Annotated in this window: 35 protein-coding genes (1 of these 35 only partly in view); 11 read left to right on the plus strand and 24 right to left on the minus strand. The window is 49.5% G+C overall.

Features of this window, described 5'->3' with window-relative positions:
- From ACX93W_RS16775 to ACX93W_RS16785, 3 genes are all read right to left on the minus strand, one after another.
- Positions 1–1,136, minus strand: the 5' portion of a protein-coding gene (locus ACX93W_RS16775; RefSeq protein ID WP_459393516.1) for an ABC transporter ATP-binding protein. 151 nt of this gene lie to the left of the window's left edge; the window shows 1,136 of its 1,287 coding nt (coding positions 1–1,136); its start codon is at positions 1,134–1,136; the stop codon falls past the left edge of the window.
- Positions 1,133–1,876, minus strand: coding sequence for an ABC transporter permease (locus ACX93W_RS16780; RefSeq protein ID WP_459393517.1), 744 nt, complete (start codon positions 1,874–1,876; stop codon positions 1,133–1,135). The genes ACX93W_RS16775 and ACX93W_RS16780 overlap by 4 nt, the downstream gene beginning before the upstream one ends.
- A gap of 117 nt (positions 1,877–1,993) precedes the next feature.
- Positions 1,994–2,974, minus strand: coding sequence for a glycosyltransferase family 2 protein (locus ACX93W_RS16785; protein ID WP_459393518.1), 981 nt, complete (start codon positions 2,972–2,974; stop codon positions 1,994–1,996).
- A 266-nt stretch (positions 2,975–3,240) separates the two neighbouring features.
- Here ACX93W_RS16785 and ACX93W_RS16790 point away from each other — a divergent pair, with 266 nt between their 5' ends.
- The 3 genes from ACX93W_RS16790 (at position 3,241) to ACX93W_RS16800 (ending at position 7,344) form a co-directional block, all read left to right on the plus strand.
- On the plus strand, positions 3,241–5,487 hold the full coding sequence (locus tag ACX93W_RS16790; RefSeq protein ID WP_459393519.1) for an O-antigen ligase family protein: 2,247 nt from the start codon (positions 3,241–3,243) through the stop codon (positions 5,485–5,487).
- Between the two features lie 100 nt (positions 5,488–5,587).
- The gene (locus ACX93W_RS16795; RefSeq protein ID WP_459393520.1) at positions 5,588–6,772 is read left to right on the plus strand and encodes a peptidoglycan DD-metalloendopeptidase family protein; all 1,185 of its coding nucleotides are present in this window, start codon (positions 5,588–5,590) and stop codon (positions 6,770–6,772) included.
- A gap of 95 nt (positions 6,773–6,867) precedes the next feature.
- Positions 6,868–7,344, plus strand: a complete 477-nt coding sequence (locus ACX93W_RS16800; protein ID WP_459393521.1) for a bactofilin family protein — start codon at positions 6,868–6,870, stop codon at positions 7,342–7,344.
- 192 nt (positions 7,345–7,536) lie between these two features.
- On the opposite strand, the gene ACX93W_RS16805 is transcribed toward ACX93W_RS16800, so the two are convergent.
- The 3 genes from ACX93W_RS16805 to gltB form a co-directional block, all read right to left on the minus strand.
- Positions 7,537–8,337 (minus strand): ABC transporter permease, encoded by an 801-nt coding sequence (locus tag ACX93W_RS16805; protein WP_459393522.1) that lies wholly within the window; start codon positions 8,335–8,337, stop codon positions 7,537–7,539.
- Positions 8,330–9,250: an ABC transporter ATP-binding protein gene (locus ACX93W_RS16810; protein WP_459393523.1), complete on the minus strand. Its 921-nt coding sequence runs from the start codon at positions 9,248–9,250 to the stop codon at positions 8,330–8,332. The genes ACX93W_RS16805 and ACX93W_RS16810 overlap by 8 nt, the downstream gene beginning before the upstream one ends.
- Positions 9,251–9,520: 270 nt before the next feature.
- Positions 9,521–14,125 carry a glutamate synthase large subunit gene (gene gltB / locus ACX93W_RS16815; RefSeq protein ID WP_459393524.1) on the minus strand — a complete coding sequence of 1,535 codons (4,605 nt, stop codon included), beginning with the start codon at positions 14,123–14,125 and terminating at the stop codon, positions 9,521–9,523.
- A gap of 312 nt (positions 14,126–14,437) precedes the next feature.
- Between gltB and ACX93W_RS16820 the strand changes: the two genes are divergently transcribed.
- Positions 14,438–15,787 (plus strand): stalk domain-containing protein, encoded by a 1,350-nt coding sequence (locus ACX93W_RS16820; protein ID WP_459393525.1) that lies wholly within the window; start codon positions 14,438–14,440, stop codon positions 15,785–15,787.
- 35 nt (positions 15,788–15,822) lie between these two features.
- Here ACX93W_RS16820 and kapB read toward each other — a convergent pair whose 3' ends face one another.
- On the minus strand, positions 15,823–16,230 hold the full coding sequence (gene kapB / locus ACX93W_RS16825; RefSeq protein ID WP_459393526.1) for a sporulation phosphorelay system protein KapB: 408 nt from the start codon (positions 16,228–16,230) through the stop codon (positions 15,823–15,825).
- A 183-nt stretch (positions 16,231–16,413) separates the two neighbouring features.
- Here kapB and ACX93W_RS16830 point away from each other — a divergent pair, with 183 nt between their 5' ends.
- Together ACX93W_RS16830 and ACX93W_RS16835 are read left to right on the plus strand one after the other, a co-directional pair.
- Positions 16,414–17,529: an MGDG synthase family glycosyltransferase gene (locus tag ACX93W_RS16830; RefSeq protein ID WP_459393527.1), complete on the plus strand. Its 1,116-nt coding sequence runs from the start codon at positions 16,414–16,416 to the stop codon at positions 17,527–17,529.
- 135 nt (positions 17,530–17,664) lie between these two features.
- On the plus strand, positions 17,665–19,077 hold the full coding sequence (locus tag ACX93W_RS16835) for a malic enzyme-like NAD(P)-binding protein (protein ID WP_459393528.1): 1,413 nt from the start codon (positions 17,665–17,667) through the stop codon (positions 19,075–19,077).
- A 97-nt stretch (positions 19,078–19,174) separates the two neighbouring features.
- On the opposite strand, the gene ACX93W_RS16840 is transcribed toward ACX93W_RS16835, so the two are convergent.
- Positions 19,175–20,374 carry an MFS transporter gene (locus ACX93W_RS16840; protein WP_459393529.1) on the minus strand — a complete coding sequence of 400 codons (1,200 nt, stop codon included), beginning with the start codon at positions 20,372–20,374 and terminating at the stop codon, positions 19,175–19,177.
- 400 nt (positions 20,375–20,774) lie between these two features.
- Between ACX93W_RS16840 and ACX93W_RS16845 the strand changes: the two genes are divergently transcribed.
- Positions 20,775–21,512: a YqaA family protein gene (locus ACX93W_RS16845; protein ID WP_459393530.1), complete on the plus strand. Its 738-nt coding sequence runs from the start codon at positions 20,775–20,777 to the stop codon at positions 21,510–21,512.
- 257 nt (positions 21,513–21,769) lie between these two features.
- Here ACX93W_RS16845 and ACX93W_RS16850 read toward each other — a convergent pair whose 3' ends face one another.
- The 6 genes from ACX93W_RS16850 to ACX93W_RS16875 all read right to left on the minus strand — a co-directional run bounded on the left by ACX93W_RS16850 (position 21,770) and on the right by ACX93W_RS16875 (position 29,743).
- Complete coding sequence (locus ACX93W_RS16850; protein WP_459393531.1) at positions 21,770–22,927, minus strand: C40 family peptidase; 1,158 nt, start codon at positions 22,925–22,927, stop codon at positions 21,770–21,772.
- Positions 22,928–23,318: 391 nt separating this feature from the next.
- A complete protein-coding gene (locus ACX93W_RS16855; RefSeq protein WP_459393532.1) occupies positions 23,319–24,287 on the minus strand; it encodes a cation diffusion facilitator family transporter in 969 nt (322 codons plus the stop codon).
- A gap of 271 nt (positions 24,288–24,558) precedes the next feature.
- The gene (locus ACX93W_RS16860) at positions 24,559–26,178 is read right to left on the minus strand and encodes an ABC-F family ATP-binding cassette domain-containing protein (protein ID WP_459393533.1); all 1,620 of its coding nucleotides are present in this window, start codon (positions 26,176–26,178) and stop codon (positions 24,559–24,561) included.
- A 110-nt stretch (positions 26,179–26,288) separates the two neighbouring features.
- Positions 26,289–27,422: an MBL fold metallo-hydrolase gene (locus tag ACX93W_RS16865; protein ID WP_459393534.1), complete on the minus strand. Its 1,134-nt coding sequence runs from the start codon at positions 27,420–27,422 to the stop codon at positions 26,289–26,291.
- Between the two features lie 129 nt (positions 27,423–27,551).
- Positions 27,552–29,075: a HAMP domain-containing sensor histidine kinase gene (locus tag ACX93W_RS16870; RefSeq protein ID WP_459393535.1), complete on the minus strand. Its 1,524-nt coding sequence runs from the start codon at positions 29,073–29,075 to the stop codon at positions 27,552–27,554.
- Entirely contained in the window at positions 29,060–29,743 is a 684-nt protein-coding gene (locus ACX93W_RS16875) for a response regulator transcription factor (protein WP_459393536.1), read from the minus strand. Before ACX93W_RS16875 ends, ACX93W_RS16870 begins: the two co-directional genes overlap by 16 nt.
- A 247-nt stretch (positions 29,744–29,990) precedes the next feature.
- Between ACX93W_RS16875 and ACX93W_RS16880 the strand changes: the two genes are divergently transcribed.
- Both ACX93W_RS16880 and ACX93W_RS16885 read left to right on the plus strand, forming a co-directional pair.
- A complete protein-coding gene (locus ACX93W_RS16880) occupies positions 29,991–30,752 on the plus strand; it encodes a YceI family protein (protein ID WP_459393537.1) in 762 nt (253 codons plus the stop codon).
- A 201-nt stretch (positions 30,753–30,953) separates the two neighbouring features.
- Positions 30,954–32,099, plus strand: coding sequence for a conserved virulence factor C family protein (locus ACX93W_RS16885; protein WP_459393538.1), 1,146 nt, complete (start codon positions 30,954–30,956; stop codon positions 32,097–32,099).
- Positions 32,100–32,212: 113 nt separating this feature from the next.
- Here ACX93W_RS16885 and ACX93W_RS16890 read toward each other — a convergent pair whose 3' ends face one another.
- From ACX93W_RS16890 to mutY, 3 genes are all read right to left on the minus strand, one after another.
- The gene (locus ACX93W_RS16890; RefSeq protein ID WP_459393539.1) at positions 32,213–33,517 is read right to left on the minus strand and encodes a transglutaminase domain-containing protein; all 1,305 of its coding nucleotides are present in this window, start codon (positions 33,515–33,517) and stop codon (positions 32,213–32,215) included.
- 125 nt (positions 33,518–33,642) lie between these two features.
- Complete coding sequence (locus ACX93W_RS16895) at positions 33,643–34,275, minus strand: bifunctional 4-hydroxy-2-oxoglutarate aldolase/2-dehydro-3-deoxy-phosphogluconate aldolase (protein WP_459393540.1); 633 nt, start codon at positions 34,273–34,275, stop codon at positions 33,643–33,645.
- Positions 34,272–35,585: an A/G-specific adenine glycosylase gene (mutY, locus tag ACX93W_RS16900; RefSeq protein WP_459393541.1), complete on the minus strand. Its 1,314-nt coding sequence runs from the start codon at positions 35,583–35,585 to the stop codon at positions 34,272–34,274. The genes ACX93W_RS16895 and mutY overlap by 4 nt, the downstream gene beginning before the upstream one ends.
- Positions 35,586–35,855: 270 nt before the next feature.
- On the opposite strand from mutY, the gene ACX93W_RS16905 reads away from it, so the two are divergent.
- Entirely contained in the window at positions 35,856–36,215 is a 360-nt protein-coding gene (locus ACX93W_RS16905; RefSeq protein ID WP_459393542.1) for a c-type cytochrome, read from the plus strand.
- A gap of 74 nt (positions 36,216–36,289) precedes the next feature.
- Here ACX93W_RS16905 and ACX93W_RS16910 read toward each other — a convergent pair whose 3' ends face one another.
- From ACX93W_RS16910 to ACX93W_RS16940, 7 genes are all read right to left on the minus strand, one after another.
- The gene (locus tag ACX93W_RS16910) at positions 36,290–36,520 is read right to left on the minus strand and encodes a hypothetical protein (protein WP_459393543.1); all 231 of its coding nucleotides are present in this window, start codon (positions 36,518–36,520) and stop codon (positions 36,290–36,292) included.
- A 264-nt stretch (positions 36,521–36,784) separates the two neighbouring features.
- Positions 36,785–37,183 carry a holo-ACP synthase gene (acpS, locus tag ACX93W_RS16915; RefSeq protein WP_459393544.1) on the minus strand — a complete coding sequence of 133 codons (399 nt, stop codon included), beginning with the start codon at positions 37,181–37,183 and terminating at the stop codon, positions 36,785–36,787.
- A gap of 12 nt (positions 37,184–37,195) precedes the next feature.
- Positions 37,196–38,005: an ammonia-dependent NAD(+) synthetase gene (nadE, locus tag ACX93W_RS16920; protein ID WP_459393545.1), complete on the minus strand. Its 810-nt coding sequence runs from the start codon at positions 38,003–38,005 to the stop codon at positions 37,196–37,198.
- A gap of 13 nt (positions 38,006–38,018) precedes the next feature.
- Positions 38,019–38,453 carry a BrxA/BrxB family bacilliredoxin gene (locus tag ACX93W_RS16925; protein ID WP_459393546.1) on the minus strand — a complete coding sequence of 145 codons (435 nt, stop codon included), beginning with the start codon at positions 38,451–38,453 and terminating at the stop codon, positions 38,019–38,021.
- A gap of 119 nt (positions 38,454–38,572) precedes the next feature.
- A complete protein-coding gene (locus ACX93W_RS16930; RefSeq protein WP_459393547.1) occupies positions 38,573–38,794 on the minus strand; it encodes a hypothetical protein in 222 nt (73 codons plus the stop codon).
- Positions 38,791–40,470, minus strand: coding sequence for a two-component system sensor histidine kinase NtrB (locus tag ACX93W_RS16935; protein WP_459393548.1), 1,680 nt, complete (start codon positions 40,468–40,470; stop codon positions 38,791–38,793). The genes ACX93W_RS16930 and ACX93W_RS16935 overlap by 4 nt, the downstream gene beginning before the upstream one ends.
- Positions 40,471–40,510: 40 nt before the next feature.
- Complete coding sequence (locus ACX93W_RS16940) at positions 40,511–41,359, minus strand: alpha/beta hydrolase (protein ID WP_459393549.1); 849 nt, start codon at positions 41,357–41,359, stop codon at positions 40,511–40,513.
- Positions 41,360–41,468: 109 nt separating this feature from the next.
- Here ACX93W_RS16940 and ACX93W_RS16945 point away from each other — a divergent pair, with 109 nt between their 5' ends.
- Positions 41,469–42,743 (plus strand): BaiN/RdsA family NAD(P)/FAD-dependent oxidoreductase, encoded by a 1,275-nt coding sequence (locus ACX93W_RS16945; protein WP_459393550.1) that lies wholly within the window; start codon positions 41,469–41,471, stop codon positions 42,741–42,743.
- Positions 42,744–42,991: the final 248 nt, after the last annotated feature.

Raw genomic sequence — 42,991 nt, forward strand, 5'->3', positions numbered from 1 at the left:
CCAAGCGATATAACATAATCACCAGCATTTAAAGCAACGTTCTGGACAAACAATACTTCAACTAATTCTCCTTCTTTATAATTTGTTAATTTTAATTGTTCAAAGTCCGTATTCGTTCCAGTAACTTCGACACCGGATATTGTTTTTACCGTGTAGGCAGCCAAAGAACTGGATACGAAAGTGTTATATTTTAATTTTATTAAGATGTGTATTTTCTCTCCGTGTTTAAATATGTTTGAATAGTTATCATTTTCACCGTATACACGAAAATCTATAATTTCTCCGTCCTTGTTACCATACCGAAACTCATCTGACTCATATTTAACCTTTTCATTTAATTCATTTTCTTGGACTATTATTGTCTTCTCCTGCAATTCATCACTTGGTTCACTGTTGCCATTCTCGATTTCAGAAACTAGTTTCGTATAAACATTTATCACATGATTTGGATGGCCTTGTTCAATAAGTTTTCCTTTGTAAATCAACACTGCTTTGTCACAAAACAATTTTACTAGTCCCAAACTATGCGTAACTAATAAAATAGTTACACCTTTTTCTTTCAATTCTTCAAATTTCCGAAAGCATTTGCGTTGAAAACTCTCATCGCCTACAGCCAAAGCCTCATCAACAATTAAAATTTCCGGTTCGACATTAATAGCAACAGCAAACGCAAGTCTTACATACATTCCACTGCTATAGGTCTTAACCGGCCTATCTATAAAATCCCCGATTTGAGCAAAGTTGATAATTTCATCAAGTTTTTCTTCAATTTCTTTTTTTTCAACGCCAAGGATCGAGGCGTAGAGAAAAATATTTTCTCGCCCTGTATACTCCATATTGAAACCAGCGCCTAATTCAAGAAGAGCAGAAATTCTCCCTGATACACGTACATTCCCTTCTGTTGGCTGGAGTATTCCGGTTACGATTTGAAGTAATGTGCTCTTACCGGACCCATTAGGCCCAACAATTCCGTAAGTTTGTCCTTTTTCAACTTTAAACGAAATTCCTCTTAAAGCTTCTACCTCTTGATATGAGCTCCCTAAATTAAATAATTCCATTAATCTATGGTATGGTTTTTTATAAACTTTATATTTTTTGCTTACACTGTTTATTTCAAGAGCAAACTGTTTACTCATAATACATCAACAAATCCTTTTTTAGTTTTATGAAAAATGTACTGCCCACTCAGAAAAATAATTAGTGATATTACATATAAATAAATTAATTTTTCATTCTGAATTAATTCCGCCTTAAACAAACTAGATCGAATGCCTTCCACCACATGAACCAATGGATTCCAGAAAAAATAGCCTCTAACCTTTTCAGGAATTACGCTTAACGGATATATTATCGCACTTGCATAAAATACAATATTCAATAACACACCCACTAACTGACTTAAATCCCTAAAGAATACATTCATACTTGAACAAAGCCAACTAAATCCTAATGTCATCATTATTAATGGAAAAAAGTACGTTATGGATAATACTATAGAAATAAACGAAATACTTCCACCTGTAAGCATAATTCCAAAAAGCAAGATAATATATCCAATCGAAAAATTAATTAAATTTGACAATAACAGCGATACAGGCAATATCTCTGATGGGAATATCGTCTTTTTAATTAGATTTGTGTTATCAATTACTAATGTGGTTGATCTGCTTAACGTCTCCGAAAAGAGAATCCACGGTAACAGTCCCGCAAACATCCATACCGTAAAATTATCGGTTCCAAATTCCAGCCCCACCCTGACATTCAGCATCCAAGAAAATACTAGCGAGTAAATAGCCAATGTAGTAAGAGGATGTATAATCGACCAAACAAAACCCATCATTGAACCTGCATATCTGTTTTTCAAATCTCGTATCATAAAGTTTTTAACCAAATACTGGTTTGATACTATACTTTTTATAGTGGTTATTAAGTACATTTCTATTATTCATCTCTCTTTTGCTTAAAATATAAACACTGGCGGTATCATTACCACTTATTTGCGACTTACTTTTTTTATAAACGACATTACATAGTTAAATGATGAAATGAACATCATTTTTACTATCTTGCAATAGTAAATCAACTCTCTTTTTTTCATGGGTCGGTTGTCCGCTTCCGGAAGCAATCGAATGCCCGCAAAAAAACCGTTCAAATAACTTTTTAAGTATCCCTTCCTTAAAAAAAACATCATTTTTATGATTATTCCTAATAGGAAGATAGGTAAAAGCACTAAAAGAAATAAAAGAGGTAGGTTTTTATATAGAAGCAAGACATTGTTTCTGGCGGATATATTCACTTTAAAATGGTTATACTTTTCTCCACCACTTGTTGCGCTACCTATGTGAAGAACTTCAGCGGTCGGACAAAAGACATTTTTAAAGCCCTTTATGTTTGCTCTAAAGCCTATATCCACATCTTCTAAATAAGCAAAAAATGTTTCATCAAAATATCCTATTACGTCAAAAGTACTTACTCTATACAAAGCTGCACCTGCGCATGAACTAAAAACAACACGTTGATGCATATAATTATACTTAGTATCACCATCCCCTGTTTTAAAAGCCCATCCTAACAAGGTAAGCTGGTCCCCAGCGTTATCTACGATATCACGATTTTCATGATTCAACATTAGCGAGGAAACTGAAAAAATGAGTGGGTCAGATTCTATACATTTTTCCATATTCAAAATGAAATCTGGCAAAATAAAAGCATCATTATTAAGAAGTAAAACATATTTAGTTTTAGAGAGTTTAATTCCTTGATTTACTGCGTATGAAAACCCCATATTTTTATCGTTAACAACTACAATAATATCTTGATACTTTTTCTTTATAATTTTAACGCTGTTGTCATTTGAATTGTTATCTATGACAATGATTTTTGATTCATCTTCTATTTGTAATAGTGCTTTATCAATACAAATCTCAATATACTTTTCACCATTATAATTAGGAATGACAACTGTTGTATCCATATGATTCTCCCACTGTAAATCTTTTGGTTAATGATGGAAATTAAGTCGCGAGACGTTTCATCGTCTTTGCCTATACTATAAATAAGTTTCTTTAATAAAACCGACATTTACCGTCAATTTACGTTTATCTCCATAATACCACTTTAAGAACAAAAGAACATCCTTCACGCCCTTCTCCAATAGCTTTCCTCCCCCCCTTTTGATAAAATACATAAAGGTACAGCACTTGAAATCACTAGAAACCATACAGATAGGAGTACATAAAAATGGCAGTAAATAAACATTCGGCAAATGGCAGGAGCAACGGTTATTCTGACATTCCGCTGATATGGTGGCTAGGAGCATTTGCTATTGCTCTCTTTTTCGTTGTTTTCCCCTATAACCGGGCTATGTTTAACGGATACCAGATTAGCTTCGAGAAAACGATAAACAACGGTTTGTTTTACATTTTTGCGCTGTTGTTGATTTCTGTCTTTTATCTGCTGCGCAAATGGAAACTGGATAGCCATGTCGGCATATTGTCGATTCTTGTCCCCTTGTTTCCAGTAATTTATTGGATTTCTTCCTTGCAGGCGGTATCCGACTATTACGCGGTCTATATGACTCTCGTATACGCAGCCTTTTGCGGGCTGTTGCTTGTTGGGCTTTATGCCGCACAATGGCAAAGCACACGCAGCCTCATTGAAGCCGGCATGATGCTTTCGGGCGGCATTATAGTTTTGTTCGGCTTGTTAAATCTATTTGGCCAATACTATTATCAGGATGCTCTCTGGCTAGCGCATGACGGCTATCGTTTAACCTCTGTTTTCCAATATTCCAATACATATGCGGGTTATTTGATTGCTCTTTTTCTTGCTGCTGTCTATTACGCGGTACACGGGACGAAAACCTCCATACGCTTGGCATCTGCCGCATGGCTTGTTCCCATTTGGCTTTCTTTTATGCTGACTTATTCTCGAGGCGCCATTGTTGTTATTCCTGTAATTGTTTTGCTGGTTTTGCCTTTTTTACGTTTGTCCAAACAAATTGCCTATGTCTTATATATGGTTGTTTCTGTAGGCGTCACTATGCTTGTATTGGGTAAAATATCTTCGAATACGGCAGCTATTGCCGTTTTGGTTCAACCAACATCCGAAAAGGCCCCTAGTCCTGTCTCCCTATTCTCGGCGCTGCCATTGCAAAGCTGGGGATTGCTGTTGTTGGCCTCAGCCATTACAACCGCGGCAATCTGGCTTTATCATGCGAAGCTCGAAAAATGGGTAGAACGCAAACTGGAAAAGCTTTCTTCACGCAAGCTTTCAACAATTTTTATGCCGGCTTTGATTGTAGTTGCTGGTGTAGCTGGGGCCGCTTTGCTTATTGGAAGCCCGGCTGTAAGAAGCTTGCTGCCCGAGCAGCTTGCAGATCGAGTAGCCAATATCAATTTCCAGCAGCACAGTGTGCTGGAGCGGATAACATTCTATAAAGACGGGCTGAGCGCTGCCAGCGACTATCCTATGCTAGGCGCAGGCGGCGGTGCATGGCAGGCCATGTACGAACAATACCAGAATAACCCTTATGAAAGCCGCCAAGCCCACAGCTTTTACATTCAAGTGCTAGTTGAGGTGGGTTGGATTGGCTTGATTGCGCTTTTGGCTCTTTTAGGATATATCTACTTCCTATATATCCGATCCCATATCCGCCATCCGGAGCTGCGAGGCAGCCATTTCGTGTTTTTTATCATGTCCGTTTCGTTGTTGCTTCACAGCGCCATTGATTTTGATATGAGCTACGTTTATATCGGAGCGCTGGTGTTTGTTTCTCTTGGTTGCATGCTTGCCCCATATGCCTCTAAACTGGCCATTACTCGTTTCAATGCGCTGACGCAAAAACCATGGCAGCAGATGATTTATCCCGGCGCAATAGCTGTAATGACGGTTGTATTACTGTTTGTTACGATTCAAAACAATCGCGCTTTAGCCAATTATGATAAAACTCTTCAGAAAGCAGCGCAGCAGCAAGCCAATTTTTCTGAATTAATTACAAGCCTGGACAAGTCGATATCTTTGGCGCCGAGCCAATCCGCCTACTCCGTCATGAAAGCAAATTGGCTGCTGCAAGGATATGATCAGAATACAGACTCAGGCTTGCTTGTGCTTGCAGCCGATGCAATTGATCAGGCGTTAACCTCCGATCCCTATAGCCGCGGATTGTTTGTGCACAAAATACAGCTTCTTCAGAAAAGCAAAGCAACTGAGCAGCTGCTGTCGGTTGTCGATGAAACGTTGATTAAGTTTCCGTGGGACATCACCTTTTATGAAACGGCAATGATTAGTTATGACCAAGCTCATACCGAGGCTTTAACAGATCAGAATACGGATAAGGCCAATGCCTATAAAACCCGAATTCTTGAAATAAGCGCCGAAATTCAGCGTCGATTGGATTTGCTAGCAACGCTGCCGCCCGAGCAGCAGCAAGGCCGGAACTTCGCAATTACTGAACCTATGAGTGCCATTCTGGGATCGCTTGAATAGGAAGTGACTTAAACTTTTTTGGCATGTTTTATAGCTTCCAAGAATAAATAGTCATAGGACGTTCTGCAATAGTATTAAGCCGGCCGGAAGGAGCTAACCCGTGAAAGATGCGCGAAGACCTGCATGGTCATTTGTGGTCATGCGCGGCGCTGACAAATCCGCCAAGCAGTTTACCGTTTCGAAGCGATCTGTTGTAGCAATGCCCCTTGCGGCCATACTGGCCGTAACGGGCACGATTGCCGGACTTCAGATAAAAGCCGCGCTGGAACTGAAAACGCTGGAGCAGGAGCTGGCCGATCAGTCTGCCTATTTCACAACAAAAATGACCGGATTAAATGGAGTAGTCGATACAAAAGATGATGAAATCGTCATGCTTCAGCAGGAAATATTGGATTTGTCGCGCCAGTCGCAGGAAATGAGGAAAAAAGTTGAAGAGCTGCAGGAGCTGGAGCAAAAGCTTAAGCTTTTTATTGAAACCTATGGCAGCTCTACTCCAAGTATTGACGGCGAAGAAAACACCGCTTCCAAATCATCAAGTAGTTCAAAGCTTGGCTACGAGGCTCGCGCAAAAACAATCGTGCCTTTAAGCATGAGCTCCAGACGCCCACAAGTCGCAGTTGCACCGGAAGCTATTTTCTCTCCTGCAGAAGATTCATCTTCTACTGTTGGAAATGCATCTTCGGCTAGCAGACATTCCAATGGATCGCGGCTACAGACAACCCGGACTGAATCGACGTCTTCCTTTTATGACCCCAGTCTAAATCAAATGGCATCGCTTGCCCGACAAACGGGGCTGGATTTTGCAACCCTCGGAGAAATGGTGGACTCCATGGAAATATCCATGGCACAAACCCTCTTGCAGGCACAGCAGAAAAGAACAACCGTCGATGCGTATCCTTCCTATTGGCCTGCCAACTCCAGGCAGCTGACATCAGGCTTTGGCTACCGGAAAGACCCCTTTACCGGCCGAGCTACCTTTCATGCAGGCATCGACATCAATGGCAAAAGCGGAGACGCAGTCTTCAGCGCAGCGGACGGCACCGTTTCATCTACCGGTTATGATACGCAGTTCGGCAATTACGTCGCAATCGACCATCTGGGCGGCCTGCAAACGTTATACATGCACCTGCAAAGTATCGTGGCCGTTAAAGGGGATACCGTCGTTCGCGGCGAAAAAATCGGAACCATTGGCTCAAGCGGCCGCAGCACAGGGGCTCATCTTCACTTTCAAATCATGCAAAGCAGCGAACCTGTAAATCCGCTAGGCTACCTACAAAGAAAATAACAGCTGTTGACTGTCAAAACGGGAGTTCAAATGCAGCTAGACATGCTTCTTGGAAGGTGGACTTTTTGAACAACCTCTAAAAGGAGGAAAGGTTTATGTTCAAGGATAACAAACGCTTAATCGCTGCCGACACACTGATTGGCCAAGGCACGATTGTTGAAGGCAAGCTGATGAGCGAAGGCAATTTGCGCATTGAAGGTGAATGCCGCGGCGATATCACTTGCCATGGAGATGTCATTATCGGCGAATGCGGCATAGTCCGTTCTGCCGTCGAAGCGAGAGATATTACCTTAGCCGGCAAGCTATATGGGGATATTACAGCAAAAGGCCGACTGATCATTACTTCTTCCGGACATCTAACCGGCAATGTCTCGGCCGCTTCCCTGGTTATCCAGGATGGTGGAATGGTTAACGGCCATTGCCGAACGGAAAGCCAGAATACGCAGCCAGAAAGCGGTAAATCGCGCCAATCGGCAGATGCTACATCTTCCCAAGGCACAAACGGGAAAAATGCTCCCAAACCGGAGGGCGGAACCGAAGAAAACCGCATCAAATCACGACAAGCCGGTTAACGGCTTAGGTTTAGACATAATCTAGGCATAATCAGCAACGTCCCGATATCAAGTACCTCCAAAGAAACGGACATCCCAAAGACTTTTGACATGATAGGGACGCTCCTGCTTCACATGAAAAGGACCTCAATTTCCACTTTTAAGTGGAGACTGAGGTCCTTCTTAATAGAGAAATGTCGGGACTGAACGGCATTAGTTGGCTACATCCCGTTTCGTAAATACTAGCCATGACAACGCCATAAACAGGGCGTAATATACGGCAAGCACGCCTAACGAAAAGCCGAGCGTCATTCCAGGTCTGATGCCTGCTCCGCTCTCCGACAGATATTGGGTAAGATCAAGATGAATAAACAATACATAATCCACCCATTTTTGTTTCAGGAACATAACGAGCGATGCCATATTATTGACGATCAGAATCTGGAACAAGGCAATGCCCACGGCCAATAAGCTGCTGCGGAAAATGGACGAGAGCATAAAAGCTATCGTAAGCGTCATAATTGTTCCGATAAACTTCAGCCCATAAAACTTCAGAAAATAAAGAAATACTTCGCCTCCTGATGTGTCAGGCATCATGGCTACTTCAATACCGGAATTGCCAATTCCGAATACCAGCCAGTTAATAAGCACGATTGATGCAAACATTAATACCGTCATCAACAAGGCGTATAGAAAAACGGCGATATATTTGGACAGCAATATTTTGGAACGCGACCACGGCCGTATGAGCAATAGCTTGATCGTGCCTCCGGAAAACTCCTCGGCAACGGATGCCGCAGCAACAATAACGACAAAAATGGTTACCAAACCGCTCATCAACATAGATTCAAAAAAAGCAACGTCCCACATGGAGGTATCGCGCCCGCTAAAAGCCAGCGTGATCAATGAGGCGATTAATACCAGACCCACCATGAGGCCACCCATGACATAAGTGCGGGGACGCCTATATATCTTCATGTTTTCATTCCGGACGAGATTCATAAAATCAAGCACGTCGCTCGCCTCCTGTAATTTCAAGGAATTGATCCTCAAGCGTTTTGATCTGTTCGCGGATTCCATAAACCCTGATGCCCGACGAAACCAGGATTTCATTTGCTTCTGCAACTTCCTCGCGTTGCGCAAAAACGGCAATCACTCCAGGCGCCACCATTTCAGCCTGTTTGCCCCTGGCGGCCAAAGCAGCATGTGCGCCTTGCTCCGTATTTACCTCAAACAATACGCGCATAGCCTGATCCCCTTTTGGACCATTCTCCAGGGTCCGAAGATCAATAAGCTTGCCATTCTGAATAATAGCGACTTGATCGCACATTAATTCCATTTCCGAAAGCAAATGAGAGGAAACAAAAACCGTAATGTTTTCTTCCTTCGCCAGTTTCCGCAAATAGTCGCGGAGCTCCCGGATGCCTGCTGGATCAAGGCCGTTGGTTGGTTCGTCCAGAATGAGAAGTCCAGGCTTGTGCAGCATCGCTTGCGCGACGCCTAGCCGTTGTCTCATGCCTAACGAATAGGTTTTGACCTTGTCGTGAATACGTCCGTCCAGCCCTACCATATGTACAACTTCCTTGACACGGTGTTCGGTTACGCCTGGAATCATGCGGGCAAAGTGAATCAAGTTTTGCCAGCCAGTTAAATATTTGTACATTTCGGGGTTCTCGACGATCGCCCCGACCTGACGGATCGCTTGCTCAAAGTTTTGTTTGACGCTTAGTCCGTTTATGAAGATTTCACCGGAGGTGATAGAAATAAGCCCCACCATCATCCTAATTGTAGTGGTTTTACCCGATCCATTAGGACCCAGAAAACCAAAAACCTGCCCACGGGGCACATCAAGCGAAAGATTATCAATAATCGTTCTTTTGCCAATTACTTTTGTTAGATTCTGCAACCGAACTATTGGCTGCTCCATTGATGCTTCCTCCCTTATGTATTGGTTATTATTCCCATCCAGCCGCAATACCTCCATTATATACGCAACAATCTTTAAAGGGTAGCAGAAGAGTTTCCATTTTACAAAAGTGTTACAACCGTTGTACCGCAATGTCCGCCACAATCTGGCATGGCAAATCGCGTTTTGCAATCAAGTATAGACTGCATCATGCAATATATACATGTATGCACTTAAAATAAAACTCCGCAGCAAGGCAGGTAGCCTGGCTGCGGAGTTCCCATGTAAAGCTTATTTGTTGCCGGTACGCGCAAGCTCGCGTTTGTTGGCTTCGAATGCCGCCAACAAAGCGTCTCCGCCTTGAAGACCGGAATCTTCCGCTTTGCGAATTTGCTCCAGCATTTTTTTGTAGTCCTTAGGAATAACCTTTACAAACTTGGACAAGGAATTCTCCCAATCTCCCAGCAGGCGGGATGCAATCGCGCTCTCTGTATACTGGATATGATTCTCCATCATACCGCGCAGCTCGGCAATGTCATCTGCTTCTTCGACACGTTCCAGCAGCACCATTTCCAAATTGCAATGATTGTAGAAATCGCCGTTTTCGTCATAGACGTAAGCAACGCCGCCCGACATACCCGCGCCGAAGTTCCGGCCCGTGCCGCCCAAGATGACTACGCGGCCGCCTGTCATATATTCGCAGCCATGATCGCCTACGCCTTCAACAACGACTTTAGCGCCGCTGTTCCGTACCGCAAAGCGTTCGCCGGCAATACCGCGGATATAAGCCTGGCCGCTGGTAGCGCCATACAGAGCCGTATTGCCGATTATGACGTTTTCTTCTGCAACAAAGGTTGCTTTAGGCGATGGAGCTACGATGATCTTGCCGCCCGACAAGCCTTTGCCGAAGTAGTCATTGGAGTCGCCTTCCACTGACAAGGTAATGCCTTTTGGCACAAATGCGCCGAAGCTTTGGCCTGCCGTTCCGATAAAGTGATACCAGATCGTGTCTTCCGGCAATCCCTGCGCTCCGTAACGGGTAGTCACCTCGGAGCCAAGAATGGTGCCGACAACACGGTTTGTATTCAAAATAGGGAACGTGCCGCGTACACTTTCGCCGCTCTGCAGCGCCGGCTGAGCGCTAGGAACCAGATGCTGCATATCCAGCGACAATTCCAAACCGTGATTTTGCTCCTGGATATTGAAGCGCGATGCGCCTTCCTCAACCTGAGCTTCATACAGAATGCCAGACAGATCAAGTCCTTTTGCTTTATAATGCTGAATCAGTTCTTTGGTTTCCAGACGGTCTACGCGGCCCACCATTTCCTGAATGGTGCGGAAACCAAGCTCAGCCATAATTTCACGAAGTTCTTCCGCAATAAAACGCAAGTAATTGACAACATGGGCAGGATCACCCATAAATTTCTTGCGCAGCTCCGGATTTTGCGTAGCAACGCCAACCGGACAAGTATCCAGATGACATACGCGCATCATGACGCAGCCCAATACGATCAGCGGAGCTGTGGAGAAGCCATATTCCTCGGCGCCCAGCAAGATGGCGATCGCAACGTCGCGGCCGTTCATCATTTTGCCGTCCGTCTCGATTACAACGCGGTCGCGCAGATTATTCAGCATCAACGTCTGATGCGTCTCCGCAAGACCAAGCTCCCATGGCAAGCCCGCATGGCGGATGGAGCCGATAGGCGATGCGCCTGTGCCTCCATCATAGCCGCTGACCATGATGACATCGGCGCGTCCTTTGGCTACGCCGGCTGCAATCGTGCCTACGCCAACCTCGGAAACCAGCTTAACGTTAATACGTGCGCGAGGATTCGCGTTTTTCAAATCGTGGATCAGCTCGGCCAAATCCTCGATGGAATAGATATCATGATGCGGAGGCGGCGAGATCAAGCCAACGCCCGGCGTAGAGCCCCGTACCTCTGCTACCCAAGGATAAACCTTCAGGCCGGGCAATTGTCCGCCTTCGCCAGGTTTTGCGCCTTGAGCCATTTTGATCTGAATCTCGTCGGCGTTGACCAGATAGTGGCTGGTTACGCCAAAACGTCCGGAAGCTACCTGCTTGATCGCGCTTCGGCGCAGATCGCCGTTTTCATCCGGTATGAAGCGTGCAGGGTCTTCGCCGCCTTCGCCCGTGTTGGACTTGCCGCCCAAGCGGTTCATCGCAATCGCGAGGCTTTCATGCGCTTCCTTGCTGATAGAACCAAAAGACATAGCGCCTGTTTTAAAACGCGCAACAATGGATTCTACCGACTCTACTTCGTCCAGCGGAACCGATGTCTCGTTTTTCTTGAATTCAAGCAGCGAGCGAAGCGTCAGATGGCGCTTGTTCTCGCCCTGCACCAGCTCCGAAAACTTCTTGTACAGCTTGTAGTCGTTGGAGCGGCTGGCCATCTGCAGCGTGTGAATGGTTTGCGGCGTAAACAGATGATCCTCGCCGTCTTTGCGCCATTGATAATCGCCGCCGGAATCCAGCTCTTTTTCTCCGCCTTCTTGATCGGCAAAAGCACGGTTGTGATGCTTCAGCGTTTCCTCCGCGATCACATCCAGACCAATGCCTCCGATACGGGATGGCGTCCAAGTGAAATATTGATTAATAACGTCCTCGCGAAGTCCCAGCGCTTCAAAAATTTGCGCGCCGCGATACGACTGGATCGTGGAAATGCCCATTTTAGACAATACTTTGACAACGCCTTTGGTGGCGCCTTTAATATAGTTTTTAACGGCTTTTTCATGCGAAACGCCGCGCAGCATGCCTTGAGTTATCATGTCGTCCAGGCTTTCAAACGCCAGATAAGGGTTGACAGCGTTGACGCCATAACCAAGCAGCAGCGCAAAATGATGCACCTCGCGCGGCTCGCCGGATTCCAGCAGCAGTGCTACTTTGGTCCGCGTGCCCTGACGGATCAAATGGTGATGCAGGGCGGAAACAGCAAGCAATGCCGGAATAGCGGCATTTTCCTTGTCGACTCCACGATCCGACAGAATCAGCAGGTTATGTCCTCTGGCAATTACGCGATCCGCTGCTTCGCACATTTCCGTCAGCGCGTTGCGCAGACCTTCCTCGCCCTTGTTCGAAGGGAAGAAAATCGGCAGCGTAATTGCCTTAAAGCCTTCGCGGCGCACATGGCGCAGCTTCGCAAATTGCTCGTTGGACAGGATAGGTGTATCCAGCTTGATATGGCGGCAGCTTTCCGGCTCAGGGTTCAGCAGGTTGCGCTCCGGTCCAATCGTTGTTCCCGTAGCCGTAATAATCTCCTCGCGAATCGCATCGATTGGCGGATTGGTTACCTGCGCGAACAATTGTTTGAAATAGTTGTACAGCCGTTGAGGCCGCTCGGACAATACGGCAAGAGGCGCGTCATACCCCATGGAAGCTAGCGGCTCCAGGCCGCCAATCGCCATCGGCTCCAATATTTTGCGCAGATCCTCGAACGTATAACCAAACGCCTGCTGGCGGCTCTGAATGGTTTCATGGCTTGGCCCCGGCAATTCCGGCGCTTCCGGCAGATCCTCCAGATCTACCAAGTGCTCGTTCAGCCATTCCCGATATGGCTGCTCCGAAGCGATCGCCGCCTTAACCTCCTCATCGGAGATAATCCGTCCTTGCTCCGTATCAACAAGCAGCATCCGGCCCGGACGCAGACGATCCTTGTAAAGGATATCTTCGGCTGGAATTTCCACAACGCCTGCTTCAGAACCCAGAATGATATGATCGTCCTTCGTCACGTAATAACGAGCAGGACGCAAGCCGTTCCGGTCCAGCATAGCGCCGATCTGCGTGCCGTCGGTAAAGCCCATTGCCGCCGGTCCGTCCCACGGCTCCATCAGCGTGCTGTGGTATTCGTAAAATGCTTTGCGCTCGTCGTCCATGCTTTCATGGTTGGACCAAGGCTCCGGCACCATCATCATTGCGGCGTGAGGCAGGGAACGACCCGCCAGATACATAAACTCCAGCGTATTGTCGAACATCGCCGTATCGGAGCCGTCCGGATTAATAATAGGTTTGATTTTATGAAGATCCTCGCCGAACAGTTCACTTTGGAACAATGTTTGGCGCGCATGCATCCAGTTCACATTGCCGCGGAGCGTGTTGATCTCCCCGTTGTGGATCAAATAGTGGAACGGATGCGCCCGCTCCCAGCTTGGAAACGTGTTTGTGCTAAAACGGGAATGCACTAAAGCAATAGCAGAAACTACCGTTTCATCGTTCAATTCCTTGTAAAAAGAACGGACCTGCTCCGTAGTCAACATGCCTTTGTAGACGATTTTTTTGGAGGACAGGCTTGGGAAATAAAACATGTTCCCGCCTTCCTTGCCGGCAAAGCGAATGGACAGCTCCGCGCGTTTGCGGATCACGTACAGCTTGCGCTCAAAGGACAAGATGTCCTTCAACTCGGCATTGCGGCCGATAAAAATCTGGCGGACAAAAGGCTTGACAGACAGGGCGGATTTGCCCAGCTTGCTGTCGTCCGTAGGCACAGTGCGCCAGCCGATCAACGTCTGCTTCTCTTCTTCAATAATGCTTTCCAGCTCGCGCTCGATCGCGGCGCGCGCAGACTCGTCCTGCGGCAGAAAAATCATGCCGACGGCATATTGTCCCGGTTCCGGCAGCTGGATTTCCTGCTTGCGAAGTTCTGCGGTAAAAAAGTCATGCGGAATCTGCAGCAAAATACCGGCTCCATCGCCCGTATTCGGCTCGCTTCCCTGTCCGCCCCGATGCTCCATATTCTCCAGCAAATGAAGCGCCTGGCTAATGACCTTATGGGACTTAACCCCTTTAATGCTGGCTACAAAGCCCATTCCGCACGCGTCTTTCTCGAACTGCGGATCATAAAGTCCTTGCTTAGGAGGCAATCCCAAAATATGTTCTTTCATTTCTGCGCAACCTCTCTATCAGAAGATTTTTGGGCAAGCAATAGCAAATTCGGGCAAAGCCCTGGCTTGATCACTTCATTTGGCTTCATTTTTGGCTGAAATTATCATAGAATGGTAGTGGTCAGGCTCACCAGCCTGCTTCCTTGCCACTCCCCTTGCCATAGACCGTTGCCTAGCGATTATTATATGATTTTAACATCCGGGCAAATGGGAATCAATTTAGTATTTGTATTTTTATTTGTATTATTGTGACAAGAGGCGAGGGGCGATTTGTTCGTATTATCATCATTTTAACAGAAGGATGTGGACTCATTGTATAGCAATTTGAGGAAAACGCTCAAAAAAGCGGGAGTTGTTATGATCGCTGCCGCGTGTCTCCTGACAACAAGCGCGGTGTACGGAGCATCCAATGCCGCAAAAGCACCAGCGCCGGGACAAAATTACGATATTGTTGTTTTGGGAGATTCCTTGGCTGCTGGTTATCAGAAGGGCTTTACCGCGGATTCCGTACCTTACGGCTTTGCCGAGCATGTTTACGAACAGGCGCTGATCAGAGGTTACCGGGCTAACTATGACAACTACGGCATATTGGGACTGCGCACGGGCCCGCTGAACAAATGGCTGAGCGAAGCAGCGCAAGGTAAAACCTCCACGGTCGCCGGCATTCAGCCTGATGTCGTCGATCCCAGAGCAAGCGCTATTTTGGCACGTTCCGCTGCTTTAAAAGAGGATTTGACGGAAGCCGATCTCGTGCTTGTATCCATTGGAGGAAACGATTTTCTGGCGATGGTGGAGGCTTTGGATGCATCTACCCCATTTAAAGATTTAAGCGCCGACAAAAAGAACGCTCTCCAGCAGGACATCGATCAACGGATTCAAAGCTACAAAAGCGAGCTGAACGGCATTCTGAATACCGTACATACGCTGCAGCCCAATGCGGAAATCGTTGTAGCCAATCAATATTTGCCCGTCCCGTTTCTAACGTTTAACGACACGGTCACCTATCTGATTGACCAGTCGACCGCACTGTTCCTGAAAGAAGGCCAGGCAAAGCTGAACAGCGAGGTTTCATCCGTCGTAAAAGACTTGAAGGCGCAAGGCGTAAACATCTCTATTGCAGATGCGGCTTCCGCCATCGAAAAAAATATTTTGGGCTTTACGTCCATTAGCGCGACAGGCGCTGACGGCAAACCGGAGCCCGATATCCATCCGACGGAAAAAGGCTACGCGGAGTTGGGCAAAGCCTATGCAACGGCGGTTTGGGGCAGCTACGCCACCTTGCAGCCGCGCAAAAGCGGCGTCCCGATTTCAGTCGTGGTGGGAGGCAAAGAGGTCGTAACGAAATACGATCCTCTCATTAAGCAAGGCCGCACCTTCCTTGCGCTCAGCACCGTTATCGAAGCCTTGGGCGCCGATTTGAAATGGGATGCCAAGTCATCCACCGCTACGATCAGCACGGGCGGACGCACCGTTTCCATCACCATCGGAGCATCCACCATAATCGTAGACGGCAAGAAAGTTCCGTTAAATGCAGAACCCGCATACCTAGAGCAATTCCCGGGCGAAAAGAAAACGTATGTACCGCTTGCAGCTTTGTCCGAAGGGCTTGGTTTTCAGGTCGTGTACCGCGCATCGCTGAAGGCTGCTTTCATTAATCCGTAAAGCGATAACGTTTGTTCAAAAAGCCCTGTTTTCAGCTATAGCTTGTATTCCTTCTTAAGCTGCTCCATAATCTCAAGCGATTTGCCGCTCCAACGGTTCAAGCGGTCCAAACCGTTTAATTCCGCCTCAACCGCCTCCCGCAACGAATCGTTGTACGCCGGGAGCTCTGCTCTGTAAGGAGCAAGCTCCCTAACCAGCACTGTCGTTTTTTCGGTATAGCTTAATGCCCGGCGTTCATGGAACATGGGGACATCCGGATTGTATGGATGATGAAGATCCCCCTGCTCCGGGTGCTTCAACACCGCCAATATCGTAACAACGGCCCGCGGACCATGCAGTTCCGCGATTTCGCCGGCATAATGGCCGGAACGAACCTTCACTTTTACTTTGTCTCCTATTTGAGGGGCATTTTCCCCAGAATACAGCTCGGTCATAAAACCCATCCTTTCTCTGCTCCTTTATTTTTGAGGGGTACGCTAATCGAAATTCGGACTTTTGGAATGCCCGCTTACCGACTGGTATGTGTTTACTGTAAAGGAGAGACTATTTCTTGGCAACCCCGCATATCGATGCTTGTATTAGCCTGACATGCGAAGTAATATGGAAATAGAAAAGTAGGTGAGTTTATGCGCAAAAAAAGAGTGCTGCTGCTATCCGAAGGGTTCGGCTCAGGCCATACCCAGGCAGCTCATGCGCTCGTAGCGGGCTTGAAACAGCTGCATCCCGAGATATCAGCAAGAGTCATCGAACTGGGAAAATTTCTGAACCCGGTTATGGGGCCTCTCATCGTATCCGCCTATCGCAAAACCGTGAGCAGACAGCCGCGAGTGGTTGGTATGATGTACCGCAGCAATTATAAAAAACCGCTAAGCCGTCTTATTCAGCTTGCGCTGCACCGCGTCTTTTATACACACACGGCACAAGTCGTCGCCCAGCTAAAGCCCGACCTGATTATTTCCACCCACCCTGTACCCAATACCGTGGTCAGCAGAATGAAGCGGCTGGGATTGGAAATACCTATATATACGGTGATTACCGATTATGATGCGCACGGCTCCTGGGTTAACCCCGAGATCGATCGCTACCTGGTATCATCGCCCGTCGTCAAGCAGCGGCTAATCGACAAGGGGGTAAATAAAGAACGCATTGAGGTAACCGGCATTCCGATCCACCCTAATTTCTGGGTAGCCCAGGATAAGGAATCGGCGCGTGAAGACCTCAAGCTGAAGCAAATGCCGACCGTTCTCGTTATGGGCGGGGGCTGGGGCCTGATGTATGAAGATAACGCCCTCTCCTATATGACCAGATGGCGGGAGACTACGCAAATCGTTTTTTGCGTCGGATCCAATGAGCCCATGCGTGAAAAAATGATGGCAGACCCCATTTTCCAGCATCCCAATATCGTCATTATGGGATTTACAAGAGAAGTGCATAAGCTGATGGATGCCGCCGATTTGCTGGTGACCAAGCCGGGAGGCATGACCGTTACGGAAGGCATGAGCAAAGGGCTGCCGATGCTGTTTTACGAACCTATTCCCGGACAAGAAGAGGAAAACTGCGAGCACTTTATCTCAAGCGGCTTCGGCGCGATGCTGGATTCCAACGAAACGGTTGACCGCTGGTTCCAATTGATTCATGATAAAGACAACGCCGTCCGCTTTCGGGCGGAGCTGATTGCCAAGCGCGATGATCAATACGACCCCATGAAATGCCCAAAAGCCGTGCTGCAACTCATGCAGTAACGGCTTTGTTTTTCCGACGTAATAGAAATTGTCGCAATGAATTTTTTACTTTTCAAGGGCAACCTATATAAGTTGAACAATGGAACTTATATAGAAAGTCAGACGGAAGCATGCAAATTAAGGAGGTTTCTAAACATGCCAACTTCAATGAGCGATGCAAAAACCGTTATTTTGCGGCTGGAGATCGATACTCAAATAGCCCAATTCGGCCGCGCGGCTACGGCGATTGAGGAAGCGGACGGCGATATTGTCGCCATTGACGTCATCCATACGGACAGAAACAGGAGCATCAGGGATTTAACGGTCAAAATAGGTCCTAAGGGCTCTACGGCCAAACTCAGCGATGTGCTGGCCTCCATTCCCGGCATCGCGCTGCTGCATATTTCCGACCGCACCTTTCTACTTCATCTCGGGGGGAAAATCACGATCCAGCCCAAAACGCCGATCCAGAACCGCGATGACCTGTCTCGCGTCTATACGCCGGATGTTGCGCGAGTTTGCCGGGCGATTGCCGAAGAGCCGGCCAAAGCCCATACGCTGACCATCAAGCGCAACAGCGTTGCCGTTGTATCCGACGGAAGCGCGGTGCTGGGCCTTGGCAATATAGGTCCTTATGCCGCAATGCCCGTAATGGAAGGCAAAGCCATGCTTTTTAAGCAATTTGCCGATGTGGACGCTTTCCCGATATGTCTGGATACGCAAGACACAGAGGAAGTCATTGCCGCGGTTAAACATCTGGCGCCTGCTTTTGGAGGCATCAATCTGGAAGACATTGCCGCTCCGCGCTGCTTTGAAATCGAACGGCGTCTTCGGGCCGAGTTGGATATTCCCGTCTTTCACGATGACCAGCACGGCACGGCGGTTGTAATCTACGCCGGCCTGCTGAATGCCTTGAAGCTGACGGGCCGAACCTTGAGGGAAGCCCGCATTGTCATTTGCGGAATTGGCGCCGCCGGAACCGCCTGTACCCGCATGCTGCTAGCTGGCGGAGCGCAGCATATCATTGGAGTGGACAAAATGGGCATTTTGAGCGCCGATGAAACCTACGATAATGACAGCTGGCAGTGGTATGCCCAAAACACAAACCGAGAGAGGCGGAAAGGCGGCTTGGCGGAAGCGCTAGCGGGCGCGGATGTATTTATCGGCGTATCTGCCGGTGGCATCCTGACCAGGGCCCATATTGAATCAATGTCCGCTGAACCGATTGTGTTTGCGATGGCCAATCCGGAGCCCGAAATTGCTCCCGAGCTAGCGGAGGATATCGTCGCCGTATTCGCAACAGGACGGTCGGATTATCCCAACCAGATCAACAACGTGCTTTGTTTTCCAGGCATTTTTCGCGGAGCGCTGGATAGCCGGGCTACTGTCATCAACGAAGAGATGAAGCTGGCGGCAGCCGAAGCTATCGCTTCCGTCATTAGCTCGGAGGAGCTGAGCCGCCTCTATATCATTCCCAGCGTTTTTAATGCAAAGGTTGTGGAAGAAGTCCGCCAAAGCGTCATCGCGGCGGCACGCGCAAGCGGCGTCGCCAGACGCAGCATGCCCTAAACGGAAAAGACTATTCCAAAAAAAGCCGTTTTCCCTCCGTATCGCGCGGAAGAAAAACGGCTTTTGCTTTTGCTTTTGCTAATGCCTTGGCTTTTTATCAGGATTCCGAGCTAACCCGCTGCATGCCTCTGCGCTTCAAGAGCAGAACCAACCCGATTCCAGCCATAATGACGCCAGTGGCGACAAAGATCCATTGAAGGCCCAGCGCCACCCCGACCAAGCCGCCAATCAGCGGCCCCAGCATAGAACCAAACTGGTTGGCGCTGGCGGTAAGTCCGAAGGACCTTCCCCTGAATTGCTCGTCCGTTCCCTGCACCATCAGCGTATTGACGATTGGCGTAACGCCGGCCATAAACAGACCGAACATAAACTGCACCGCAGCAAACAGCCATAACGTCTCCACAAAAAACTGCATGCTTACAATCGTTCCCGCGGTTAACAGGCAAAAGACCAAAATGCGGTAATACCCTTTTTTCTCCCCGAGCCTTCCCCAGATCGGAGACGCTACAATTCCCGCTATGCCGATTAGCGACAGAACAAAGCCGGCCGACAAGACCGCTCCCTTTTGTCCCCCCTGCAGATCGGCAATATGAAGGGAAAGCTGAGGCTGAATCATATTAAATGCAAGTTGGAACATAACGAGCACCAGCAGCATGCTGACCAAGGATCGATTGCGGAAAGCCATACGGTACGTCACTGGCTCCGCCTTCGGCTTTTCCTTTTTCTGCTGCGGGGCTCCTTCCCTGACCCAGAAAATAACCGCAAGCGCGGCAATAAAAATAACAAAGCCGGCCACGATAAACGATCTGCGCATGCCGAACGCTTCCGAAAGCAGGCCGCCAAACAGCGGTCCAAGGATGCCGCCCGTCATCGCACCCGCTTGCATAACGCCCAGGCTCCAGCCAAGTTTCTCCTTAGGAGCCAGCGTAGCGACAATCGACATAGACGCCGGCACAAAGCCGCCGACAAAGCCATGCAGCATGCGAACCCCCACAAGCTGCCACGGCGTTTGAACAAATGAAATCAGAGCATATATAATTGCCAGGCTCAGGCCTGCCCGAATCACCATTTTGCGCTTGCCGAACTTGTCCGCCATCATGCCCCAAAGCGGCGCCATAATCGCGCCCACCAAAAAAGCGGATGAATGCACCACGCCCGCCCACAGGTTAACCGAGCTTTTTTCCACGCCAAGCTCGTACAGAAACAACGGCAGGAAAGGAACGGACATCGTATAGCTTGCACTGCAAAACAAAACGCCAAACCATAAAATCCACATCGTGCGTTTCCATGGTTCCATTTACTCCTCAACTCCTTTCCGTTACTCCAACACGTTCTCCTTTCCGGTCTTTATAAGTAGTTCAAAAAGTCCAACCGCGCTTTTTGAACCTGCACTGCTATGGCTCCGAGTCATGTCCGTACTATCCACTATACGCCTCCTTTTGCCAGACGGCAAAGCAAAAAATGACATTCCTCGCAAGCCAATCCATTCTATTCATAAACGACGAACGGCTATAGGCCAAATTACATAAATCTTTTTGAAACCATAACGCGGCTATTCCGTAATAGTGACTAAGCCCTGTTTTAGTTCCATGTTGCCCGTGATTACGATCACTTTATGTAAATTGTTTAGTGATGAATGAACGTGAAACGTATGTTATACTGAAGCAGAATAGTCAAACGAAAAAGGAGCCAGGTGCATGTTCCAAACCTTTCTCGAACTTCTTAAACATCACGGCCCCTTGGGATTATTCATCCACTCCTTTCTGGATGCCATCATTTTCCCTATTCCCGCCTTTTATTTGCAGGTTTCGCTAAGCGCGGTCAATCCATCTAATGCGCTTTGGCTTGCGACCGTAGGTTATATTGCCTGTTTGCTTGGTACTCCCGTTGGGTATTACTTGGGCAAAATTATGGGCAAATCGGTGCTTTACCGCTTCCTGAAAAAGCAATGGATCGACGCCGCTACACTCCGTTTCCAGAAAAACGGTGAAGCAGCCATTTTGATCGGATCCTTTACACCCATCCCATTCAAAGTATTTACCATCCTTTCCGGCTGTCTAAACTTCCCATTATGGAGATTGATCGCTTACGCCGCCTTGGGCCGTGCCATCAAGTTTTATACCGTAGGCATATTGTTTTATTTATTCGGGCTTTCCGCCCACTCCATGGTTAAAGACATTTCGATCTATATTTTTATCGGCAGCATTCCATTGATTGCGGTATTCCTTTATGTAAGAAGCCGCATCCGAAAAAAGAAAGAAGCCGCTGCACTTGCTCTGGCCGATGAAGCTCCAGCGGAAGACGCCCAGCAGGAATCGCTCCGGCTGCAAGAGTCCTCGCAGAATTCTAAAGTCTCTACTGCTGAATCAACTGCTGACGCCGACGAAGATCGCATCGTCCCGGACACAACACATCAGCGCACGGTACAATCCTAACTACACAGCCAGGCAACTAACGGGCACTTCGTAAAGCCATTCCTTCCATAACCGCCACCAGCGCGGGGGAACAGCGGCTTAACGAATGCCCGTTTTTTTCGACTTCCCCCTGTTTTGCTCCTGTTTTGCTCCTGCTTTGCGCCTCTTTTTGGCATAGTGTTCCCTTGTTTTTCAGAACCATGACAGAAGCATGAATAAGACGCGCCGCGAGGCGCGCCTAATCATGAGATGAGTTCAAGGATGAAAGCGAAATGGTATTACAGGGCGCTTCCGCCAAACAGGAAACGATATTCCCAATGCTTCCCTGTGATTGTGTCTGTTCTTACGCCACCGCTTGCTTTGGAATAGGTATGCAGGATTTGACCGTTGCCCAAATAAATGCCGACATGGGTAATGGTTTGAGTCGATTTATTCAAACCGCTGTACGCCGATTTGGATGAGCCTTTATAAGACATGAAGAACATCAAATCTCCGCGCTTCAGCTTGCTGATATCCGTTACAGCATTGCCTTTTTCTTTAACATACGCGCCTTGCTTGCGGGAATCCGCCGGAATCGTAATGCCCAATGCGTCCTTGAAGGCTTGGCGAGTAAAGTCGGAGCAATCAAATGTCTTGGTGTTGCTGCGATCCGAACCATATTCATAAGGCGTGCCCAAATATTTCATGCCCGCCGCAATGACTTTTTCTACGGACGCGCTTGCCGTTGCGCTGCCTGCGCTGGCGCCAGTGCTGCCGCTCGACCCGAAACTGCCGCCATTGGAGGTTCCGCTATTGCTGCTGCCTCCGTCCGTGCTGCCGCCGCTTGTCCCGCTTCCCGCAGTACTGCCGCTGCCCAGATTGGAGCTTCCGCCTATCGTCATGTATTGCGATTGTGTCGTAACATAACCTTTAACGCCGCTGCTGTCCATCACCTCGTACCAGCTGCTGTTTGTTTTGGACAAAACGGAAACCTTTTCGCCCGTTTGCAGATAACGGATTCTCTGGCCGCTAGTGGATGCGGATTTGCGGAACGATACCGATTTTGTAATAACGCCGGTTAACGATGCCACGGCATCGGAGCTGCCAACAGAAGTTCCCGTTCCCGATGTGCCAGTGCTTGTCCCGCCGCTGGACGTCGTAGCGCCAAGCTGCGTATATTTTGACGCGGAGGAGATATACCCGGTTGCTCCTTTACTGTCGCTGACCTTATACCAGCCTGTTCCAGCCGACTCAAGTACAGTGATTGCTTCACCCTTTTGAAGCATGCGGACAATGGGACCCGATGAAGACGGAGTGGTGCGCATATTGACGCCCCAAACCACTTCCGCGCTTTGTGCCGCATAAGCGCTTGGTGCCGGAGCAAATGGAGCAGAGCCTAATAACAATGCTGCAGCAATGCCTGCAGTCGCCAACTTGTGTTTCATAGATGCTTTCATGATGCTGAATAACGCCTCCCTGATGTGAATGTGGTGCGGCCTGTCATCACCAAATCGTGATTAGCTGCCTGCCGCATTGCCGGTAATCGGCGTGTACATCCATTGTAGGCATGGCGTCCGGCGACCAGCATCCACCCATTTTCCCAAAAGCCTGTTGTCCCTTATGGGAACAGCGCATTACCCTTTTTTGCTAAGAAAAAATTAATAAAAGGCATCCCCGAGAGCAGGAATGCCTTTTAGAAAATATCCATATTGTTCTTTTGCCTTAGAGCAGGCTGAAACACAAGGGTACATGAAACGGCCTAAAAAATGAGGACCCTCTCATAAGGGTTGCGGGACTTTAGACTCATTTTTCATCATGTCGCTTGAGCTTGGATTCATTTACCACCCATTATACAACCCCGCCCGGGCTTGCTCCATGAGGCAAATTGCCGGATTCTTCGCCGGTATGAGGCTCGACATGGACGTGCACATTCATAATATTATGCTTGCGGCCCATCCTCTTTTCGATTTCGTCGCAGATGCGATGTCCTTCCACCAGCGACAAATCCGCGTCCACCAGCACCACCACATCCACCAATACATTGCTGCCGTGAATGCGGGCCTTAATATCTTTGATGTATTTGACGCCATTGGTTTTGGCGATCGTCGCGCGGAGCGAGGTAAGCTCGTTTTCGTCAAAACCGTCCGTTAACGCATGTGTCGAGCTGTAGAAGATGCTCCAAGCCGTTTTGCAGATAATAAAGCCTACAGCCAATGCCGCTACGGGGTCCAGCCAAGGAAGGCCAAGCTGCGCTCCAAAAATGCCGATTGCAGCGCCGATACTGACGAGCGCATCGGACAGGTTGTCCTTTGCGGCGGCTTTTAAAGCCATACTGTTGATCCGTTTCGCCAGTCGGTTATTGTACCAATAAACCGCAAGCATGCAGCCTGCCGCAAACAACGCCACAATAGCGGTAAGAATATGGGGCGTCGAATGAGTCCCCTTAAACAGCGAGCTGCCCGCCGTTATTAGAACTTGAAGGCCTACCGTCGCCATAATAAACGATGCAATCAAAGCTGCTATCGTCTCGGCACGAAAATGGCCGTAAGGATGATCCCGATCCGGCGGCTTTTGCGAAATGCGAAGACCGATTAAAACGGCCAACGATGCGGCAATGTCCGTTAAGTTGTTGAAGCCGTCCGCTACCAGCGCCTCCGAGGCGTACAAATAACCCGTTCCCAATTTTAAGGCCGATAACGCCAGATAAGCGACAATGCTGACCCATGCTCCTTTTTCGCCTTGTTTGATTTCATTGTACTGATCCAGTGTAAAGCCCTCCTGCTCGTTCCATTCATTTCTAACATCTATCGGTATCATACCCGAGCAAACCCGTGTGGGTCTAGAGAAACAGTGTTTGCCGCATACGCACTTTTATGCACTGGCGCAACACAAATGCTTCTGCCCAAAAATTCCCGCCCTATGCCAACTTTCTCCTTATTGCAGTCGTGGCGCAGCATTTCAAGATTTGAAATAAGCCCGGCACGACAAAAGCCGGCGCTCCATACAGGAGCAGCCGGCATACAAAAAGATTTAGATTTGTAGAAATAAAGCTTGATGAAGCGCCTCTTGAGAACAATAGAGGTTTAACTTAAACGGAGTACATGCGCTCGCGCAGCTCTTTGATCTCCGCGCTTTCCAGATATTCGTCGTAAGTCGTCATCCGGTCAATAATGCCGTTTGGCGTAATTTCGATAATCCGGTTAGCAACCGTTTGAACAAACTGATGGTCATGGGACGTGAACAAAATGGTGCAGTCCGTATCAATCAGGCCGTTGTTGAGCGCCGTAATGGATTCCAGATCCAAGTGGTTGGTCGGCTCGTCAAGGACAAAGACGTTGGCGCCTTCCAGCATCATTTTGGACAACATGCAGCGTACTTTTTCGCCACCGGACAATACGCTTGCTTTTTTCATGGCGTCATCGCCCGAGAACAGCATACGGCCCAGGAAGCCGCGCAGGAAGGTTTCGTCCGGATCTTTGGAATATTGGCGCAGCCACTCCACCAGATTAAGATCCACTCCGTCAAAATAAGCGGAGTTGTCTTTAGGGAAATAGGCCTGCGTAGTCGTTACGCCCCAGGAGTAAGTGCCCGCATCCGGCTCAAGCTCGCCTGCAATCAGTTGGAAAAACGTCGTTTTAGGCAAGCCGTTAGGCCCTACAAACGCGACTTTGTCGCCTTTGTTAATCGTCAGCGTCACATTATCGATCAGCTTTTCGCCCTCAACGGATTTGCTCAAGCCTTCAACCAGCAGCAGCTGTTTGCCGGCTTCGCGTTCACCCTTGAACAGGATAAAGGGATATTTCCGGTTGGATGGACGAATATCGTCCAGCGTAATTTTGTCCAGCAGCTTTTTCCGTGAAGTCGCTTGCTTGGATTTGGATTTATTGGCGCTAAAGCGTTGAATAAACGCTTGCAGTTCCTTGATTTTGTCTTCTTTCTTTTTGTTCTCCGAGCGGTGGAGCGCCAGAGCCAATTGGCTGGACTCGTACCAGAAGTCGTAGTTGCCTACATACATCTGGATTTTTCCGAAGTCGATGTCGGCAATATGGGTACAAACCGTGTTCAGGAAGTGCCTGTCATGGCTGACCACGACAACTGTGCCTTCATACTTGGAAAGAAAATCTTCCAGCCAGCGAATGGATTCGATGTCCAAATGGTTGGTAGGCTCATCGAGCAGCAGAATATGAGGCGAGCCAAACAAAGCTTGGGACAGCAAAACGCGAACTTTCTCGTTTCCGCCGAGCTCCGACATCAATTTATCGTGCATATCCGTAGTAATGCCAAGCCCGTTCAGCATTTCCGCTGCTTCGGATTCCGCTTCCCAGCCGTTCATGTCGGCAAACTCCGCTTCAAGCTCGCCCGCTCGCATGCCGTCTTCATCCGTAAAATCGGCTTTGGCATACAGCGCATCCTTTTCCTTCATTACTTCATAGAGCTTTTTGTGGCCCATAATGACCGTCTCAAGCACCTTGAAGTTGTCGTATTCATAATGGTTCTGCTTCAGAACGGCAAGCCGCTCCCCTGGCGTAATATGAACCTCGCCGGAGGATTGCTCCACCTCGCCGGATAAAATTTTCAGGAAAGTGGACTTTCCTGCGCCGTTTGCTCCGATCAAGCCATAGCAATTGCCCGGCGTAAATTTGATATTAACATCTTCGAACAGCGGTTTCTTGCCGAATCGAAGCGTAATGCCGCTTGTACTGATCATTTTTACAATCCCGTCCTTCACTACGATAATTTCTCGAACTATTATAGCACAGTATGAAGGGGCAATCATCCTTTTAAGAGGTTGTTCAAAAAGTATGTGTCCAGCGTTTCTTAGAGTTCTGGCTTTGCCACGCCAGCCCCTTGCAGCTTATGCAAACTTTCATCGGGCTGCCATACATGGCCAAGCGGCAAAATGACAACTCTCTCCTCCGGCAATTTAAGCCGGCAGCGCTCCGCTTCAAGCCGATCCAGCGCCTCGCGGGGAGTATCGTCCGCCAGCTTGAAAGCGCCGTAATGCATCGGCACAAACAACGAAGCGCCCGTATCCTTAAAAGCGCGCAGCGCGTCCTCGGGCGTGACATGCTGCGGCCCCATAAACCATTCCGGCTCGTAAGCGCCTATCGGCATCAAAGCAACATCGACGTTGAACCGTTTGCCGATATCCTTAAAGCCTGAAAAATAACCGCTGTCCCCCGCAAAATAAATGCATTTTGCCGCGCAGCGCTCCTTTTGCGTCTCGTTGTGCTCTTCGGAAGCCGCAACCATTTCAGAGCCCGCTGCGGCTTCTCCGCTCGCCGCGGAAGCAGATTCATTCCGGGCCGTTTTGCCCTTTTCGGCAACGGAATGGCTTGCGGCTTTCCCGCCATGGGGATGCTCCACCGCTTCGATCATCCAGCCTCCCCAGTGGGAGCTGTTGCTGTCCCACGGATTTCGGCGCGTCGAATGCTGCGATGGCACAAACGTATATTTAACCGCTCCGATCGTGACGGATTCCCACCAATGCAGCTCTTTTACTCTGGAGAAGCCTTTTAGCCGCAGCTTGGCGCTAAGCCCGGCTGGCACAAGCATCTGCTTGCCTCCGGCCAAGCGGCGAATCGAGCTGATGCTGAGATGATCATAATGGGAATGAGAGATAAGAATTACGTCGATGGACGGTACGTCTTCTATCGGAATGCCCGGCGGAGCGAGCCTTTTATGAAAAGCCATCCGGTTTGACCACACCGGATCCGTAATGATATTTTGACCCTGCAGCTGAATCAGAAAGGTGGAATGACCCACCCAAGTCAGGGTTGGCGTCGTTCGATTTTGGTGCAAAAACGTTTTGTCAGCCTCAACGCCAGGCACTTGGTAGGAATAATCCTTAAGCCGCTGCTTGCCCATCCGTTCCTGTCTCCACCGATTGAACTGCTTGTAGGAATTATGTGGTTCAACCCGATTCAGATTACCAAATCTTTTTTTGCCCAAACCTGTGTTCCTCCTTGCAGCTTCTGACTTATCATTAAGATACCAAGATCCAAGTGCGCAATGCAAATAAAGACATTGTGAGGATGTTTACTGTCCCCGCTCTCCTGTATCGCCGAATACTTTGCTGGCCTAGTCAGGTTTGCCAGACTTGTCGGGCTTGCCGGACTTCCCGGGCTTTCCAGACTTGCGGGATTTGACTGGTTTGCCAAGCTTTTCGGACTTGCCCATGCTTCCAGCCTTGCCGGCGACAGCATCCGGACAGCCAAGCTCCAGAGCAAACACGCTGCCTTGTCCCGAGCTGCGGCTAAGCTTCAACTCGCCGCCTTGCGCATGAGCCAGCAGACGGCTGTACGTCAAACCTAACCCCAGCCCCCGCGTTGTCCGTTTTTTATGCTCTCCCCGGAAAAACCGCTCAAATATATAAGGCTGCTCAAGCTCGGGAATGCCGGAACCGTTGTCTTCGACTTCAATGGCGGCGGAGCCGTTTGTAACGGCGAGCCGAATTTTCAATTGCAGCGGCCGATCGGGCTGGGCTGCCTGAAGGCCGTTATTCAATAGATTAACCATGATTTGCTGAATCCGAAGCGCATCGCCTACAATAAACATGGATTCTTCGGTGCATTGGAACTGAATATCCAATCCCGCGTCTTCATGGGCGATGCCCCATTGATAAATAATTTCCTGAATAAGCGCCTTGAGATCCAGCACATCCTTCCGAACCTCCAGCGTTCCCGATGAAAATGCGTTGTAATTGAGCAAATCCGCTACCATCCGCTCTAAACGCGATGTTTCTTTTAGCGCGATATCCATAAACTCATCTGCTTCCTCCTGCACGACGACGCCTTCCCGCACGGCCAACAGCAATCCTTTAATGGAGGTAACGGGAGTTTTCAGCTCATGGGTGACGCCCGCCAGCGACAACGCGCGCCATTCCTCCAGATGCTTGAGCCGGGCAGCCATATGGCCAAACGATTCCATTAAATCATTGATTTCGCGTTCCCTCGTCTGCACGCCTGGTTTAAAATCATAATGGCCCGCCGCGATTTGCCTTGCGCTTTCCGCAACCCGGGATATGGGCCGAGACAACTTGCGGGAGAGCAAATATAGCGTCAGCCATCCGCCAAGCGCTAGCGTCAACAGCAGCACGGCAACAAGCACAATTTCATTTTGGCTGTAATACAACGACATCTTGGACTGTACCAGCGTTACCTGCCCCTGTTGCTGATCTCCGTTCATGATGGGAGTTGAAACGGCAATAAATCGGTTGTCTCTCGCCCGCGTTAAATCGTCGGACAGTTTTTTCCGGATCTCCGCGTCGCTAAGCTGAGGACGGGAATAAACGACATGCCCCCCGGCATCCGTAATGATAAAGCATAAATCAAATTCATCGATATTAAAAAACATGAGCCGACTGTCCAGAAGCTTGTCAAAATAAGGCGGGAGCTTCAGCTTGCCGTTTTCGGCCACAACCCGCTCCGCCACCTCCTGCCCTAGCAAACCTGCCGTTTTCAGCCGGCTGTTAAGCGCCGTGTCCATAATCCAATAGACGGCGCAGGTCGCGATAATGCCAAGGCTGACGCACAAAATCAAAAAGTAGCGTATCGTCCAGTAGGATAAAATCGACGTTTGGCGTTTTTTTATTCCTTTACCCAAAATTGATACCCCATTCCCCGCAATGTGCGAATTTCTCCGGCATCCTGAGACCAGTGGGACAGCGACTGCCGCAGCCGCTTAATGGAAAGATCCACCGCGCGGTCACTGCCATCGTAATCCATCCCCCACACCTGGTCGATAAGCTGCTCTCTGGTAAAGGTTCGCTGCGGACGCTCCGCCAAAAACAGCAGCAGCGACAGCTCGCGGGGGCTCAGCGCCACCTCGACGCCATTGACCAAGGCCTGTTTTGCGGCAAAATCGATCACCAGATTTCCATATATCCGCTTGGCGCCGCCATCATTCCATAACGGCCTTCGCCTTAAGACCGCATTGATCCGGGCAACCACTTCCTCCGGCACAAACGGCTTGTTCATATAATCATCCGCTCCGCCGTCCAGTCCGGCAAGCCTGTCCTGAATTCCGTCCCGCGCCGTCAGCATGATAACAGGGCAAGCGCTTTGCGCGCGAATAGAGGAAAGCAGTTCAAAGCCGTCCACATCAGGCAGCATAATATCCAGCAGAACCAGCACCGGTTCCTCCAGCGAAAATTGTCTTAAAGCCTCGGCTCCGTTTGCCGCCCTCACGGGGACATAACCCGCTTTTTTGACATAAGCGGCAAGCACCCGGGAAATAGCTTCCTCGTCTTCAACAATCAAAATATGATTCACGGCTTTCCCCTTTCAATCGCCTGTACACTGCTTGTTTTTGTACTTATTGAATACCACATCTGGGACCATGCCGCAACCAATATCAAACATTAATCTGCAGAAAACAACCTTTTTATTACCTATTTTTGAATATTTTTTACTCGACATATTCCCGACACAATGGATTGCTATAGTGTGGTTATAGCGAAAAATCTTAAAAAGAGCAGCAGAGCAGAAGCTGCCGTTAATAGTGGACAGGAGGATTCATATGAATAAGAAAACTAGAAATTTGATCATCGCAGGTGCAGGCGCCGTCATATTGCTAGGCGGAGGCGGATATGCCGTCATGAGCAACTATATGGGCAATAATGTTGAAATCGAAAGCGTCATTCCGGCTGCATCGCCGTCAGCCACAACTAACGCAAACAATTCGGAAAGCAATACATCCGCATCCGGCAACAACACCTCCGGCAATAGCGGTGCCACAGAAGGAACCGGCGCTCTGACTTCGGCCGATCTGAATGGAGAGTGGAGCATCGCGGATACATCCAAGGTGTATTTCTCCGTAACGACTTCCAAGGAAACCGTCAATTTTGAAAATAATGCCGTTAGCGGCAACTGGACCATCGACCTTGATAATCAAGCCAACATGAAAGGTACGGGCAGTATTGATCTGAGCGTCATCGATTCCGGCAACAGCCAGCGCGACGGACATATCCAAAGCCCGGATTACTTCGATATCTCAGCTTATCCAACGGCGGATTTTGAAGCGACTTCTTTTGAAGGGCTGCCTGCAGAATGGACCGAAGGAACGGTTTACGATTTTACAATGACGGGGAATTTGAATCTTCGCGGCATTGATAAAGAGGTTGTTTTTACGGCTAAAGCTTTGTCTCAGGACGGACAAGTTATGCTTTCCGGCACCACAACCGTAACCTTTGAGGATTTCGGCATGGCTAACCCTCATTCCGTTGTTCTTAGCACAGAAAATGATGTTGCCGTACAATTGGAGCTTGTCCTGCAAAAATAATGGGCGGCCTTTAGCCCTTCCTACCATAATCCCCGATGCCGTCTCTTCCGGTGTCGGGGATTTTCAATTTGTCCTCAAATGTAATAAAAATCATTGACAATTAGCGCAGTTAAAGTTTCAAGTGGTACAATAGAAGCAATATGAAGAAGGCATGGATTCAACATGCAATGTTAATATCCAGCCTGACAGGAGGATTTTGCAATGAAACTGCTTTCGATCGAACCAACGCCAAGTCCCAACTCCATGAAGCTGAATCTGGATGAGTCGCTTCCGCGCGGACGGCGTTTTACTTATAAAACTGCGGAGGCGGACAGTCTCCAGCAGCCCTATAAAGCGCTCCTTCAAATAGAAGGCGTGCGCAGCTTGTTCCGCACGGCCGATTTTATCGCCTTGGACCGCAAGCCGGGAGCCGATTGGGCGGCTATCCTTGCTTCCGCCAGAGAGCTGCTGCAGGGTGGAGAAGAAGCGGCAGAAGGTACCGCATCGGCAGGAATGGCGCACGGGTACGGCGAAGCGCAGGTGCTTGTGCAAATGTACCGGGGTATCCCGATTCAGGTGCGCGTGCGCATGAACGATGGGGAAACCCGCTCCGCCTTGCCCGCCAAATTCGGCGAGGCGGTAAATAAAGCTGCAGGCTCTTCCATGATTAGGGAGCGCAAGCTGGAGGAATTCGGCGTACGCTACGGCGAGCCGGAGGAGATTGCGGCGGAAATCGTAAACGAGCTGGATGCCACCTATACGGATTCGCGCCTGCAAGAGCTAATCGAAGCCGCCGTTGCTTTGGGGCCGGAGCAGGAAAGCGCACCGCCGGCCCCCAGACCGGAGCCGCTTGACCTTTCCGAAGTCGAAGAAGTTTTTAACTCCGAGATTTGGCAGGAGCGTTACGCAGCGTTGGAGCGATATGTCAGCGCTCCGGAAGGCTTGCCCTTGTTGTCCAGAGCTTTGGCCGACGACAACGCCTCCATCCGCAGGTTAGCGGTTATCTATTTGGGGGATTTGCGCAGCCCGGAAGCTTTGCCGCTTCTGTTCCAGGCTCTTCAAGATTCTTCGCCGTCCGTGCGGAGAACAGCGGGCGATACGTTGTCCGATCTGGGCGACCCTGCCGCCATCGGCCCTATGATCACCGCGCTGGGAGACAAAAACAAGCTTGTTCGCTGGCGCGCCGCCCGCTTCCTGTACGAAGCTGGGGACGAAACGGCCATCGAAGCGCTGAAGAGTGCCGCGAATGACAGCGAATTCGAAATCAGCCTTCAGGCGCAGATCGCTCTGGAAAGAATTCAACGGGGCGAAGAAGCCGCCGGAGCCGTCTGGCAGCAGATGACCGCGGCAAGAAGCCGCCAGGGCTGACCCCACTAACATACGTCGGAGAAAAACTGCGGGACCTCCCGTTTCAGGGGGGGCCCGGAAGGTTCTCTGAAAGGTTCACTGCATGGTTCCCTTCACTCGGAAAGTTTCAGCTCCTAGGGGTATTTCAACTGCAGATTGACCAACAGCGAATTTTCGCCGTTATACGGTTCATACGACGCACGATAGCCAATTCCGCCGCCAACATGCTGAAAAGCGGACTCTAACGCTTCCTGAAAACCTTCGGCGTCGAGATACCGGAACTGCAGCCCCATGGAACGGGAGCTGGCGGCCGAAGCAATGACTTGCTGAAGCTCGCTGACTCCTGACACCGTATTTTCCGGCTCCAGCCAGTGAAGGCCCAATGCTATTTTGAGAGCGCCGAAGCGGAGTTTGCCCTCTTCGCTTCCCTCCCGCTCCAGATCCCTGAGCGTATCGGCATAGGCAGTTGATGCTTCGGGATAGACGCGAGTCCATGTATGGTCGCGCCGCATTTCTTCATCCGTTCTCAAATAATAGGTGTAACGGACAATATCATCCTGAACGCCCACGGGATCATCCCAGGTCAAATCAAGATGGTACCAATCGCCGTCAAGCTTCACCATATTCCATGCATGTTCGCCGGTATTAACGGAGCCTTCCGCAATCAATACGTCAAATCCGGATTTTTTCAGCATGATATAACCAAGAAGCGAATAGCCCTGACAAACGGCTTTGCCCAGAGATACGGCATGATAGGCCGTATAGTAGGAGAGAGACTGGTCATATTCCACATGGGTTACGACCCAATCGTGGATAGCTTTGATTTTTTCGTGGTCATTCATGTCCGGCTTCAAAATTTCCGCCAGAACCTGATCTGCCTTTGCTTCCACTATTGCGGTTTCTTCCACGCTTTCACGATAACGCGCTTCAACGGTTATATTAGATTTTCCGCCCCAGCTTCGAATGGTGTAGGCATAGGATTCCAGCACGTACGCGGAATAATCGTCCAGACTCAGCGCTTCCCTGATAATGCCCTTCATTTCTGCCGAAAGCTTGTTTCGATCTCCTTTGTAAGAAGCCGTAAACTGGTCGGAGCGGCTCTGAAAGCCCCGTGCCAGTTCCAGCTTAATCTCTCCGTAGGGACTTGCCTTCATCGCTTCCTCTGCCGCCGCCTTTGTCCCAGTGCTTGCCTTTTGCGTTTCCTCGCCGGCCTCGGCAGCATCCTCTCCACCCGCAGGCTGCTCGGAAACATTAACATCCTTCTCCGCAAGTTCGGGCGACGTCTCGCTTTGGGTGGTGAAAATATCAGCTACGTTATGCTCCTCCAGCAATTCCTTGAAATTGATTTGCGATAGAGGCACGTCCTTATACAGCAAAACAACATACGCCGCTGCGGCAACAAAACCTAGCAGCAGCACCTTAGCCAAAAATTTCCCCAAGCTAACCGCCTCCTCTCGCGCCTGCGATCCAACCTTTTACAAGCTTATGACCGCCGTTGCCGCGGAATGCCCTAATCCCCGCTCTTGCGTTGAAGCTACTTCGCTGCTAATCATAATGACAACATCTACCCGGCATTTACCGCTTCAACAAACCTTCTTGCCTGGTCTCGAAGCAAATCATGACGCCCTTCCTTTACCCATTCCATATTGACCAGCTTGCTTCCAAGCCCCACCGCAGTTGCGCCGGAACGAAAGTATTCTCCGATATTATGCAAATCCGCGCCGCCTGTTGCCAGAATCGGAATATCATTCAACGGGCCTCTTATTTCACGCAGGTAGCCGGTGCCCAGAGTGGCCATCGGAAACAGCTTGACCGCTTCCGCCCCCGCTTTAACAGCTTTGACGATTTCAGTCGGCGTCATAACACCGGGCCAAACCGAAATGCCTTTGTCCATTCCATAAGCAATTACGTCCTCGTCCAGATTGGGCGAGATGAGAAATTGCGCTCCTGCGTCAACTGCTTCTCTGGCGGCTGCCAGATCCGTAACCGTCCCGGCTCCAATAGCGGCTTCCGCTCCGAATTTGGCGCGCCAACGATGAATCATGTCGGCTGCTCCATCCGTATTCATTGTAATTTCCATCAGGGCAATGCCGCCGTCGATCAATGCCCGTGCCGTCCCGTCGGCATGCTTGTCCTGAATGCCCCTCATAATCGCAACCATTTTATGCTTATGCAGCAGCTCCAGCATTTTGCTCATGATTTTTTCCTCCTTTCCGTATGCTCCCATGTTTCCTGAATGACGCGCAAAAACAGATTTGGGAACGGCAGCTGCTCCATATCCTCGCGGCCGATCCAGCGATAAAGCATACCTCCCGAGGCGTTGTTCCCAGCGGTTTCGTCAGGTGCTTTCGCCCGGTATTCCTCCGGCCCTTCAGCCGCCAGCATTAAAACGCCGGACTTTTCTGAAGCCGAGCCTGCCCGATTGTCGATTATCTCATTTTCATTGTCTGCAATCTGAGTCGCTTCTTCACCCAGATCGCATTCTATGATTCTCATTTTCCATAAAATATGGCTAAAAATATGGTCGGCATCCTTTAGCCAGCCTTTAGGACGAATCAGTTGGCCTGTATCCTGCTCCACCATAACGGTTAGCAGTTCAGCAAGCTCCGGCTGTTCCCTGGAAGACTCCTCGGCAAACCAGTCAGCCGCATGAGACGGCAGCAGCAAATGAGGCAATTCCCACATGCCGGCGAGCAGCCCTTTTCCTTCTCTCTGGCGAACAAGCAGCTTTCCCGCATTTTCGCCCTTCCCCCAAATGAGAGCGGCAGCGCGGTATTCCTGGCGGGGAGGCTTGGCTTTCGTCTTTATTGGAAGCTCCAGCTCCCTGCCGGCAAGCCGGCCTTCGCATTCTTCCATGACGGGACATGTCAAACAGCCAGGCGATTTAGGCGTACAGATCAGCGCGCCAAGCTCCATCAACGCCTGATTAAAGTCACCTGCTGCGCCTTCCGGAATAAGAGCCGCCGCCAGCTTTTCAATCCCCACTCGGGTTGCGGGTTTGGCGATATCCTCCTCCAGACAGAAAAAGCGGGACAATACCCGCATGACATTACCGTCGACTGCGGGCTCCGGCCGGTTAAAGGCGATGCTCATTATTGCTCCGCTTGTATACGGGCCAACCCCCTTCAGCCCCGACACTGCTTCCTTATCGTCCGGAATGATGCCGCCATATAGCTCCATGACCATTTTGGCCCCGGCTTGAAGATTTCTTGCGCGAGAGTAGTAGCCCAGCCCCTCCCAACATTTCAGAACCTCTTCCTCCGGCGCCTCCGCCAGCGCATTCACGGTTGGAAACTTCTCCATAAAGGTGAGATAATAAGGGATGACGGTGTCCACTCGGGTTTGCTGAAGCATAATTTCCGATACCCAGATGCGGTAGGGATCGCGATTTTTGCGCCATGGCAAAATCCGTTTTTGCGCCCGATACCAGGCAAGAAGCTCCGTACTGAAAAAAGGGTGGCCGTTTTGAATTGCTGTATGTTGAATTGCCGATTGTTTAGCTGCCATTGTTTCTATATTTCCTCTCTGTAATCTTGCAGCCTTCTACCGCCAAATTACGGCTGTACAGACGCAAGGTGTGACTTTATTAACTATGTTCTATTATACCTTTAACTAGATACGTTGAACAAAAGAATTTCAGACAATAGAACCGCCATGCGGAAAGTTCTTCATATGAAAAAACCTCTGGAGAGGCGACTGCAGGATGAGGCGGCCCCGTTTAGAGGAAGGTTTAATGTCCTATAAGAAGACTCTATACAGTTAGGTGGAGGAATGGATATGGGAGCGAGGAAAAATAAAGTTCGAATCGGGTCCCTTCTGCTGGCAATCGGGCTGATGGCTGCCGTTGCTACCGGTTGCGGGGGAGGCGACAAAGAAAGGAGCGGCGGCAAGGGGCTGCGGGATGCTCCGACCGAAATCGCCGCCGTCTATAAGGCACGCTGCGTTAGCTGCCACGGCACCGAGCTGCAAGGAAAAGTCGGAGGGGACAGCAATTTGCAGCAGGTCGGCGCTCGCAGGAGCGTGGAACAATTAATCCTGCAAATAGAGAACGGCGATGGGCTTATGCCCGCCTTTAAGGACAGCTTAACCAGTGAAGAAATCGCCGGACTAGCGGAATGGCTGGCACAACAAAAATGAGGCTAGCCACAAAAAAAGCAGGCTCCGGGCTTCAGGGATTACACCCTGTCAAAGCCTCGAGAACCTGCTTGTTTCTAATAACCAATATGATGTCGGTTCACCTTGGATGAGCGGATATGCGGCAGCATCGCCGGGCCTCCATACGTCCAATGCGTTTCCCCCATCTCGGGATGGGAAGGAAATAAATCTCCCCTGAGAAGCAATAAATTGCCGCCCCAATCATCGGAGTACAACCCTTCATGCTCAACCCATTGTCCTGTCCGGTAACGCCTTGACGTGCTGGCTGCTTGCTTATGCTTGATCATCCGCCATCCCTCCTGCCTACTCCTATAGAGGTTGTTCAAAAAGTCCACTTTCCATTACGTAGCATGCCTGACGGCATAGTCAGCATCGAATATAGAATTCAGCCGAACTGTCCGTTGCTCACTTAGCTGTCACTAAGCTCCGCTACTCCATTTCTAGCTTCATCCCATCTTCTCGGTACTGATAACTGGACTTTTTGAACACATATTATTACATTCCAAGTATAGGCAAAAGGTGACAGCGTTATCCGCTAAGGCGGACAAAAATTATCGTTTGATCCGTTCGACAACAACAAAAGCGGAGGCTAATCCCCGCTCATGCGTTATCGTGACGTGGATTTCGATAAACTCGGGATTGATGCCAAGCCTGACCCATGCATCCTCGGCAAGACCGCAATGGGGCCGGCCGTTATCGTCCCGCAAAATCTGAATATCGCGAAAGCCGATAAGCGAGCCGATGCCGCAGCCAAATGCTTTGGATACTGCTTCCTTTGCGGCAAAACGCCCCGCAATAAACTGATGCAGCCGAGCCCCAGCAAGGCCGTCGGCTGTTTTCAGTTCATCTTCGGTAAGCACCCGCTCCATAAATTTGGCTCCGTGCCGGCCGCTGGCCGTAGAAGCGATTCTTTCGATATCCGCAAGATCGTGGCCTATTCCAATAATCATAGCGCCACCGTATTAAATACCGGGGATCGGAGAACGCTTGTGCTCGGTCTTCAAATATTGCTTTTCCAGCTTCTCTCTGACGTCCGGAGCAATTTCCTTGCCCTCCAGGTAGTCGCTGTTGTCGCCATATGTAATGCCAAGCTCGTCCTCGTCCGTTTGACCATCCCAAAGTCCTGCCGATGGAGCTTTGTCCAGCACGCTTTGCGGAACGCCCAGATGAGAAGCAAGCTGGCGTACCTGGCGTTTGTTGAGGGATGCCAGCGGCGTAATATCTACAGCGCCGTCGCCCCATTTTGTATAAAAGCCGGTTACCGCTTCCGACGCATGATCCGTACCAACAACAAGCAGATTGAGGTCAAAAGCCAGCGCGTATTGCATAACCATGCGCGTTCTCGCTTTAATGTTGCCTTTGCCGCCACGGCTTATATGACGCGGAATGCCTAGGTTTTTGAAGCTGTGCTCCACTTCCAGCGCAATCTCGTCAACGGCTTCGCCGATGTTGGTTTCAGCCGTATGCTTCAAATCAAAGGCTTTTGCGACAGCATAGCTGTCGGCAATGTCGCCTTGCTCGCCATATGGCTGGAAAACGCCAAGCGTCATGTAATCCTTGCCGGTTTCCGCGCTGAGCTCGTCTGTAGCTCGTTTGCAAAGACCGGTGGCTACCGCGCTGTCGATACCGCCGCTGATGGCAATCAGCAATCCCGTTGTGCCGGAATTCAGGATATATTTTTTGAGGAAATCGACGCGTTTGGCAATTTCCTCGTCTACATTAATGGTTGGTTTTACGTTCAACTGCTCAATAATTTGCTTTTGCAGGCTCATAGCTGGCCTCCCGTTATCCGCAGTATTTGTCAAAAGCGTCCGTCAAATCGGCAGCGATGTCCTCGGCGGAACGATTTTCAATTTGATGACGTTCAATAAAGTGAACCAGTTCTCCGTCCTTCAGCAATGCGATAGATGGGGAAGAAGGCGGGTACGGCGCAAAATATTCGCGTGCTTTTGCCGTCGCTTCTTTATCTTGTCCTGCAAATACAGTGTACAGGTTGTCAGGCGTCACGGCGTGGTTCAATGCTTCCGCAACCCCAGGACGGCATTGGCCGGCGGCACAGCCGCAAACGGAGTTAATAACGATCAAGGCTGTTCCTTTGGAACCCGGAACTTCAGCTTCCACTTCCTCCGGCGTACGCAATTCTTTAATTCCCAGTCTCGTGAGCTCGTCACGCATCGGTTGAACCATATCCAACATATATCTCTCAAATGACATGGACATCACTAACACACTCCCTTGTGCAACATGTTTTGCTCCTATTATACCGTCCCTTACGAAAATAAAGCAACCGGAGCCACCTGGCTCCGGCTTCTTTTCTCTTCATTAATAGCCGCTTTTCGTCAGGTAGACGGCTTGTTTGGCGTTTTGGGCTGTCTATCCTTGCCCTGCGGCGTAATATCGCCCGTGAGGCCTTTTCGATTGCGTTCGGCCTGTGTTTTCTCCATCAAGGAGCTGCTATCGCCGTATTGCTGCTGTGATGTCATTTCCTCCTCAGCCTCCAATCCAAGATAGATGCCTTCGCCCATCGGCATATGCTCCGATTTTGCGCGGCGTAGACTCACGCCGTATTATGCTCGTTATCGGGTTCCAATATGTTGAAGGCAACGATAAATAAGGTGCCTTCCCCCTCCGTGCTTTGCACATCGATCTTGCCTCGGTGGCGTTCCGCAATGCTAAGACACAGGGGCAGCCCCAATCCGGTTCCTCTTGTTTTGGTTGTAAAAAAAGGCTCGAAGAGATGTTTCATCTTCTCATGGGGAATGCCTACCCCTTCATCCTTGATATGTATGCAAACTTCCTGTTCCGTGTGCATCGTGCTAATGGACAATATGCCTTTTTCACCCATCGCCTCCATGCCGTTTCGCGCCAGATTAAGCAGCATCTGCTTGATTTCCCGGTCATTGAGCATCATGCTGGGCAAATCCGGACAAAGATCCACCTGAAGACTCTGCCCCCTTAAATTGGCGTCGGCAAGCAGAAGAGGCACGATGTCGTTGATGCTGCCGTTCAGCGATGCAAGCTCCATTTTCAGCTCACGATTTTGGGCAAGTGAAAGAAAGTCGTTAATAATCTGATTCGTTCGATCAAGCTCTTCCATTATAATGCGATAATATTCATGCTGACTTTCCGGACTGCGCTCCTGAAGCAATTGGACAAAACCACGGATGACAGCCATTGGATTACGGATTTCGTGCGTAATGCTCGCCGCCATCTGGCCCACCAGACTAAGGCGTTCCATCCGCCCTACCTCATCGCGAAGCTGATTCAGCTCCGTGACATCTTTTGCGATCAGAGCAGCGCCGGTTATGCCTCCGGCTACAGCATCATGTATCGTAATCGAGGTATACAGCAATATTTTGTCGCCCGTTACCTCTGTGATGGTATTCGCCGATTCGCCTTGAAGCGCTTTCTGAAGCAAGTTTACGCATATATTGTCGCCGTCCTCTTGAAAAACATGACGGAACCGGCTCCCCTTCAAGCTTTCGGCGTCGAGGTAATCGGTGCCAAGACTGTTTAAGCCAAGCGACTCCTCATTGGCATGCGTAATTTCTCCCTGGTCGTTAATAATCATTACCGCAAGCGGAGCCTTGTCAATAAACTGCTGCAGCTTTTCCACTTCATTCCGGTAATTGTTCGACAACAGGTTTACTTTTATATGAAGCAGTTGTTTCTCGTTAATGCTTTCTATTATGTAAATGGATAACCAAACGGCCAATAACAAACCCGATATGCCAAAAACCATCTCCAGAATCAAATAGGTTGTCCATTCCATCCCGATCTGGTTGATATATATATTGAGAATAATTATCAGGTAACATGAAAACACAGCAGTCATTAACAGGCCAATTCGTTCTCTGCCAGAAGCGGCCGCCCTTTGGAAAGAGCGGTAAACGACCAGAAAGGTAATAATAAACAGGACCGAAAACAAACCAAAGCTAATGGTTTCCCAAACATTGTCCATTTGCGGCAAGCGGGTGCCGATATACAGCAGACTAAGGCCCAGAAAGACGGGATACCCGCCATACAGGGAGCCGATCAAATAGGGGACGATCCGGAAATCCACATCGTAGCCATGAACAAGCGTTGAGGTCAACATGCACAAAATAATCGATGCCCCGCTGGTAATGGCAATAAAAGGCTTAAATCCCTTCCAGCCTCGTTCTTTGTCATGCCAAAGCAGAAAGGAAAATACGGGCAGCACGGACAGGAAAAATTGGAGCAGCAATTCCTTTAGCACTAAAGACGGGCCTCCTTTTCAGAAGCATTATTCTGTTCCCTTACAGTTGACGATGAATCCAGTCCGTCACCACGCCCAACATTTCGGCTCCCTCCAGATCATTATGCAGCTCATGCAGACCGCCGGGCCAAGGCTTCCATTCGCAACGGGCGCCAAGCTGTCCGGCCAACTGCCGGCTGGCTTCAAACGAAGTGATTCGGTCATCTGTTCCATGAAGCAGCAGCAGCGGTACATCCAGCTCCCCGGCGTGGCTCATCGCCCATTCCGAAGCCGTCTGCAGCTCGGTATAAGCTCGCGGCGTTATTGTGGTATGGCAAAACTCGTCCATTCTCATCGTTGGCTGAAAAGAGGGGCCCTCCCGGTACAAATCCTGCACTTTAAGTCCGGTTGCCATAGGCAGCGCGGGCAGCAGGATAGATAACTTTTTTCCGATCCATTCTTTGACCGCCGGAGGTTTAAACGCAAGCTGCAGCCATGGGCTCGTAAGCAGCAATCCCTGGATGGCTGGCTTAAATCTAAGACTGTAGTTCAATGCTATGTTGCCGCCCATGCTATGTCCATACAGAAATACCGGCAACCCGGGATAGCGCTTTGCGCATTGCTCCAGCATCAATTCGGTATGATCCATCATGACTTCATAGGAGGGCATATGGCCCCTCTTGCCGCCGGAACGGCCATGTCCGTAATGATCCAGGGCCAAAAGTACATATCCTTCAGAAGACAGGCGCTCCGCCACATGACTATATCGTTCTCCGTATTCGCCTTGGCCGTGGGATAATGCAATGACGGCCTTAGTCTCTTTTTGAACCGGTTTCCATTCCCGAGCAAAAAAACGGATATCGCCCAAGCCGGGACAAAACCACTCCTCGCGCTTGACTCTCTCATTCATTCCGCCTTCGCCTCCTGATTGAGGTATAATGTATAATTAAATTATACTGTAATCCATGATTTTGGATATAGGGAAAGTTGCAAATGATGCCAAAAAGGAGCTTATTACCATGCAATATGATGTAATCGTAATCGGGGCGGGCTCATCCGGCCTAATGGCTAGCGTAGCCGCCGGAGAGACGGGAGCATCCGTGCTGCTGCTTGACAAAGGGAGCAAGCTTGGGCGGAAACTCGGCATTTCCGGCGGCGGGCGCTGCAATGTGACCAATGCCAAAGCATTGGATGAATTGATTAGCCATATTCCCGGCAACGGCAAATATCTGCATAGCGCGTTTTCGCTTTTCAACAATAGGGATATTATGGATTTTTTCGAGGGATTGGGCATTCAGCTCAAAGAGGAAGATAACGGACGCATGTTCCCCGTAAGCGGGAAGGCAAAAACGGTGGTGGACGCGCTGGTGGGCAAGGTTCGCTCGCTTGGCGTGGAGATTCGGACGGATTCCCCTGTCAAAAAGGTACTATATAAAAATGGACGCGCAGTTGGCGTTAAGCTGGAAAAGGGCGAAACCCTGTCGGCGGGGGCGGTGATTGTTGCTGTAGGCGGCAAGTCGGTTCCCCATACGGGCTCGACTGGCGACGGCTACCCATGGGCGGAGGAAGCCGGCCATACCATCGTTGAGTTGTTCCCCACGGAAGTTCCGTTAACTTCCAAGACGCCGCTTATACAAAGCCGGGAGCTGCAAGGTTTGTCGCTGCGCCAGGTAGGCCTGTCCGTCCTAAACGCCAAGGGCAAAACCCTCATTCGCCATGAAGGGGACATGATCTTTACCCACTTTGGCCTATCTGGCCCAATTGCTCTTCGCTGCAGCCAATTTGTTGTCAAAGAGCTGAAAAAAAGCGGCAGCGGGCAAGTCCTCTGCTGTATTGATTTAAAGCCGGGCAAAAGCGCCGATGAGCTTTATGCCGAAAGTCTGGAGCTATGCCGTACAGACGCCAGAAAAGCGATCAAAAATGTGCTGAAGGGATTTTATCCCGAAAAGCTTGTGCCTCATCTATTGTCAGCCGCGAAGCTTCGGGAGGATATTACGTATGACAATATACCAAAGCAGGCATGGATCGAGCTGTCCAAAGTCGCCAAGGCTTTTCCTATACTCGTCAACGGCACATTGTCCATTGAAGAAGCTTTTGTAACAGGCGGCGGAGTTCAGCTAAAAGAAATCGAACCCAAGTCCATGCAATCCCGCCTTATGGAGCGGCTATATTTTTGCGGCGAAATATTGGATATACACGGTTACACCGGCGGTTATAACATTACAGCCGCATTTTCAACGGGCCACAATGCAGGCCGCCACGCCGGTTTAAGCGTAACGGGGCAGTTAGACTGAGCATGACGTTAAAGCCGTTCAAGGCTCTGCGTCAGCTCGCGGCCAGTCGATCTGTATTGCCATATGGTCAATCCGTCCATTAGAGCCGATTTTATTCAATAGCTAATTGTAACGGACATTTGTGTCTAAGCTTGCCCCACAATGTTTCCGGAAATTTACAGTAAGAAGCGATACGTATCCAATACGTTGCGAAACACTTGAAGGCCCCTCCACAACACTTTGACCCCGGGGGCTCCATCGCTCTTGCG

It is taken from the genome of Paenibacillus sp. CAU 1782, from assembly GCF_054551715.1.

Excerpts from the sequence above, each read along its gene's own strand:
- ACX93W_RS16885 (WP_459393538.1), top strand. The coding sequence starts at position 30,954 with ATGAAACTGCTTTCGATCGAACCAACGCCAAGTCCCAACTCCATGAAG.
- ACX93W_RS16780 (WP_459393517.1), bottom strand. The coding sequence starts at position 1,876 with ATGATACGAGATTTGAAAAACAGATATGCAGGTTCAATGATGGGTTTT.
- ACX93W_RS16830 (WP_459393527.1), top strand. The coding sequence starts at position 16,414 with ATGCGCAAAAAAAGAGTGCTGCTGCTATCCGAAGGGTTCGGCTCAGGC.
- ACX93W_RS16840 (WP_459393529.1), bottom strand. The coding sequence starts at position 20,374 with ATGGAACCATGGAAACGCACGATGTGGATTTTATGGTTTGGCGTTTTG.
- mutY (WP_459393541.1), bottom strand. The coding sequence starts at position 35,585 with ATGGCAGCTAAACAATCGGCAATTCAACATACAGCAATTCAAAACGGC.
- acpS (WP_459393544.1), bottom strand. The coding sequence starts at position 37,183 with ATGATTATTGGAATAGGCCACGATCTTGCGGATATCGAAAGAATCGCT.
- ACX93W_RS16785 (WP_459393518.1), bottom strand. The coding sequence starts at position 2,974 with ATGGATACAACAGTTGTCATTCCTAATTATAATGGTGAAAAGTATATT.
- ACX93W_RS16945 (WP_459393550.1), top strand. The coding sequence starts at position 41,469 with ATGCAATATGATGTAATCGTAATCGGGGCGGGCTCATCCGGCCTAATG.
- ACX93W_RS16845 (WP_459393530.1), top strand. The coding sequence starts at position 20,775 with ATGTTCCAAACCTTTCTCGAACTTCTTAAACATCACGGCCCCTTGGGA.
- ACX93W_RS16835 (WP_459393528.1), top strand. The coding sequence starts at position 17,665 with ATGCCAACTTCAATGAGCGATGCAAAAACCGTTATTTTGCGGCTGGAG.
- ACX93W_RS16800 (WP_459393521.1), top strand. The coding sequence starts at position 6,868 with ATGTTCAAGGATAACAAACGCTTAATCGCTGCCGACACACTGATTGGC.
- gltB (WP_459393524.1), bottom strand. The coding sequence starts at position 14,125 with ATGAAAGAACATATTTTGGGATTGCCTCCTAAGCAAGGACTTTATGAT.
- ACX93W_RS16940 (WP_459393549.1), bottom strand. The coding sequence starts at position 41,359 with ATGAATGAGAGAGTCAAGCGCGAGGAGTGGTTTTGTCCCGGCTTGGGC.
- ACX93W_RS16850 (WP_459393531.1), bottom strand. The coding sequence starts at position 22,927 with ATGAAAGCATCTATGAAACACAAGTTGGCGACTGCAGGCATTGCTGCA.
- kapB (WP_459393526.1), bottom strand. The coding sequence starts at position 16,230 with ATGGGTTTTATGACCGAGCTGTATTCTGGGGAAAATGCCCCTCAAATA.
- ACX93W_RS16905 (WP_459393542.1), top strand. The coding sequence starts at position 35,856 with ATGGGAGCGAGGAAAAATAAAGTTCGAATCGGGTCCCTTCTGCTGGCA.
- ACX93W_RS16925 (WP_459393546.1), bottom strand. The coding sequence starts at position 38,453 with ATGTCCATGTCATTTGAGAGATATATGTTGGATATGGTTCAACCGATG.
- nadE (WP_459393545.1), bottom strand. The coding sequence starts at position 38,005 with ATGAGCCTGCAAAAGCAAATTATTGAGCAGTTGAACGTAAAACCAACC.
- ACX93W_RS16880 (WP_459393537.1), top strand. The coding sequence starts at position 29,991 with ATGAATAAGAAAACTAGAAATTTGATCATCGCAGGTGCAGGCGCCGTC.
- ACX93W_RS16895 (WP_459393540.1), bottom strand. The coding sequence starts at position 34,275 with ATGAGCAAAATGCTGGAGCTGCTGCATAAGCATAAAATGGTTGCGATT.
- ACX93W_RS16855 (WP_459393532.1), bottom strand. The coding sequence starts at position 24,287 with ATGATACCGATAGATGTTAGAAATGAATGGAACGAGCAGGAGGGCTTT.
- ACX93W_RS16810 (WP_459393523.1), bottom strand. The coding sequence starts at position 9,250 with ATGGAGCAGCCAATAGTTCGGTTGCAGAATCTAACAAAAGTAATTGGC.
- ACX93W_RS16860 (WP_459393533.1), bottom strand. The coding sequence starts at position 26,178 with ATGATCAGTACAAGCGGCATTACGCTTCGATTCGGCAAGAAACCGCTG.
- ACX93W_RS16910 (WP_459393543.1), bottom strand. The coding sequence starts at position 36,520 with ATGATCAAGCATAAGCAAGCAGCCAGCACGTCAAGGCGTTACCGGACA.
- ACX93W_RS16790 (WP_459393519.1), top strand. The coding sequence starts at position 3,241 with ATGGCAGTAAATAAACATTCGGCAAATGGCAGGAGCAACGGTTATTCT.